The 47,860-nt window shown below is 63.8% G+C and carries 45 protein-coding genes and 1 other RNA gene; 18 read left to right on the forward strand and 28 right to left on the reverse strand.

Annotated elements, in window-relative coordinates; genetic code table 11:
- Nucleotides 1-135: 135 nt before the first annotated feature.
- From J0I79_RS12640 to J0I79_RS12680, 9 genes are all read right to left on the reverse strand, one after another.
- Complete coding sequence (locus J0I79_RS12640; RefSeq protein ID WP_292858521.1) at nucleotides 136-936, reverse strand: 1-acyl-sn-glycerol-3-phosphate acyltransferase; 801 nt, start codon at nucleotides 934-936, stop codon at nucleotides 136-138.
- A gap of 28 nt (nucleotides 937-964) precedes the next feature.
- Nucleotides 965-1,459, reverse strand: coding sequence for a ribosomal protein S18-alanine N-acetyltransferase (rimI, locus tag J0I79_RS12645; RefSeq protein ID WP_292858524.1), 495 nt, complete (start codon nucleotides 1,457-1,459; stop codon nucleotides 965-967).
- Nucleotides 1,459-2,136 (reverse strand): tRNA (adenosine(37)-N6)-threonylcarbamoyltransferase complex dimerization subunit type 1 TsaB, encoded by a 678-nt coding sequence (gene tsaB, locus J0I79_RS12650; protein ID WP_292858527.1) that lies wholly within the window; start codon nucleotides 2,134-2,136, stop codon nucleotides 1,459-1,461. The genes rimI and tsaB overlap by 1 nt, the downstream gene beginning before the upstream one ends.
- 97 nt (nucleotides 2,137-2,233) lie before the next feature.
- On the reverse strand, nucleotides 2,234-3,337 hold the full coding sequence (locus J0I79_RS12655; protein WP_292858530.1) for a DUF1513 domain-containing protein: 1,104 nt from the start codon (nucleotides 3,335-3,337) through the stop codon (nucleotides 2,234-2,236).
- A 2-nt stretch (nucleotides 3,338-3,339) separates the two neighbouring features.
- On the reverse strand, nucleotides 3,340-4,419 hold the full coding sequence (locus tag J0I79_RS12660; protein ID WP_292858533.1) for an imelysin family protein: 1,080 nt from the start codon (nucleotides 4,417-4,419) through the stop codon (nucleotides 3,340-3,342).
- Nucleotides 4,419-6,020, reverse strand: a complete 1,602-nt coding sequence (locus tag J0I79_RS12665; protein WP_292858536.1) for a di-heme oxidoredictase family protein — start codon at nucleotides 6,018-6,020, stop codon at nucleotides 4,419-4,421. The genes J0I79_RS12660 and J0I79_RS12665 overlap by 1 nt, the downstream gene beginning before the upstream one ends.
- Nucleotides 6,021-6,032: 12 nt before the next feature.
- The gene (gene bfr, locus J0I79_RS12670) at nucleotides 6,033-6,518 is read right to left on the reverse strand and encodes a bacterioferritin (RefSeq protein ID WP_137929396.1); all 486 of its coding nucleotides are present in this window, start codon (nucleotides 6,516-6,518) and stop codon (nucleotides 6,033-6,035) included.
- Nucleotides 6,484-6,795, reverse strand: coding sequence for a (2Fe-2S)-binding protein (locus tag J0I79_RS12675; RefSeq protein ID WP_292858540.1), 312 nt, complete (start codon nucleotides 6,793-6,795; stop codon nucleotides 6,484-6,486). The genes bfr and J0I79_RS12675 overlap by 35 nt, the downstream gene beginning before the upstream one ends.
- A gap of 61 nt (nucleotides 6,796-6,856) precedes the next feature.
- Nucleotides 6,857-8,146 carry an imelysin family protein gene (locus tag J0I79_RS12680; RefSeq protein WP_292858543.1) on the reverse strand — a complete coding sequence of 430 codons (1,290 nt, stop codon included), beginning with the start codon at nucleotides 8,144-8,146 and terminating at the stop codon, nucleotides 6,857-6,859.
- A 429-nt stretch (nucleotides 8,147-8,575) separates the two neighbouring features.
- Between J0I79_RS12680 and J0I79_RS12685 the strand changes: the two genes are divergently transcribed.
- The 3 genes from J0I79_RS12685 to J0I79_RS12695 are packed head-to-tail and all read left to right on the forward strand — an operon-like array spanning nucleotide 8,576 to nucleotide 10,429.
- A complete protein-coding gene (locus J0I79_RS12685; RefSeq protein ID WP_292858546.1) occupies nucleotides 8,576-9,829 on the forward strand; it encodes an FAD-dependent oxidoreductase in 1,254 nt (417 codons plus the stop codon).
- 37 nt (nucleotides 9,830-9,866) lie between these two features.
- The gene (locus J0I79_RS12690) at nucleotides 9,867-10,097 is read left to right on the forward strand and encodes a type II toxin-antitoxin system ParD family antitoxin (protein ID WP_292858549.1); all 231 of its coding nucleotides are present in this window, start codon (nucleotides 9,867-9,869) and stop codon (nucleotides 10,095-10,097) included.
- A 5-nt stretch (nucleotides 10,098-10,102) separates the two neighbouring features.
- Nucleotides 10,103-10,429: a type II toxin-antitoxin system RelE/ParE family toxin gene (locus tag J0I79_RS12695; protein WP_292858552.1), complete on the forward strand. Its 327-nt coding sequence runs from the start codon at nucleotides 10,103-10,105 to the stop codon at nucleotides 10,427-10,429.
- Between the two features lie 37 nt (nucleotides 10,430-10,466).
- Here the strand turns inward: J0I79_RS12695 and J0I79_RS12700 are convergent, their stop codons facing one another.
- Nucleotides 10,467-11,744, reverse strand: coding sequence for a 4-aminobutyrate--2-oxoglutarate transaminase (locus J0I79_RS12700; protein ID WP_292858555.1), 1,278 nt, complete (start codon nucleotides 11,742-11,744; stop codon nucleotides 10,467-10,469).
- 240 nt (nucleotides 11,745-11,984) lie between these two features.
- Between J0I79_RS12700 and J0I79_RS12705 the strand changes: the two genes are divergently transcribed.
- Genes J0I79_RS12705 through J0I79_RS12715 form a run of 3 tightly spaced genes read left to right on the forward strand, consistent with a single transcriptional unit; the run spans nucleotide 11,985 to nucleotide 17,271 of the window.
- The gene (locus J0I79_RS12705) at nucleotides 11,985-13,118 is read left to right on the forward strand and encodes an efflux RND transporter periplasmic adaptor subunit (RefSeq protein ID WP_292858558.1); all 1,134 of its coding nucleotides are present in this window, start codon (nucleotides 11,985-11,987) and stop codon (nucleotides 13,116-13,118) included.
- A complete protein-coding gene (locus tag J0I79_RS12710) occupies nucleotides 13,115-14,191 on the forward strand; it encodes an efflux RND transporter periplasmic adaptor subunit (protein ID WP_292858561.1) in 1,077 nt (358 codons plus the stop codon). The genes J0I79_RS12705 and J0I79_RS12710 overlap by 4 nt, the downstream gene beginning before the upstream one ends.
- Complete coding sequence (locus J0I79_RS12715) at nucleotides 14,191-17,271, forward strand: efflux RND transporter permease subunit (RefSeq protein WP_292858564.1); 3,081 nt, start codon at nucleotides 14,191-14,193, stop codon at nucleotides 17,269-17,271. Before J0I79_RS12710 ends, J0I79_RS12715 begins: the two co-directional genes overlap by 1 nt.
- Before the next feature lie 202 nt (nucleotides 17,272-17,473).
- On the opposite strand, the gene J0I79_RS12720 is transcribed toward J0I79_RS12715, so the two are convergent.
- The 12 genes from J0I79_RS12720 to ffs form a co-directional block, all read right to left on the reverse strand.
- A complete protein-coding gene (locus J0I79_RS12720) occupies nucleotides 17,474-18,220 on the reverse strand; it encodes an ABC transporter ATP-binding protein (RefSeq protein ID WP_292858568.1) in 747 nt (248 codons plus the stop codon).
- Complete coding sequence (locus tag J0I79_RS12725) at nucleotides 18,217-19,050, reverse strand: ABC transporter ATP-binding protein (RefSeq protein WP_292858571.1); 834 nt, start codon at nucleotides 19,048-19,050, stop codon at nucleotides 18,217-18,219. The genes J0I79_RS12720 and J0I79_RS12725 overlap by 4 nt, the downstream gene beginning before the upstream one ends.
- A gap of 10 nt (nucleotides 19,051-19,060) precedes the next feature.
- The gene (nikC, locus tag J0I79_RS12730) at nucleotides 19,061-19,978 is read right to left on the reverse strand and encodes a nickel transporter permease (protein WP_292858574.1); all 918 of its coding nucleotides are present in this window, start codon (nucleotides 19,976-19,978) and stop codon (nucleotides 19,061-19,063) included.
- Complete coding sequence (locus J0I79_RS12735; protein WP_292858577.1) at nucleotides 19,975-21,042, reverse strand: ABC transporter permease; 1,068 nt, start codon at nucleotides 21,040-21,042, stop codon at nucleotides 19,975-19,977. Before J0I79_RS12735 ends, nikC begins: the two co-directional genes overlap by 4 nt.
- 18 nt (nucleotides 21,043-21,060) lie before the next feature.
- The gene (locus J0I79_RS12740; protein WP_292858645.1) at nucleotides 21,061-22,701 is read right to left on the reverse strand and encodes an ABC transporter substrate-binding protein; all 1,641 of its coding nucleotides are present in this window, start codon (nucleotides 22,699-22,701) and stop codon (nucleotides 21,061-21,063) included.
- Nucleotides 22,702-22,958: 257 nt separating this feature from the next.
- Nucleotides 22,959-24,209, reverse strand: coding sequence for a lytic murein transglycosylase (locus tag J0I79_RS12745; protein ID WP_292858580.1), 1,251 nt, complete (start codon nucleotides 24,207-24,209; stop codon nucleotides 22,959-22,961).
- Between the two features lie 20 nt (nucleotides 24,210-24,229).
- Nucleotides 24,230-24,835, reverse strand: a complete 606-nt coding sequence (gene recR, locus J0I79_RS12750; RefSeq protein ID WP_137929379.1) for a recombination mediator RecR — start codon at nucleotides 24,833-24,835, stop codon at nucleotides 24,230-24,232.
- A 91-nt stretch (nucleotides 24,836-24,926) separates the two neighbouring features.
- Nucleotides 24,927-25,919, reverse strand: a complete 993-nt coding sequence (locus J0I79_RS12755) for a cell wall hydrolase (RefSeq protein WP_292858584.1) — start codon at nucleotides 25,917-25,919, stop codon at nucleotides 24,927-24,929.
- Between the two features lie 222 nt (nucleotides 25,920-26,141).
- Nucleotides 26,142-26,549, reverse strand: a complete 408-nt coding sequence (locus J0I79_RS12760; protein ID WP_292858588.1) for a hypothetical protein — start codon at nucleotides 26,547-26,549, stop codon at nucleotides 26,142-26,144.
- Between the two features lie 56 nt (nucleotides 26,550-26,605).
- Complete coding sequence (locus tag J0I79_RS12765) at nucleotides 26,606-26,929, reverse strand: YbaB/EbfC family nucleoid-associated protein (RefSeq protein ID WP_292858591.1); 324 nt, start codon at nucleotides 26,927-26,929, stop codon at nucleotides 26,606-26,608.
- 32 nt (nucleotides 26,930-26,961) lie between these two features.
- Nucleotides 26,962-28,785 (reverse strand): DNA polymerase III subunit gamma/tau, encoded by a 1,824-nt coding sequence (locus J0I79_RS12770; RefSeq protein WP_292858594.1) that lies wholly within the window; start codon nucleotides 28,783-28,785, stop codon nucleotides 26,962-26,964.
- Nucleotides 28,786-28,887: 102 nt separating this feature from the next.
- An RNA gene (ffs, locus tag J0I79_RS12775) (signal recognition particle sRNA small type) lies at nucleotides 28,888-28,984 on the reverse strand.
- Nucleotides 28,985-29,138: 154 nt separating this feature from the next.
- Between ffs and J0I79_RS12780 the strand changes: the two genes are divergently transcribed.
- From J0I79_RS12780 to J0I79_RS12790, 3 genes are read left to right on the forward strand one after another with little or no spacing between them, the layout of a single operon-like run.
- Nucleotides 29,139-29,558, forward strand: a complete 420-nt coding sequence (locus tag J0I79_RS12780; protein ID WP_292858597.1) for an HIT family protein — start codon at nucleotides 29,139-29,141, stop codon at nucleotides 29,556-29,558.
- Nucleotides 29,559-29,610: 52 nt separating this feature from the next.
- A complete protein-coding gene (nudC, locus tag J0I79_RS12785) occupies nucleotides 29,611-30,552 on the forward strand; it encodes an NAD(+) diphosphatase (RefSeq protein WP_292858600.1) in 942 nt (313 codons plus the stop codon).
- A gap of 10 nt (nucleotides 30,553-30,562) precedes the next feature.
- Nucleotides 30,563-30,865, forward strand: coding sequence for a Dabb family protein (locus J0I79_RS12790; protein ID WP_292858603.1), 303 nt, complete (start codon nucleotides 30,563-30,565; stop codon nucleotides 30,863-30,865).
- 36 nt (nucleotides 30,866-30,901) lie between these two features.
- Here the strand turns inward: J0I79_RS12790 and J0I79_RS12795 are convergent, their stop codons facing one another.
- Both J0I79_RS12795 and J0I79_RS12800 read right to left on the reverse strand, forming a co-directional pair.
- Nucleotides 30,902-31,765: a prephenate dehydratase gene (locus tag J0I79_RS12795; RefSeq protein ID WP_292858606.1), complete on the reverse strand. Its 864-nt coding sequence runs from the start codon at nucleotides 31,763-31,765 to the stop codon at nucleotides 30,902-30,904.
- A 9-nt stretch (nucleotides 31,766-31,774) separates the two neighbouring features.
- The gene (locus J0I79_RS12800) at nucleotides 31,775-32,503 is read right to left on the reverse strand and encodes a 3-deoxy-manno-octulosonate cytidylyltransferase (RefSeq protein WP_292858608.1); all 729 of its coding nucleotides are present in this window, start codon (nucleotides 32,501-32,503) and stop codon (nucleotides 31,775-31,777) included.
- 191 nt (nucleotides 32,504-32,694) lie between these two features.
- Here J0I79_RS12800 and J0I79_RS12805 point away from each other — a divergent pair, with 191 nt between their 5' ends.
- The 7 genes from J0I79_RS12805 (at nucleotide 32,695) to J0I79_RS12835 (ending at nucleotide 42,145) form a co-directional block, all read left to right on the forward strand.
- A complete protein-coding gene (locus tag J0I79_RS12805; RefSeq protein WP_292858610.1) occupies nucleotides 32,695-33,348 on the forward strand; it encodes a cytochrome c family protein in 654 nt (217 codons plus the stop codon).
- A gap of 167 nt (nucleotides 33,349-33,515) precedes the next feature.
- Nucleotides 33,516-35,393 carry an extracellular solute-binding protein gene (locus tag J0I79_RS12810; RefSeq protein WP_292858613.1) on the forward strand — a complete coding sequence of 626 codons (1,878 nt, stop codon included), beginning with the start codon at nucleotides 33,516-33,518 and terminating at the stop codon, nucleotides 35,391-35,393.
- A gap of 14 nt (nucleotides 35,394-35,407) precedes the next feature.
- The gene (locus J0I79_RS12815; protein WP_292858617.1) at nucleotides 35,408-37,279 is read left to right on the forward strand and encodes an extracellular solute-binding protein; all 1,872 of its coding nucleotides are present in this window, start codon (nucleotides 35,408-35,410) and stop codon (nucleotides 37,277-37,279) included.
- 30 nt (nucleotides 37,280-37,309) lie between these two features.
- On the forward strand, nucleotides 37,310-38,404 hold the full coding sequence (locus tag J0I79_RS12820) for a microcin C ABC transporter permease YejB (RefSeq protein WP_292858620.1): 1,095 nt from the start codon (nucleotides 37,310-37,312) through the stop codon (nucleotides 38,402-38,404).
- A complete protein-coding gene (locus J0I79_RS12825) occupies nucleotides 38,404-39,549 on the forward strand; it encodes an ABC transporter permease (protein ID WP_292858623.1) in 1,146 nt (381 codons plus the stop codon). The genes J0I79_RS12820 and J0I79_RS12825 overlap by 1 nt, the downstream gene beginning before the upstream one ends.
- On the forward strand, nucleotides 39,546-41,177 hold the full coding sequence (locus J0I79_RS12830; protein ID WP_292858626.1) for an ABC transporter ATP-binding protein: 1,632 nt from the start codon (nucleotides 39,546-39,548) through the stop codon (nucleotides 41,175-41,177). Before J0I79_RS12825 ends, J0I79_RS12830 begins: the two co-directional genes overlap by 4 nt.
- Before the next feature lie 26 nt (nucleotides 41,178-41,203).
- The gene (locus tag J0I79_RS12835) at nucleotides 41,204-42,145 is read left to right on the forward strand and encodes a glyoxylate/hydroxypyruvate reductase A (protein WP_292858629.1); all 942 of its coding nucleotides are present in this window, start codon (nucleotides 41,204-41,206) and stop codon (nucleotides 42,143-42,145) included.
- A gap of 1 nt (nucleotide 42,146) precedes the next feature.
- Here the strand turns inward: J0I79_RS12835 and J0I79_RS12840 are convergent, their stop codons facing one another.
- The 4 genes from J0I79_RS12840 to J0I79_RS12855 all read right to left on the reverse strand — a co-directional run bounded on the left by J0I79_RS12840 (nucleotide 42,147) and on the right by J0I79_RS12855 (nucleotide 45,141).
- Nucleotides 42,147-42,674 carry an AAA family ATPase gene (locus tag J0I79_RS12840; RefSeq protein WP_292858631.1) on the reverse strand — a complete coding sequence of 176 codons (528 nt, stop codon included), beginning with the start codon at nucleotides 42,672-42,674 and terminating at the stop codon, nucleotides 42,147-42,149.
- Nucleotides 42,675-42,768: 94 nt separating this feature from the next.
- Complete coding sequence (locus tag J0I79_RS12845; RefSeq protein ID WP_292858648.1) at nucleotides 42,769-43,335, reverse strand: transglutaminase-like cysteine peptidase; 567 nt, start codon at nucleotides 43,333-43,335, stop codon at nucleotides 42,769-42,771.
- A 417-nt stretch (nucleotides 43,336-43,752) separates the two neighbouring features.
- Nucleotides 43,753-44,112 carry a hypothetical protein gene (locus tag J0I79_RS12850; RefSeq protein ID WP_292858633.1) on the reverse strand — a complete coding sequence of 120 codons (360 nt, stop codon included), beginning with the start codon at nucleotides 44,110-44,112 and terminating at the stop codon, nucleotides 43,753-43,755.
- Nucleotides 44,113-44,223: 111 nt separating this feature from the next.
- The gene (locus J0I79_RS12855) at nucleotides 44,224-45,141 is read right to left on the reverse strand and encodes a class I SAM-dependent methyltransferase (RefSeq protein WP_292858636.1); all 918 of its coding nucleotides are present in this window, start codon (nucleotides 45,139-45,141) and stop codon (nucleotides 44,224-44,226) included.
- Between the two features lie 151 nt (nucleotides 45,142-45,292).
- On the opposite strand from J0I79_RS12855, the gene J0I79_RS12860 reads away from it, so the two are divergent.
- Nucleotides 45,293-46,300 carry a ligase-associated DNA damage response exonuclease gene (locus J0I79_RS12860; RefSeq protein WP_292858639.1) on the forward strand — a complete coding sequence of 336 codons (1,008 nt, stop codon included), beginning with the start codon at nucleotides 45,293-45,295 and terminating at the stop codon, nucleotides 46,298-46,300.
- A 241-nt stretch (nucleotides 46,301-46,541) separates the two neighbouring features.
- The coding region (locus J0I79_RS12865; protein WP_292858642.1) for a cisplatin damage response ATP-dependent DNA ligase at nucleotides 46,542-47,860 on the forward strand (1,319 nt) is incomplete at its 3' end.

Consider the following 47,860-nt stretch of genomic DNA (forward strand, 5'->3'; position numbering starts at 1 on the left):
TACCGCTGCGTGGGCGGCAGGCTGTCCGGCCACCCTGCCGATGTCGTCGCTTTCAATCGTGTTCAAGTCCATCCGGCGGCTTCTAACGCCTTTCCGTGACAAAAAACAGACGATTCTGGGCCAGCGCCAGCCGGGCTAACGGCTCGGCAAAGGATCGGCGAGAGCGGCCTGCATCATCTCGCGCACCCGGCTTTCCATCAGCCGGGCGGTTTCCTTGCGGTTGGAGCCCTTGGAAAAGGCGATCGGCTCGCCGAAATGCACCTCGACGTCGAGTGCTCCTTCGGCCATCAGCACCTTGAGATGGGGCATCAGATCCTCATCGCCTATCCACGCCGCGATCGGACGGTGGCGGCGGCCCAGCGGCACGCCGTGCAGGCGCGTGTAGACGATGGCCACCGGTTGGATGAACACTTGCTCAGCGGCTCCCTCGGAGATCGCCATGGAAGCAGCGCCGAACAGCGTGCTCTTGAAGGGCAGGACGACATTGCCGTCGCCGGTCGAGCCCTCCGCGAACAGCACCATGGCGTCGCCTTTGGCCATGCGGTTGGCGATCTCGCTCGCCTGATCGCCCGATTTGCGCTTGCGTTCGCGCTCGATGAAAACCGTGCGCTGCAGTTTCGACAGCATGCCGATCAGCGGCCAGCCTTCCATGTCGGCCCTGGCGATGAACTTCACATCGGCAAAGGAGCCGAGCACCATGATGTCGGTCCAGGAGATATGGTTCGAGGCGACCAGCAAGGGGCGCTTGTCGGACAATGCGCCCTTGACGTGGACGCGCATGCCGAGCGCCCGCAGGATCAACCTGTGCCAGATCTTGAGGATCACGGTTTCCGGCCACCAGCCGGTCTTCATCGACAGGAGTTGCAGGGGCACGAGGACCAGCGTGCCGGCAATGACCAGGCCCAGCGCCAGGAAAATCCTGATTTTTGCGATCATGCGTCCTGGCCCTAACCCCGGCGCTTGGCTAGCGAAGATCGCGGCGCATGACAAGCGCGCCGGTCGGACCACGATCGGGCGACTTGTAGTAATCGGGACGCTTGCCGACTTCCCGGAAGCCCAGCCGGCGATAAAGGCCTATCGCGGCGGCATTTGTCTCGTCGACCTCTAGGAACAGGGCCTCGGCGCGCTGCGAATGGAGTTCGCGCAGCACAGCGTCCATCAACTGCCAGCCCAGTCCCTGGCGGCGATGCGAGCGTGCCACGGCGACCGTCAGGATTTCGCCCTCGCCGGCGGCAAGGCGGGCGAGCACGAAGCCGACAGGCGGCTTGGCGCCCTGCCCGGTTTCGCGCGCGGCATAGCCGAACACAGTGTCCTGTTCGAGCAAGGCGGCGAACTCGCCGTCTGTCCACGGGCGAACGAAATCCTCGCGATGCAGCACCGAAACCGCGCGGCTGTCGGTGATCCTGAGCGGCTCGAGCGCGTAGTCCCGGCGCCGCGATTGGAGAAAAGGTATGCGCATTAAGTTTTTTGCCTCGACAGAATGAACCCGGCCTGCGGCTTGGCATCCGCGCCGCGCAAATAGAGCGGTTTGGGCCTCTCGCCCTCGCCCTTCACGGCAGCCAGCCGGGCGTAGGTGAGAATGTCGGCGGTGGCCGTGCGAGGCCCGATATTGAAGTCGTGGCCGGCAAGCGTGGCGATCTGTGTCGCCGCCGAACCGGCCAGCACCGAAGAATGGTCCATCGCCATGGCCACGGCGTCAGCAAGCGTGGTCACTGCCGGCCCGTAAGTCAAAACTGACATTTGATCGTAGAGAGCGGCATGAATTTCCTCACGGCCTGCGTCGAGCGCTGCCAGCACGGCACGGCCTGGAAATGCCGTGGCTGCCTCGGCGGCCAGTGCCTCCAGCGTCGTCACCCCGATCGCCGGAACCCTGAGCGCCAGGGCCAGGCCACGCGCGGTCGAGACGCCGACCCGCAACCCGGTGAACGAGCCCGGGCCGACGGATACGGCAATGGCGCCGAGATCGGGATAGCCGGCCGCGCCGGCTTCCATCGCCGAGGCGATCACCGCCATCAGATGTTCGGCATGGCCCTTGCCGAGGTCGAGCACCGAGCGGCCAAGCTCCTGCCCGGCGGCCGCGTCGTAGACGCAGGCAGCGCAGAGGCTGGCGGCACAGTCGATGGCGAGCACTTTCATGAAACGACCGGTTCGAAAAACACTTTCCCTGTGCCCGCCACGGCGCGCCGCCGCAAGAGCATAGTGCATAATTTGTTAAGCGGCTTCGCTTCGGCGGTCAGGCGCGGTCGATGCGCAGCATGTGATTGTCCCAGACATAATCCGGTTCGGAACGGGAAGCGCCGCTGCCGTCGACGATTTCGCCGGCTCCGGTTGTCGCCATGAAGCCGGCTGCGTCAGGCGCCAGGCCGCAGACCTCGATGAGGGCCTTGGACGAGACGACCTTGCCGCTCGTCGCGTCCACGACGACGAAAGTATTGCCTTCCGGCGACGACACGGCGACCGTGCCGGCGGCCGGATTGGCGGCGACCGAACCGATATAGTTGCGGAAGCCCGACAACACGTCCGGCGGCATGTCGATCAGCTGCAACTCCTTGCCGCGCGCCGCACGGCCGACCAATAGCGGACGATCGGTGCCTGGGCCTCGGTACTGGCAGCCGAACCAGACGGTGCCGGCCTGGTCGGTGTCCATGTGGCGGATAGACAATTGGTGGAGAGCGGGGGGCAGTTCGTGTTTTTCGATCAGATCGCCGGTGACACGGTCGATCAGCACGTAGGAGGGTTTCATGGTGGCGATGTTGAGCTCGGCGCGGCCATAGTCCGGATGGGTCTCGATGCCGCCATTGGCGACGGCGATGGTCCTGCCGTCGCCGAGCAGCAGGAGTTCGTGCGGCCCCATGCCATAGGTCGGGAATTCGCCGATACGGCTGAATTTCGCGCGCGCATCATAGACACCGACCACGCCGGCAGCGTTGTCGAAGTCATTCTCGGTGGCATAGAGCAGCGCGCCGTCCGGCGAGAACACGCCATGGCCGAAGAAGTGCCGGCCGGTGATGCTGGCGATGGTCTGCGGGGCCTCGCGGCCGGCGTGATCGAAAACGACAGCGAAGGTCCCCGGCTGACGGGCAAAGACGACGGAGCGTTTGGAAACCGGATCGAAGGTGACATCATGTCCCCGGTCAGGCAGGTCCACCGTATGCAGCACCTTGCCGGCCTCCGACAGGACGGCCGCCCCGTAGCTGCCGTCGCGCTTGACGAAGGCCGTCGCGAAGATGGCGTCCGCCGCGAGCGTGTTCGCCCAGGCCGTCGGCGCCATCGCGGCGGCAAAGCCAATACCGGCGGCCCTGAGGAAATCGCGGCGGTCGATGAGCGGCGTCTTCATGCTCAGTCCCCGTCCAGCGAGGAGAAGCCAGCGGTCAGGCCGAATTCGGCGGTCAGCCTGGTGCCGACCAGGGTGGAGAGGCTGGAGGTTATCAGCCTGAGATGTTCGAGCTTCTCGCGCAGCGCCGGATCGGCGAGCGCCTTGTCGATTGGACCCTGGACAGATTTTGCGGTCGAGACGCCGTTGGTGAGCTGGATGTGGATCGATTGCGCCATCCAGCGCGCATCCTCGGGCAATGCATCGCCAAGCTTCGAGACCTGGAACAAGGCGTCGATGCCGGCAAGATTTCCGGCCAGCGAATTGGTGGTGTTCTGAGAGCGCCAGTAGATCGCCTGCTTCGGCTTGTCGGCGTCGGGCTTGGCGCCGAGGAAGCCTTTCAGGCGGACATCCCGCACCATCTCCAGCTCGTTGATGAAGACGCCGACCAGTTCGGTCACCGCCTCGTTGCCGTCGCGGTAGAGCGGGTTCTGCGGCCCGGGATTGGCCCAGAGCGCGGCGAAGCCATCCGGTTTGTTCCAGGCATCGGCAACCTCGCCGGCGATGGTTTCGATGTTGCCCGCGACCGCCGCGCCATAGGCGCAACGATAAGGGTCGTCCTTGCCGGCCAGCGCATCCGCGCCGTCGCCGTAAAGCACGAATTCCAGCGCGCCCAGCCCCTGCATGGCGATGCTCTTGCCTGCCAGCTGCGCCGGATCGGTGGCCAACGCATCCCTGGCGGCCAACACAGCCTGCACCTGTTTCAGGCCGAGGCCCTTGCGATCGGGCCAATAGAGCATGCGCTCCAGCCTGTTGTTCTCCTTGATCGGGCCGAAGCCGATGATCTCGGCCGACGACCAGGCATAGACGGTGGCGGAGAATTCAACCCGCGCCGCATCTAGGCCTGCCTGCGAGGGCGCCTCGCAGAGCTTGTGCATCGCTTTCGCCAGAGCCTGCGCATGGTCGTGCAGGCCGGCATAGGCAGGTCGGACAAAGCCCTCGACCGCGCGCTGGATGATATCGGAGGCTTTCACCGACGCCGATGCGGGCGAGATACCCAACAAGGCCAGCGGAAGAACGAGAACCAATAGAGAGCGCTTCAGCATCACAGTGACTCCAGGAATTTGACCAGCGCATCGCGTTCGGTGGCGTTCGCGGCGGCAAAGCGGTCGCGCGCCTTTTGCGCCTCGCCGCCATGCCACAGGATCGCTTCCACCAAGGTGCGCGCGCGGCCGTCGTGCAGAAAGAACGAATTGCCGTTGACCGTTTCGGTGAGGCCGATGCCCCATAGCGGCGGGGTGCGCCATTCAGCGCCGGTCGCCTCACCGACGGACTGGCCATCAGCCAGATCAGGCCCCATGTCGTGCAGCAGGAAGTCGGAATAGGGCCAGATCAGCTGGAAGGCCTGCGCCTTGTTGGGCGTGTCGCGGCGGGTGACGAATTTCGGCGTGTGGCAGGAGACGCAGCCGATCTCGTAGAAGAGCTTCTTGCCGGCGAGCACATCGGGCGCATCAAGGTCCCGCCGCGCCGGCACGGCGAGGTTCTGCGAATAGAAGGTGACGAGATCCAGGACCGGGGCCGGCGCCTCGGCCGGACCGAGGCGCTTCTGCACGCCGGTGGGCATGGCAAGGCATTCCTTCTGCGCGGCGGTGCAGTCGCCCCAATGTTTCGGCTCTTCGGGCGTCGAGATGCCGATGTCGCCGGCGAAGGCATCCGCGGCCTGCTGCCGGATCGAAGCGGTCTGCGCCTTCCAGCCGAACCGGCCGAGCGTCACTTCGCCGGTGAGGCCATCGCGCACGATGTTCGGTTTACCCGAAATGCCGTCGCCATCGCGATCGTCAGGGTCGGCATGGGCCAGAATATCGGCCGGTGCTATCTGTTCGATCAGGCCAAGGCCTATCATCGGCGGGGTCAGGCGCGGCGACAGGGTGGTGTGCGCATCGAGCGGCCCGTAGCCGAGATCGGCAACCGAATAGGTCGGCTTGCGCAGGGAAATCACGGTGCCTTCCGTCAGCTCTACCTTACGCTCCTGATACTCGATATGCATCCTGCCTTCGCCCTTGAGGCCTGGCACGGCCAGTTCCTGCAACTGCGTGCCATAGACGGGATCCGGGAAATTGAGCAGCTGGTGGCTGGCGATGGCTGCTCTTTCCTCGGCGGTGCTGGCGTCGCGCGCGAGCCGCAGGAACATCGAGGTGGTGCCGGCGTCGCCTTGCGGCGGGCGGCCGCGGCCGTCCTTCAAATGGCAGTTCTGGCAGGCGCGCTCGTTAAACAGGGGGCCGAGCCCGTCGGAAGCCTGCGTCGAGGACGGTGACGACACCCAGTTCTTGCGGAACAGGGCATTGCCGAGCTTGAATGTGCCTTCTTCCTCGAAGGTGAGGTTGGCCGAAGGGTGCGAGAAGGAATCGCGGCTGACGGCCTTCTGCGAGGTGCCGGCGCCGCCTTGCATCCGCTCGAACGGTTCAGGTTTGGAAAAATCCGTGGCCGGCCTGGTGACGGCTATGACGCGCGCCTGATCCTTCGCATCGAGGTCGGTGCGGCTGGTGGCGAGGCCGCCAGGTTGGAGGTCGCCGGCCAACGCGGATGATGAGAGCGCCAAGACGAGAACGGCGCAGCACCTGCCAACCTGGACGGCTGGTGTTCGGGGCGAGAGCGGCGGGCCGGCGGCCCGCCACGAGCGGCGCAGGAGTCTTATGGCGCGCCGCATTCCCGCATGTCCTTACTCCGCCTCGTCCGCCGATGCGGCGTTGAGCAGGCCGTATTTCTCCTCGCCGATCGAGGCCAGCAGGTCGAGCTGGGTTTCGAGGAAGTCGATGTGGCCTTCCTCGTCCGCCAGCAATTCCTCGAACAGCTTCATCGTCACGTAATCGCCGGCTTCGTTGCAGATCTCGCGCGAGCGCTTATAGGCGGTACGCGCGTCATATTCGCCGGCAAGGTCGGATTCGAGCACTTCCTTCACGTTCTGGCCGATGCGCAGCGGCGCGACGGACTGCAGGTTCGGATGACCCTCCAGGAAGATGATGCGGGCGACGAGCTTGTCGGCATGCTGCATCTCCTCGATCGATTCCGCCCGCTCCTTCTTGGCCAGCTTGGCGTATCCCCAGTCCTCCAGCAGACGGTAATGCACCCAGTACTGATTGACGGCGCCGAGCTCCAGGAAAAGAGCCTCGTTAAGCCGCTCGATGATCTGCTTTTCGCCTTTCATGGGTTCTGCTCCCGTATTGGACGCGCAGGCCTCTGACGCGATCCAGATGTGAAACGATGTCCACGCCGCTCGCCTCCGAGCGGGCGTGGTAGTTCTCGGTGACCCGAATGATCGTTTCCACCACATTTGGGAAGCAGCCGCAACAGCGACCGCGCTTTTGCATCGTGTGATAGACCTTTGCCGGCACGATTAGTTGCCAGGGGTCCTGGTCCAGCAGTCCGATGATCGTCTGCTCGATCTCCCTCTCGGTGATGATGTTGCAATGGCAGATAAGCATTTCATTGCCTTGGCTGACGGCGCCGGTCCGGCGCCGTTTGGCTGGTGGTTGGTCCGGTGGCCTATTTGAAGACCTTGTCGGGCGCGTCGAGGCTGTCGGAGCCTTCGAAAGCGATGGCGTTGAGTTTCAGCGAGCCGACGGCGCGTTCGATCGACTTGGTCTGGTCGACCAGCGCGTCGATCGCGGCCTGCACGGTGGCATTGCCCGCCGCGTTGCCTTCGGCGATCTGCTGATCATAGGCTTCGCCTGCGTCAGCCCGCGCCTTGATCGCTTCCATCTTGGCGACGGTGACGTCGAGCTTGTCCGACAGTTCCTTGTCGATCGCCGGATCGGCCGCTTTCACCATGTCATGCACCGAGGGCCCGGAAATCACCGTGCCGTCGAGGCGCGTATAGTTAGCGAGATAGGCGGCGCGGATACCGATGGCGTCGTTGAGGTGGGAGTTGTGGGTGTTGTCGGAGAAGCAGTCATGCTCCTCTTCCGGATCATGCAGCAGGAGGCCGAGCTTCATGCGCTCACCAGCCAGTTCCCCGTAGGACAACGAGCCCATGCCGGTGAAGATCACCGAAATCGCGGTGTTCGGCTCGCCATCGACGAGGTTCTTCCGCGCGGCGCCGTCTTCCTTCCAGTCGTCGACCATCTTCTGCAGGTCGGAGACCAGAAGGGTGGTGGCGGATTTCAGATATTCGGCGCGGCGGTCGCAATTGCCGCCGGTGCAGTTCTTGAGATCATAGTCGGTGTAGGGCCGCTCGCCGGCGCCCGGGCCGGTGCCGTGCAGGTCCTGGCCCCAGAGCAGGAATTCGATGGCATGATAGCCGGTAGCGACATTGGCCTCGATGCCGCCGGCCTGCTGCAGCGTGCCCGACAGGAATTCGGGCGACAGCTTCGAGGCATCGACCTTCTTGCCGTTGATCTCGATCTCCTTGTTGGCGATCACATTGGCCGTATAGAGCGAATTCGTGTCCGATTCGGTGCCGTAGCTCTTGGCGACATAGTCGATCAAGCCTTCGTCCAGCGGCCAGGAATTGACCTCGCCTTCCCAGTCGTCGACGATCTTGTTGCCGAAGCGGTAGACCTCGGTCTGCTGATAGGGCACGCGCGCCGCCTTCCAGGCGTCGCGGGCGGCATTCAGCGTTTCAGCCGACGGTTTCGCCAGCAGCGCGTCGACTGCCCTGTCGAGCGCCTGCGCCGTGGTCAGCGAATCCTCGTATTTGGCAAGCCCGATGTCGGCGTAGGTCTTGATGACCGCCTTCGCATCGGTTTCAGCCTTGGCAGGCAGCACAAACACCGCCGCCGTCAGCAAGGCCGTCGCGCCAATCGCCGCGAGCCTGCCGCCATATCGTGCTGTCATTATCGCTCTCCAGTTTCTCGGAAATTCCATAAGCGGCGCGCGCGCCGGCCAGCGCCAGGCGATGCCATAAAGCGCAGGACTTGCCGCGCCTGCGCGCGGTTCGCGGAAGAAAGACACCAAAAATGCCTCCAATCGAACGGGTTCAAGGCCCAGACATCAAAGGGATGCGCTAACGCGCAGGCTCCCATAAAGCTTCGGTGTGGTTGGAAGTCAATGAAAATCGATGAGAAAAGCCAATTGAAACAATAGTTTAGAATTATTCTAAACTAGGATGGTCAACTTTAGGCGCTCTGTCTGCACCGGTTTTTGCTCCGAGCTGCCCGATTGACAGCCGCCGTTCCGGGTGCGACCCGCAATGCGCTCTTGCGGCGGCGACGGACAAGCGCCATCTGGCGGGACGCTATAAGATACAATCGGGATGGGAACGCGATGAAGAACGGTGTGGTCATTGTCGGCGCGGGTCATGCGGGCGTGCAGGCTGCTGCCAGTCTGCGCGAGGACGGCTATGACGGGCCGGTTATCCTCATCGGCGATGAAAACGACCTTCCCTACCACAAGCCGCCGCTGTCGAAGACTTTCATCAAGGATACGGAGGCCAAACCGCAGCCGCTGCGCGGTGAAGCTTTCTACACCGGCAGCGCCATCGACTACCGGCCGGGTGTGCGGATCGACCATATCGATACCGGCGGCCGCCGCCTCGGCATCGCCGGCGGCGGTGACCTCGCCTTCGACCATCTGATCCTGGCGACCGGCTCGCGCCCCCGCGCCCTGCCGTTGCCGGGCGCCGATCTCTCGGGCGTGCTGTCGCTGCGCTCGCTGTCGGACGCACGGCTGATCCGGGATCTGAGCGCGCACAGCGAAGACGTCGTCATCCTGGGCGGCGGCTTCATCGGACTGGAAATCGCGGCGACGCTGCGGGCCGCCGGCCGCACGGTGACGGTGGTGGAAGCGGTTGAGCGGCTGCTCGGCCGCGCCGTGGCGCCGGTGGTGGCGAGCCATGTCCGTCAACGGCTGGAAGCGACCGGTGTGCGCATCCTGACCGGCACCTCGATTGCAAGGCTCGAAGGCGAGAACGGCCATGTCGTCGCCGCGATCACCTCATCGGGCGAGCGCTTGCCGGCTCGCATGGTCATCGTCGGCATTGGCGCGGTGCCGAATGTCGAACTGGCGCAGGCCGCCGGCCTCGACGTCGCCAACGGCATCCGCGTCGACCACCAGATGCGCAGCTCGGTGCCGGAAATCCTGGCCATCGGCGATGCCGCCTCCTACCGGCACTGGTTCACCGGCGGCGACGTGCGGCTGGAATCGGTGCAGAACGCCACCGACCAGGCGCGCCTTGCCGCCCGCACGATTACCGGTCACGCGGACGCCTATTCGGCGGTGCCATGGTTCTGGTCCGACATCGGCGACATGAAGCTGCAGATGGTCGGGCTGACATCGGGTGGCGACAGCCATGTCGTTCTCGGCGACCTGCCCGACAACAAGTTCTCGATCTACCACTATGCCGGCGACCGGCTGCTCGGCATCGAATCCGTCAATCGTCCTGGAGACCACATGCTCGGCCGCAAGATGCTCGGCGCCGGCTTCTCGCCAACACCGCAGACGGTCGCGGAGGGACCGGATGGGCTGAAGGCGGCGCTGGCCGCGTTTCAGAGTATGGAGCCAGCCAAAGCCAGAGCGTAGGCTTGCCAATTTTTGCCATCCGCCATAAAACATCCAGATGAGCACCATGAATATCTCGCTGCCCGAAAGCTTGAAGCATTTTGTCGATCAGCAAGTGACGGATCGCGGTTATGGCACTAGCAGCGAATATGTGCGGGAATTGATACGCCACGATCAGGACCGTCAACTCCTGCGCGGCTTGCTCCTCGATGGCGCGTCATCCGCGCCAGGTTCTCCCGTTGATGATGACTATTTCGCCGCGCTACGAAAACGAGCGCAGGGTCAATAAACCAGGTGGCCACGAAGGCGATCATTCCTCGAAGCGTTGCTCTGAGGGATATCGAGGACGCCGTTGATTACTATGTGCGCGAAGCCGGTTCGCACGTGGCGCTGGCTTACGTCGAGGATCTTCAGAACGCCTACAAGTTGATAGCCAGCCATCCAGCATCCGGCTCTCTTAGGTTTGCCTATGAAATTGGATTGCCTGGCCTGCGCAATGTGCAACTCAAGCGCTATCCATACCTGATCTTCTATCTTGAGCAGCCCGACCATATCGATGTGTGGCGGGTACTGCATGCCAAGCGGGACATTCCCGCTTGGCTTCAAAATTCAAGCTCCTGAAGGATAGACCTTGAGGAGAAGTGGCGTCGCCTCCCCCTCAGGCGGCGCAGACCTCTCGGATCGAGCTTTCCAGTATGTCGAGGGCCTCGTTCATGACCTCGTCCTGGATGGTGATCGGCGCCAGGAAGCGGATGACGTTGCCGTAGACGCCGCAGGTCAGCAGGATCAGGCCCTTGTCGAGCGCCTTCAAGCGGATGGCGTTGGCGATCTCGGCCGACGGCAAGCCCTTCTTGACGTCGTTGAACTCCACGGCGTTCATGAAGCCGAGGCCACGGATGTCGACGATCTCGGGAACGTCGTCGCGGATCGACTCCAGGCGCTGCTTCAGCCGCGCGCCCAGCGTGTTGGCGCGGTCGCACAGCTTCTCGTCCTCGATCACGTCGAGAACCGCATGCGCGGCGGCGACGCCGATCGGGCTGCCGCCATAGGTGCCGCCGAGCCCGCCGGGGCCGGGCGCATCCATGATCTCCGCGCGGCCGGTGACCGCCGACAGCGGGAAGCCGCCGGCCAGGCTCTTGGCCATGGTGGTGATGTCGGCGGCCACCTCATGGTGGTCCATGGCGAACATCTTGCCGGTGCGGGCGAAGCCGGTCTGCACCTCGTCGGCGATCAAAAGCATGCCGTGCTGATCGCAGAGCTTGCGCAGCGCCGTCAGGAGCTCGCGCGGCGCGTCGTAGAAGCCGCCCTCGCCCTGGACCGGCTCGATGATGATGGCGGCGACGCGGGCCGGATCGACATCGGCCTTGAACAGCTTGTCGAGCGCGGCGAGCGAATCGGCAACCGAGACGCCATGCAGCGAAACCGGGAACGGCACGTGATAGACATCGCCCGGCATAGCGCCGAAGCCGACCTTGTAGGGCACGACCTTGCCGGTCAGCGCCATGCCCATGAAGGTGCGGCCGTGGAAGCCGCCGCCGAAGGCGATGACGGCCTGACGGCCCGTGGCGTTGCGAGCGATCTTGATGGCATTCTCGACCGCCTCGGCGCCGGTGGTGACGAAGATCGTCTTCTTCTCGAACTTGCCCGGCAGCATGGCGTTCAGGCGTTCGGCCAAACGCACGTAGCTCTCGTAGGGAACCACCTGATGGCAGGTGTGGGTGAAGCGGTCGAGCTGGGCCTTGACCGCCTCGATCACCCTGGGGTGGCGGTGGCCGGTGTTGACGACGGCAATGCCCGAGGAGAAGTCGATGTAGCGGCGGCCCTCGACATCCCAGATTTCCGAATTCTCAGCCCGGTCGGCATAGATCTGCGTGGTCATGCCGACGCCGCGCGAGATCGACTGGTTCTTGCGTTCGGAAATGGCTGAATTCTTCATGATATCCCTCATCGGGCCGGCGCCCGTTCTGGTTTGATGATGTTGAAGCCCCTTCTGGCCTTATTTCAGATTTTCCTCAAGCCGGCACCATCGCCGCGTCGATTGGGCCTGACGACGGCATCGCCTTAACCGTTCTGGCGGTACGCGTACGAGACCGGTTTCCTTTTTCCCGGGATTGATTATCCTCCGGATGTTCGCGAAGCATCGCGACGAGCGAGAAGCCCGCGGTTGGAGGAGTCCATGAGCAGGTACGCGACATCGTCCGTCTCGCCGCCATCCGTCAGATTCTCCCGTCTTTTGTCCTTCCCGATCGCGATATCCGCCTGCGCGGCACTGTTGGTGCTGGCCGGCTGCCAGAAGCAGGAAGCGGCGGCCAAGAAACTGCCGATCATGGTACGCACGCAGACGGTGGCAATCGCCGACTATGCGCCGAGAACCTCGCTGACCGGGGTGATCGCGGCGCGCACGCTGAACAATCTGTCGTTCCGGGTCGGTGGCCGCGTCGCCGAGCGGCTTGTCGAGATCGGCCAGCATGTCGACCAGGGCGCGGTGCTTGCGCGCATCGACCCGCAGGAGCAGGAATCCGATCTGCGCTCCGCACAGGCCGACCTTGACGCCGCGCAGGCACAACTGACCCAGGCCTCGGCCACTTTCGAGCGGCAAAAGACGCTGCTTGCGCAGGGCTTCACCACAAGGCGCGACTATGACGCGGCCGACCAGGCGCTGAAAGTGGCGCAAGGCAGTGTCGACGCCGCGCAAAGCGCGCTTGCCAACGCGCAGCAGAATCTGTCTTTCACCGAGCTCAAGGCCGGGGCCGCCGGCGTCATCACCGCCCGTCAGGTCGAAACCGGCCAGGTCGTGCAGGCGGCGCAAACCGTCTTCACCGTCGCCGAGGACGGCGACCGCGACGCGGTGTTCAACGTGCAGGAGACGCTGGTCGCCAAGACGCCGGCCTCGCCGGCGGTGACGATCACGCTGTTGTCCGATCCGCAAGTCAGGGCAACCGGCAAGGTGCGCGAAATCTCGCCGGCGGTCGACCAGGCCTCCGGTTCGATAAGGGTCAAGGTCGGCATTGCCGACACGCCCGCCGGCATGCCGCTGGGGGCGGCCGTCATCGGCTCGGTCAGCGCCAAGCCGGCAAAGGCGATCCTGCTGCCCTGGCAGGCGCTGACGTCGAGCGCCGGCAAGCCGGCCGTCTGGGTCGTCGATCCCTCGACCAAGGCGGTGTCGACGGCGCCGGTCGAGGTGCTGGCATTCGATTCGGGCACCGTCGTCATCGCCAGCGGCCTGAATGAAGGCCAGAGCGTGGTCACCGCCGGCGGGCAATTGCTCAGCCCCGGCCAGACAGTCGAGATATCGGGAGCGGCGCAATGAACCGGGTGCTGCCTGTCCTGCTTGGCCTTGCGGCGCTTGGCGCGCTCGCCGCCTGTTCGAAATCGGAGGAAAGGCCGCCGGAGATCATCCGTCCCGTGCTGTCGGTCGTGGTCGAGCCGCGCACCACGCAGACCTTCGGCTTCGCCGGCTCCGTCGAGCCGCAGGTCAGTGCCGACCTCGCCTTCCGCCTGCTCGGCCGCGTCGTCTCGCGCGACGTCAAGGTCGGCGACATCGTTACCAAGGGCACGACGATCGCCGCACTCGATCCGACCGCGCTGGAACTGGCCGTCCAGGCGGCCAAGGCGGAACTCTCCAACGCCGAGGCGCAGTTCGCCAATGCCGCCGCCAGCGAGGAGCGGCAACGCCAGCTGCTCGCCTCGGCCAACACGCCGCAATCCGTCTTCGACGCCGCGCAACAGGCTCGCAAGGCCGCGGAAGCCAGCGTCGAGCGGGCCAAGGCTTCGCTGGCCAAGTCGCAGGAACAACTGGGCTATGCCAGGCTGTTTTCGGATTTCGACGGCGTCGTCACCGCTGTCGGCGCCGAGGTTGGCCAGACGGTCGCGGCCGGGCAGACAGTTGTCACGGTGGCGCGTTCGGACCTGCGCGAAGCGGTGGTCGACATCCCCGACCAGTTGACTGGCGATCTTGCGCCAGGCACCCCGTTCCAGGTCATCCTGCAATCGCTGCCGACAATCCAGACCGAGGCCAAGTTGCGTGAGATCGCGCCGCAGTCGGAGGGTTCGACCCGCACGCGGCGTGTCAAGCTGACGCTGACCGATCCGCCGCAGGCCTTCAGGCTGGGCTCGACGGTGACGGCCACCCGCATGACCAAGGTCACACCCACGATCGAACTGCCGATCTCGGCGCTGCTCGAAAAGGACGGCTCGGCCAAGGTCTGGATCGTCGATCCGCAGACATCGAGCGTGAGCACGCGCGACATCACCGTCGCGGCGAAGAATGGCGGCACCTTCACGGTCGCCACGGGCCTCGAGGCCGGCATGCGCGTGGTCACCGCGGGCGTCCACAGCCTCAGCGAAGGTCAGAAAGTCAAAGTGCCGGAGGGCGGCGTCTGATGAAGGGCTTCAATCTCTCCGACTGGGCGCTCAACCACCGCTCCATGGTCTGGTATTTCATGCTGGTCTTCGTCGTGGCCGGCATCTTCTCCTATCTCAATCTGGGCCGCGAGGAAGACCCGGCCTTCACCATCAAGACCATGATCATCCAGGCCAACTGGCCCGGCGCCTCGGTCAAGGAGACGGTGCAACAGGTCACGGACCGCATCGAGAAGAAGCTCGAGGAACTCGACAGCCTCGACTACACCAAGTCGGTCACCACAGCCGGCCAGACCGTCATCTTCGTCAACCTGAAGGACACCACCAAAGCGCGCGACGTCGTGCCGAACTGGCTTCAGGTGCGCAACATGGTCAACGACATCAAGGCGCAGTTCCCGCAAGGCGTGCAGGGACCGTTCTTCAACGATCGCTTCGGCGATGTCTACGGCAACATCTATGCCTTCACGTCAGACGGGCTGACGCCGCGCCAGCTGCGCGACTATGTGGAGGATGTCCGCACCAAGATCCTGACCGTGCCCAATGCCGGCAAGGTCGATCTGGTCGGCGCGCAGGACGAGGCGATCTACCTCGAATTCTCGACCCGCCAGATCGCAGCACTCGGCCTCAACCAGCAGCAGATCGTCGCCAGCCTGCAGGCCCAGAACGCGATCACGCCGTCCGGCGTCATCCAATCCGGCCCTGAACGCATCAGCGTGCGCGTCGGCGGCCAGTTCACATCCGAGGAAAGCCTGCGCGCCATCAACCTGCGCGTCAACGATCGCTTCTTCCGGCTGAGCGACGTGGCGACGATCACGCGCGGCTATGCCGACCCGCCGACGGCGCTGTTCCGCTTCAACGGCCAGGACGCGATCGGTCTCGCCATCGGCATGAAGCCCAACGCCAACCTGCTCAAATTCGGCGAGGCGCTGCACAAGGAGATGGAGAAGGTGCTTGCCGACCTGCCGGTCGGCGTCGGCGTGCATCTGGTGGCCGACCAGCCAGTGATCGTCGAGGAAGCCGTCTCGGGCTTCACGCGCGCATTGTTCGAAGCTGTTGCCATAGTGCTCGCGGTGTCGTTCATCAGCCTTGGCATGCGCGCCGGCTTCGTCGTCGCGCTGTCGATCCCGCTGGTGCTGGCCATCACCTTCACCGTGATGGAGTATCTCGGCATCTCGCTGCAGCGCATTTCGCTCGGCGCACTGATCATCGCGCTCGGTCTTCTGGTCGACGACGCGATGATCGCGGTGGAGATGATGGTGGCGCGGCTGGAGGTCGGCGACAGCCTGCGCAAGGCGGCGACCTACGTCTACACCTCGACCGCCTTCCCGATGCTGACCGGCACGCTGGTAACGGTCGCCGGCTTCATCCCGATCGGCCTCAATTCGAGTGCTGCGGGCGAATATACCTTCACGCTGTTCGTCGTCATCGCCGTCTCGCTGCTTGTATCATGGATCGTGGCGGTGCTGTTCGCGCCGCTGCTCGGCGTCACCATCCTGCCGGCGACGATGAAGACCAAGCATCACGACCAGCCGGGACGCTTCACCTCCCTGTTCCGGCGCATACTGGTCCTGTCGGTGCGCCGCCACTGGCTGACGATCATCGTGACGGTGCTTCTGTTCGCCGGTTCTATCGCCGGCTTCGGCCTCGTCCAGCAGCAGTTCTTCCCACCGTCGGACCGGCCGGAACTGATCGTCGACTGGAACCTGCCGCAGAATTCCTCGATCGCCGAAACGCGCGACCAGATGGAGCGCTTCGAGGAGCGCGCGCTGGTCGGCAATCCCGACATCGACCATTTCTCGTCCTACATAGGTCAGGGCGCGGTGCGCTTCGTGCTGGCCTATGACGTGCAGCCGGCCAATCCCTATTTCGGCCAGACCGTGATCGTCACCAAGAGCATCGAGGCGCGCAACCGGGTGAAGCCGGCGCTGGAGAAGCTGCTGCGCGAGGAGTTCGTCGGCACCGACGCCTTCGTCAAGCCGCTGGAGCTCGGGCCGCCGGTCGGCCGCCCCGTACAGTATCGCGTCGGCGGCCCCGACATCCAGACCGTGCGGGAACTGGCGCAGCAATTCGCCGGCATCATCTCGGCCAATCCGAAACTCGCCGCGCCGACCTTCGACTGGAACGAACCGCAGCGTGTGCTGAGGGTCGACGTGCTGCAGGACAAGGCGCGCCAACTCGGCATCACGTCCTCCGACATCGCCAGCGCGCTGAACAGCACGGTGGGCGGAGCGACGATCACGCAGGTGCGCGACGCGACCTATCTCATCAACGTCGTGGCGCGCTCGCGCGATGCCGAGCGCGGCTCGATCGAGACGCTGCAGAACATGCAGTTGCCGACCAGCACCGGCGAGGCGATCCCGCTCGCCGCGGTCGCCAATTTCCGCTACGATCTCGAGCAGCCGACGGTGTGGCGGCGTGACCGCATCCCGACAATCACCGTGCGCGCCGGCCTTGTCGGCGACGTGTTGCCGGCGACCGTCGTCAACGAACTGAAGCCGTCGGTCGAGGCCTTCATCGCCAAGCTGCCGCCGGGCTATTCCATCGAGACCGCCGGCTCGGTCGAGGAAAGCGGCAAGAGCCAGGGGCCGATCGCGGCCGTGGTGCCGCTGATGCTGTTCGTCATGGCGACCATCCTGATGGTGCAGCTGCAGAGCTTCCAGCGGCTGTTCCTGGTGGTGGCGGTTGCCCCGCTCGGCCTGATCGGCGTGGTGGCGGCCCTGGTGCCGAGCGGCGCGCCGCTCGGCTTCGTCGCGATACTCGGCGTGCTGGCGCTGATCGGCATCCTGATCCGCAATTCGGTGATCCTGATCGTGCAGATCGAGGATCTCGTGCGCGAGGGCAAGGACCGCTGGATAGCCGTCATAGAGGCCACCGAACACCGCATGCGGCCGATCGCGCTGACGGCGGCCGCCGCCAGCCTGGCGCTCATCCCGATCGCGCGCGAAGTGTTCTGGGGACCGATGGCCTACGCCATGATGGGCGGCATCATCGCCGGCACCGCGATCACGCTGCTCTTCCTGCCGGCGCTTTATGTGACGTGGTTCCGGATCAAGGAGCCGAAAGAGAGCGACCAAGCACCTGCCGTTGTTGCCGAAACTTAAGACAGGTCGAGTTCTGTCGCGCCCCCCTCTGTCCTGCCGGACATCTCCCCCACAAGGGGGGAGATTGGCTGTCATCGCGGCCTTCGCCAATCTTCAGCGTTGAATAGTGTGCGTGGCGCTGAAACCGCTGATCTCCCCCCTCGTGGGGAAGATGTCCGGCAGGACAGAGGGGGGCGCGAAGGAACTCGACGCTGGCAGCCTGCTACACCCTCACAAACCCATCACTCGCCCGCAGCAGGTTGCGCGTATAATCCTTGGTGACGCGGCGCTCGACAAGATCGCTCGCTGCCAGGTTCTCCACCGTCCCGCCGTTCTGCATCACCATCAGCCGCTCGCACATGTGGGTGATGATGGCGAGGTCGTGGCTGACCATCAGGAAGGTGAGCTTGCGCCGCCGTCGCACTTCCTCCAGCAGGTTCAGCACCTCCGCCTGGACCGAGGCATCGAGGGCCGATGTCGGCTCGTCGAGCAGCAGGATCGAAGGTTCGAGGATCAGCGCTCGCGCAATCGCGACGCGCTGGCGCTGGCCGCCCGACAATTGATGCGCATAGCGGAAACGGAACCCCTTGCCGAGACCGACCTCGTCCAGCGCGCGTTCGATGCGCTTTTCGCTGTCGGCGAAACCGTGAATGGCAAGCGGCTCCTGCAACAGCCGATCGACCGTCTGGCGCGGATGGAGCGATCCGTAGGGGTCCTGGAAGACCATCTGCACTTCACGGTAAAACGCCTTGTCGCGGCGCGGGCCGAGCGTCTTGCCGTTGACGGCGATGCCGCCCGAGGCGACCGGCGCAAGCCCGACGATCGCCCTGAGCAGCGTCGACTTGCCGGAGCCGCTCTCGCCGACCAAGCCGAAGGATTCGCCCGGCTGCACGTCGAGGCTGACGCCCTTCAGCGCGCGAAACCGGTCGAAGATCACCTCCAGCCTGTCGACTGATATCGCTGACGTCATGCCGCCCACTCCGGCTTGCGGTCGAGCACGGGCAGCGGATGCCGGTCGGCATCGATCCTGGGCATGCAGTTGAGCAGGCCGCGCGTATAGGGATGCTGAGCCTGGCTGAGTTCGGAGGCCTTGAGCTGCTCGACCACCTTGCCGGCATACATGACGAGCACGCGGTCGCAGAAGGAAGAGACCAGGCGCAGATCATGCGAGATGAAGATCAGCCCCATGCCGCGTTGGCTGACCAGCCTGTCGAGGATGCCGAGCACTTCGAGCTGCACCGTGACATCGAGCGCGGAGGTCGGCTCGTCGGCAATCATCATTTCCGGCCCGGCGATCAGCATCATGGCGATCATGGCGCGCTGGCCCATGCCGCCGGAGACTTCATGCGGATGCAGGTCGAAGACGCGTTTGGGATCGCGGATCTGCACCGCCTCCAGCATGGCGAGCGCCCGCTCGCGGGCCTCCGCCTTGGAGACCTTCTCATGCGTGCGCAAGGTCTCGACGATCTGGCGGCCGATGCTCATAACCGGGTCGAGCGAGTATTTCGGGTCCTGCAGGATCATGGCGATGCGGTTGCCGCGCAGCGCCCGGCGTTCGCGCGGCGAGGCGGCCAGCAGGTCGATGCCGTCGAAGCTCAATGTCTTGGCCGATATCCTGGCCTGCGGCGGCGTCAGCCCCATGATGGCGCGGCCGGTCTGCGACTTGCCGGAGCCGCTCTCGCCAACAATGCCCAGCCGCTCGCGGCCGAGCGAGAACGAAACGCCGCGCACGGCCTCGACCAGCCCGACGCGGGTCGGGAAGGTGACGCGCAGGTCCTCGACATCGAGAAGAGCGCTCATCGGTCGCCACTCATTGGTCGCCGCTCCGGGGATCGAGCGCGTCGCGCAGCCCATCGCCGAGCAGGTTGAAGCCGAGACTGACGATGAGGATAGCGCCGCCCGGCGCGCCGGCCACCCACCATTGATCGAGGATGAAGCGGCGGCCCGACGCGATCATGGCGCCCCATTCGGGCAGCGGCGGCTGTGCGCCGAGCCCGAGGAAACCAAGGCCGGCGGCGGTAAGGATGATGCCGGCCATGTCGAGCGTGACGCGGATGATCAGCGAGGAGATGCAGAGCGGCATGATGTGGCGCAGCACGATGCGGAAGGGCGAGGCGCCCATCAACTGCACCGCCTTGATGTAGTCGGAGTTGCGCACCGTCAGCGTTTCGGCGCGGGCAATACGCGCATAAGGCGGCCACGACGTGATGGCGATGGCGATCACAGCGTTCTCGATGCCGGGTCCAAGTGCCGCGACAAAAGCCAGCGCCAGCACCAGCTTGGGGAAGGCAAGGAAGATATCGGTGACGCGCATGAGGATGGCATCGGTCCAGCCGCCGGCATAGCCGGCAACGGTGCCGACAAGCAGCCCGATGGGAGCGGCGATGATGGCGACCAGGATGACGACATAGAGCGTCCAGCGCGAGCCGTAGACGATGCGCGAATAGATGTCGCGGCCAAGATCGTCGGTACCGAACCAGTGTGCCGCGCCAGGCGCCAGCAGGCGCGCGTTCTTCAGGTCGCCGATGGTCGGCGAATAGGGCGCCAGCACATCGGCAAGGGCGGCAACCACCACCAGCGCCAGAATGATGAGCAGGCCGACGACCGCCAACCGATTGGCCGTGAAGCGCCGCCAGGCGACATAGGCGCGGCCGAGCCTTGCCTGGGCGCGCGAGGCCGGCCGGTCGCTAAGCAGCCAGTCGCGACGGCTCTGGACGGCGGCGCTCATGTCGATTTCGTCCTTGGATCGAGCAGCCGGTAGAGCAGGTCGGACAGAAGGTTGATGCCTATGAAGACAGAGCCGATGGCGATGGTGCCGCCAAGCACCGCGTTCATGTCGGCATTCTGCAGCGAATTGGTGATGTAGAGCCCGATGCCCGGCCAGGAGAACACGGTCTCGGTCAGCACCGAACCTTCGAGCAGGTTGGCGTAGGACAGGGCAATAACGGTGACCATCGGCACCGCGGCATTGCGCAACGCGTGGCCCCAGATGATGCGCCGTTCCGACAGACCCTTGGCGCGCGCGGCGACGATATATTCCTGCGACAACTCGTTGAGCATGAAGGAGCGCGTCATGCGGCTGATATAGGCAAGCGAGAGATAGCCGAGCAGCGACGCCGGCAGGACGATGTGGCGCCAGGCGTCCCAGAACACATCCCACTGGCCCTGCATGGCCGCGTCGAGCAGGTAGAAGCCGGTGATCGGGGTAAATGTGTATTCGTAGACGACGTCGAGCCGCGCCGGAAAGGCGACCCATTGCAGCTTGGCGTAGAACAGCACGAGCCCGAGCAGGCCGAGCCAGAAGATCGGCACGGAGTAGCCGATCAGGCCGACGATGCGCGCGACCTGGTCGATGAGACTGCCGCGTTTGACGGCAGCCAGCACGCCGAGCGGCACACCGATAACCGCACCCATGATGGTGCCCAGCGTTGCGAGTTCGATGGTGGCCGGAAAGACGCGGCGAATGTCGGTCATGACCGGATTTGTGGTCAGCACCGAGGTACCGAAATCACCGCTGAGGGCATTTTTGACATAGATGTAGAACTGCTCGATCCAGGGCAGGTCGAGGCCCATTTCGCGGCGCGTGCGCTCCACTACGGCCGTCGGCGCCCGGTCGCCAAGCACGGCCAGCACGGGGTCGATCGGAATGACGCGGCCGATGAAGAAGGTCACCGCCAGCAGGCCGAGATAGGTCGTGACCGCGACGATCAGAAAGCGGCCGACAGCGGACGCGACGGCAACGGCACGGGCGCTGCCGCGCCCTGCCGCCACCTGGTTTTCAGCTACGCTCACGCGCGGCGTCCGCCGATGCTATTCCTTCGAGACCGGCCCGACGAAATTGGTATCGAAGCTCGGGCCGAGCGCGAAACCCTTCAGGTTCTTGCGCAGTCCGGCGACTTCCAATTGCTGGTGGATGATGACGAAGGGGCTGGTGTCGAGAATCTTCTGCTGCAGATCCTTGTACATGTCGGCGCGCTTGCCCGAATCCTTCTCCAGCAATGCCGCTTCCGTCTCCTTGGTCAGATCCGGAATGTCCCAGGCATTGCGCCAGGCGAGCGTCTTGCTCTTGCCCGCATCCGAATTGTCCGGGTTAGAGGCGAAGGTCTGGGCGTTGGAGTTCGGATCGAAATAGTCCTGGCCCCACTGGCCGATATAGATGTCGTGGTTGCGGGCACGGTATTTGGTCAGTGTCTGCTTGCCGTCGCCGGGAATGATCTCCAGCTTGATGCCGGCCTGGCCGAGCGTCTGCTGGATCGATTCCGCCATGCCGGTGGTCGGCTGGCCGGTGCGTACGTCCATGGTCACACTGAAGCCATCGGCCAAGCCGGCCTTGGCCAACAGTTCCTTAGCCTTGGCGACGTCGAACTTGAACGGATTGCCGTCGAGTTCGCCCAGCACGCCTTTGGGCAGGAAGGTCTGATGGATCTCGCCAATCCCCTTGAGGATGGTCGAGCCCAGCGCGTCATAGTCGACCAGATATTTGAACGCCTGGCGAACCTCGGGCTTGGCGAGGTTGGCGTTCTTCTGGTTGAGGCTGATGTAATAGACGGTGCCCTTCGGCGCGCTGGTGGTGACGAGGTCGGCATTCTTGGCGATGGCGTCGAGGTCGTTCGGTTCGAGATTGCGGGCGACGTCGATGTCGCCGGCCTCGAGCGCCAGGCGCTGGGCCGAGCTTTCCTTCATGTTGCGATAGATGACCCGAGCGAGCTTCGCCTTCTCGCCGTAATAATTGTCGTTGCGCTCCATGACGACGGCTTCATTGGCTCGCCATTCCCGCAGCTTGTAGGCGCCGGAACCGGCATAGCCGGTCTTCAGCCAGGCATTGCCGAAGTCGTTGCCCCATTTGTAGTCGGCGGTGGGCGCGGCCTTGACGACATGCTCCTTGACCAGCTTGCTGTCGACGACCGAGGCGACCGTCGCCGAGAGGCAATTCAAGACGAAGCTCGGCGCATAGGCCTTGTCGACGGTGAACTGGAAGGTGGTGTCGTCGACGGCCTTGGCCTTGTCGGCAACGTTGTCGCCGCTGATGCCGAACTGTTCGATGATGAAGGCCGGGCTCTTGTCCAGCTTGACGACGCGCTCGAACGAATAGGCGACATCGGCCGCCGTGATCGGATTGCCCGAGGCGAATTTCAGGCCCGGCCTGAGCTTGAACGTATAGGTGAGCCCGTCGTCCGATACAGTCCAGCTCTCGGCGAGATCGGCCTTGACCTTGGAGGTGTCGCTGAGATCGAGACGGACGAGCAGGTCGTAGGTGTTGCCGGTGACCTCGGCGGTCGACAGCTCGAACGCCTCGCCCGGATCCATGGAAATGATGTCGTCGATCGCGAAGCCTTCGACCAGCGTGTCGGCGGGGGTGACCGCGCCGGCCGGCGCGCCGGCCAGAAGCAGCGCGGACATGGCGGCGCCCGCAAGCAAGATGCGGGATCGTAGAGCAAGCTTTTCCATCATCATGGCGATTGTTCCCTGTTTTGTTGACCTGAGTTCCCGGCTCAGGATTGCGGTGTTCTTTTCAAGGCCGGCAACGGCCCTGTTGACCACGTACCGTCGTGGTTTTTGTCCAATTGGTCAACAGCATATCCGGCGGCCCGGTGGCGGGCAACGAGCATTTCAGCGATGGCTTATCGGAGCAGACAGAGCGGTGGCGCGTCGACGCACAGGCATGCCAATCAAGGCATGGAATCGAGAAAATCCTGCTGATTTCAGCGCTATTTCAGCGCCGCGACGAGACCGGCATCGGGAAAGCAGGTCGCGGCCTGGCCGTTCTTCTCCTGCCACTTGCCGATCGAGCGGCGGGTCTTGAAGCCTGGCAGGCCGTCGGCGCTGCCGACATCATAGCCCTTGGCTTCCAGCGTGCGCTGGAGGGCGGCGATGTCGGAGCGGTGGAGATCGCCGACCGGACCCCATTTGCCGGAAAAATTCTGGTCGCCATGGGCGATGCGGTCGGCGCCATGGCCGATGAACAGGGCGTAGAGGTCGCTGGTGTTGTATTCCTTCAGCACATAGAAATTCGGCGTGGCGATGAAGGCCGGCCCACTGCGTCCGGCCGGCATCAGCAGGAAGCCTTCCGCCTTCAGCTCGCTCGCCGGAAACGGCTTGCCGCCGACCCGCTTGATGCCCATCGCCGCCCATTGCGAGATCGTCTTGCCCTGGTCCGGCCCTTCGAGCGAGCACGACACGCCCTGAGGCACAGTCACCTCGTAACCCCAGCCGCGCCCCTTCACCCAGCCATAATGGACGAGATAATTGGCGATCGAGGCGAGAACGTCGGGCGTCGAGTTCCAGATGTCGGGCCGGCCACCGTCGAAGGCGACGGCGTGCTTCAGGAAAGACGTCGGCATGAATTGCGGCTGGCCGAGCGCGCCGGCCCAGGACGATTTCATGGCGCCGACAGGAGCCAGCCCGCGCTGAACGATTTCGAGCGCGGCAAGCAATTCGGTGCGGAAGAAATCCTTTTTCGTCGACATGAACGCCTTGGTGCCCAGCACCTCGAAGGCATCGTATGGCATCTTCGCCGCGCCGAAGCCGGTCTCGCGGCCCCAGATCGCCAGAAGGATCTCGCCCGGCACGCCGTAACGCTTCTCGAGTGCGGCGAGTGTCTTCGCGTTGGCCGCTTCGCGCGCCCGGCCGCCTGCCGTCACCGCTCCGATCGTCTTCTCGGCGAAATAGGCTCCGGGCGAGCCGAATTCGGCCTGGTGCTGTTTCTGCGGCGTCTTCGGCTTCTCGCCGGGCATGACGAGGTCCGGCAGCTTCAGATTCGGCTTGATGCCTTTGAAGGCGGCGTCGAAGGTTGTCTTTGAGATGCCCTTCGCCTTGGCCTCCGGCCAGAGGTCGGTCTGGAGCCAGGTTTGGAACTGGTCGTCGATCTTGGCGGCGTGGGCGGGGACAGTGAAAAAGACACTGAATAGCGTGAGCAGAAGAAATACGAAGTTGGAAAAGCCGCGAAGGAATGCTGTCATTTCCAAGGTCCCCAATCGCCTCAAAACGCCGTCCGCGAGCGCAGCGCCGCAGCCAGCGTGCCTTCGTCGAGATAATCGAGCTCACCCCCAACCGGCACGCCATGCGCCAGGCGCGTCACCTTCACCTCGAAACCCGACAATTGATCGGTGAGGTAGTGTGCCGTGGTCTGGCCCTCGACAGTGGCGTTGACGGCCAGGATGATCTCCTTGACCTCGCCGCCGGCGACACGGTCGATCAGCGAGCGGATATTGAGCTGGTCGGGACCGATGCCGTCGAGCGGCGACAGCGTGCCGCCGAGAACGTGGTAGCGCACGTTCATCGCCGCCGCCCGTTCCAGCGCCCAGAGGTCCGAGACATCCTCCACGACGATCAGGGTCGCGGCATCGCGGCGCGGATCGGTGCAGATCATGCAGGGGTCCGACGTATCGACATTGCCGCAGGTGGAGCAGATGCGCACCTTATCGGCGGCCTCGCCCATGGCCGCGGCCAGCGGCGAGAGCAACTGCTCCTTCTTCTTGATCAGGTGGAGCGCCGCGCGCCTGGCCGAACGGGGCCCAAGCCCCGGCACCTTGGCCAGGAGCTGGATCAGGCGTTCGATCTCGGGACCGGCGATTCGCTTGGACATCGCCTTGATCTAGGATTTTTCAGTGCGCTTTGAAACATCTTCCGTCCATGCGCGATCCGTCATGCTGCCATGACGGATCGTAGGAAACGGATCAATTGGCCTCGAGCGGACGGCCCTGGCTGACGATCATGGCAGCGATGGCGTCGGTGTTCTCGGGCGTCGACTGGAAGCCCATCGCCGCTTCCTGCGGCTGACCCTGCACGGACGAGATGACCTTCGTGTTCAAGGTCCCGCCAAAACGGGCGGCATCCGGTTCCTCCATCGGCTCCTGCATCGCCACCAAAGTCTGCTTTGCCTGGACGCGGCCGGACTTCGCCGTGGGCGCCAGGGATGCCGTCTCGTAGACCTCCTGGGCAGGAGCGATCTTCGTCTTGGCCCGCGGTGCCGGCTGCGCGGCGGCGGTCATGAAGACCTGTTGCGCCGGAGCGCTGCGGGCGGCCTTGGCGGAGCGCACCGGCTCGGCCGAGGCAACCATCGTTACCGGCGTGGACGGCTTCACGATCTCGGATCCGGCGGACGCGATGGCGACCGTCGGCTCATCCGGCAGCGGCTGCCAGTTGCGGCCGCGCTTCTCGTAGAAGGCATTGCCGCCGGCAACCATGGTGTAGTGCATGTTCTTGTAGGGGAAATGCAGGCCGGCGGTGTGGAAATACATGGTGTTCTTGAGCTTGGCCTTGCGCTCGCCCCTGAGCACCGCGTCGGCGGCCTCCTCGACATCGGGCATGGCGCGCGAATTCATCGGCCGGGTCATGACGCCGGGCGCGAACTGGCCCGGCTCGCCCACCACCTGGCAAATGGTGCTGCCATGGTTGCCGGAGCGCAGACGGTTCATCACCACGGTGCCGACAGCGATCATGCCGTCGCGGCTCGAGCGGTTGGATTCGAAGAACATCGCCCGTTCCAGGCACTCCCGGTCCTTCGGCGTATGGCTGGAGGCACGCGAGGTCAGGAAGCTCGGCGTGATGGCGTCGGTCAGGCTGGAGACCGACATGCCGTGCGAGGTGGTCTGGCTGCAGGCAGCCAGGAACAAGGGAGACGTAACGACGCCGAGCAACAGCGGCGTCTTCCATCGCGTGACGATCAACAGGCTACCCTCTCACTTCATGCCCGCCCCAGGCTGCGGCAAGAATGAGACACTTTCGGGCAAAATGATGGCTAAAACGTTATTAGTGATGAACTGTTACCGAATAGACACAAATCGTGACTTTCCAGATAGATCGCGCCATCGTCTCACAAAGGCGATGATGGCCCTCTCTTGGTTTCGCCGCAATTGCGGCAGCCGGCCCGTTTCTTCCCTGGAACAACCCTACCGCCCGGCCGTGATCGCAGCCGGCTGACCGGGCTCGCTCTCTTCGATTTTCTCGGAGAAGAGGCCGCGCCGGAGGAAGAGCGCACGCGCCGCCCTGGCCGTCGGTCCGATCTTGCCCGGCCAGTCGCTGTCGATGAACTCGGCCTTGGTGAAATCGGGATTTGTCTCGGAGGCGGCCTCGAGGAACTCGGCGATCTCCAGAACGATGTCTCGCTCCTCCTTCGAAAGCGCCGACGAGCCGGCCTCGATCGACGGCCGGTGCACGAAGTCCTCGAACAGGTTGAAGTAGCCCTTAATGCCGACAATATCGACGCCGGCATCGCAATCGGCCAGGATTTCCAGGATCTCGAAGAGCCTGTTGCGGATACGCTGTTCGATCAGTCTTTCCGACGGTTCGTCGATCATGGGCGCGTTGCCACTGCCTTCAACCTGTCCTCAAGCACGGTTCCGTGCGAGGGACGTCAGAAAGGCAGCTTCATTCCCGGCGGGATCGGCAGGCCCGCGGTCAGCGCCTTGGTCTTTTCCTGCATGATCTGCTCGACCTTGGCCTTGGCGTCATTGTGGGCTGCAAGCAGCAGGTCCTCGAGAATCTCGACATCGTCCTCCTTGAACAGCGACGGGTCGATCTTGAGCGACTTCATGTCGAACTTGCCGCTCAGCGTCACGCTGACAAGGCCGCCTCCGGCCTGCCCCACGGCCTCGACCGTGGCGATCTCGTCCTGCATGGCCTGGAACTTGGCCTGCATTTCCTTCGCCTTGCCCATCAGGCCGAGAAGATCTTTCATGGTCGGATCCTTTGCGGATTGGTGCTGTAATGTCAGGGTTCGTCGTCATCGGCCGGCGGCTCGACCGGCACTTCGGCTTCGGCCTCGGCCGCATCCGCCTCCGGCGCGTCGGGAATACGCACGTCGATGATCTTGGCGCCGGGAAAACGCGCCAGGATGGAGGCAACGGTCGGATCGCTCTTGGCATCGAGGAAGGCGTTCTCGCGCTTGGTCGATTCCATCTCGGACAGCGTCTGGCCGCCCTCTTCCTTCGACAACGAGACCAGCCAGCTGCGGCCGGTCCAGGCGCGCAGCTTGGTGGTCAGCTCGTTGAGCAGCATCTTGGGCGCGTCATTGGTCAGGCTGACATCGATGCGGCCAGGCTCGATACGCACGGGACGGATGCAGCGCTTGATCAGCACCTTGAGGGCGATGTCGCGCTGCGCGTCGGCAAGGGCAACGATGTCGGCCAGCGACTTCAAGGTAACCTGCGGCACTTCAGGCACGGGCGCAGGCGGCGCGACGAAGGCGGCCGGGGCAGGCGCGGCCTCGACCAGCCGCATGGTCTGCGCGCCGCCCGATCCGGCCGGCATGCGCGTCTGCGCCACCGCGCTGGCGCCGGCGCCATTGCCAGGCCCGGCTGACGTCCCGTTGGGACGCGGTGAGCCGGCCTGAGCCGGCGCAGCGCCCTCGAGCGACCGCAAGGCCTCGTCCAGCGTCGGCAGGTCGGCGGCGTGCGCCAGCCGGATCAGCACCATTTCGGCTGCACTGACCGGGCGATTGGAGGACTGCACCTCGGGAATGCCCTTGAGCAGCATCTGCCAGGTCCGCGACAGCACGCGAACCGACAGCGCACCGGCGAAATCGGCGCCGCGCTGGCGCTCGTCCTGCGACAGCGAGGCATCGTCCATGGCGGTCGGCACGAAACGCAGCCGGGTGACGAGATGGTTGAACTCGGCAAGATCGGTGAGCACGGCGGCCGGATCGGCGCCGGTGTCGTATTGCGCGCGGAATTCGGCAAGGGCTGCCGCCACATCGCCCTTCATCACATATTCGAACAGATCGACGATGCGCGCGCGATCGGCGAGGCCCAGCATCGCCCGCACCGCTTCGGCGCTGACTGAGCCGGCACCATGGGCGATCGCCTGGTCGAGGATGGAGAGCGAATCACGCGCCGAGCCTTCGGCGGCGCGCGCAATCATCGCCAGCGCATCATCATCGACCGAAATGCCTTCCTTGCCGGCGATCGCCGAGAGATGCGCGACCAGCGCGCCGGCATCGATGCGCCTCAGGTCAAAACGCTGGCAGCGCGACAGGACGGTGATCGGGACCTTGCGAATCTCGGTGGTGGCGAAGATGAACTTGACGTGCGGCGGCGGCTCTTCCAGCGTCTTCAGCAGGCCGTTGAAGGCCTGCGTCGACAGCATGTGCACTTCGTCGATGATGTAGACCTTGTAGCGGGCCGAGACCGGGGCGTAGCGGACACGTTCGATGATGTCCCTGATATCGTCGATGCCGGTGTGCGAGGCGGCGTCCATCTCGATCACGTCGACATGGCGGCCTTCCATGATCGCTTGGCAGTGTTCGCCCGGCACGGAGAGATCGACCGAAGGCTGATCGACCGTTGATGTCTTGTAATTCAGCGCCCGCGCCAGAATGCGGGCCGTGGTGGTCTTGCCGACACCGCGCACGCCGGTCAGCATCCACGCCTGGGCAATGCGGCCGGTGGCAAAGGCGTTGGTGAGGGTGCGCACCATCGGCTCCTGGCCGACCAGCTCGGAAAAATTCGAAGGACGGTATTTGCGCGCCAGAACGCGGTAGGCGCCGGCCTTTTGCCTCTCCAGGTTTTCTGGGCCCGAATTCCCGGCTTCGCTCATTCGCCCGTAAAGCTCCAAAAGGCCGCGCCCGAAGGCGCTCATTCCTGCGCATAGTTTCGCCCGCGCAGCAATGCGTCGTCAATGTCGCGGGGTGGCAATGAGGTGGGAGGCTGGAACAATGACCCGTTCCGGGCTCGTTAGGGCTGCTTCCTTCCGGACCTGACCCGGTTGGCGAGTGGATCGTCCACCACCAACCTCCCGGCCCCCATATCGGCAATTCGGCCGTGAAATGCAAGTGCACACGAGATTTGCCGCACCAAACCGTGAGCGGAACAATGATTCGCTTGCAGCCCCCGTGCCTCCGCTCTAGCGTTCATGAGTTTGAGGAAACCAAGAAAAGCAAGGAAACGCCGATGCTGCCGGGCCTGAAGGCCGGATTCATGCTGGATGCCCGTCTGGAGGCGGACAGCGAGCAATTGATGTGGCTTGGGCTGTGCGAATTGCGGGTGATGAACGACCGCCGCTGGCCGTGGCTGCTTCTGGTGCCGCAACGGCCGGGTGCCGAGGAAATTCACGACATGACGCCGCTCGACCAGGCGATGCTGACCTTCGAGACCAATATGGTGGCGCAGGCGCTGAAAAAGGTGACCGGCTGCACCAAGATCAACACTGGAGCGCTGGGCAACATCGTCCGCCAGCTCCACATCCATGTCATTGCCCGCTCGGAGCATGATCCAGGCTGGCCCGGCCCGGTGTGGGGCCATGGCCTGCGCGAACCCTATCAGCGGTCCGACCTCTACCGGTTTGCCGAAACGATCCGGGCGGCGCTATAAGCCTTCGCCGTGTCCATTCCGAACGTGTCCATCCCAGAGCACCAGAAACCATATGAGCTTTCGCCTGTTTGACGCGCCGCTGCGCGAGCCGAGCCAGTTCGTCGGTTTTGCCGGCAACACGATCGACCGGCAATCCGAGAACCGTGCCGACGATTCGGTCGACAAGGCGCTGGCCGATCCGAGGACGCGGCTGCTTCTCATGAATGGCGGCCGGCTCTACCTGAAATCAGGCGATGGTGGTTTCGACCCCTGGTACCGCGTCGCCGAGAGCGAACCTTTCAAACCATCCTTCGACCAGGGCGTGCTGCTCGGTTTTTCCGAACACGGACCGGTGGTCGCGGTTCTGGCCGGCATCGATGCAGAGCAATTGCCTGAAACGGTCAAGGCGATCGACTACCGTTCTGTGTACATGCAAGGGCTGATCGACGAAGCGGCTGCCGGCGCGATGGCGCAAGGGGCGGCGCTGATGGCCTGGCATGCAAGTCACCGCTTCTGCAGTAAATGCGGCACCCAGTCACAAATGCGCGCCGGCGGCTACAAGCGGCATTGCCCGAATTGCGGCACCGAGCATTTTCCGCGCACCGACCCGGTGGCGATCATGCTGACTGCAACCCGGGAGAAATGCCTGCTCGGGCGCGGCCGGCATTTCGCGCCGGGCATGTATTCGGCGCTGGCCGGCTTCATCGAACCCGGCGAGACGATCGAGGCGGCGGTGCGGCGCGAAACGCTGGAGGAAGCCGGCATCCGTCTTGGCCGCGTCGTCTACCATGCGAGCCAGCCCTGGCCGTTCCCCTACTCGCTGATGATCGGCTGCTTCGGCGAGCCGCTCAACGAGGACATCCAGGCCGACCTCAACGAGCTGGAGGACTGCCGCTGGTTTTTCCGCGACGAGGTGCGCTCCATGTTGGAAAGAACGCACAAGGACAATCTGGTCACGCCCCCGAAAGGCGCCATCGCGCATCACCTCATCCGTGCCTGGGTCGACAGCCAATAGGAGCCGAGAAATGATCCGTCACACCGTCGTCTTCACGCTGAAGCATGCGCCGCACTCACTGGAGACCAAGCGGTTTTTACACGACGCCAAGAAGATCCTCACAGGGATCAAGGGCGTCACGCATTTCGAGCAGTTGCGGCAGATCAGCCCGAAGAACGACTACCAGTTCGGCTTTTCGATGGAGTTCGCCGACCAGGCCGCCTACACCAGGTACAACGACCATCCCGACCACGTCGCTTTCGTGCGCGACCGCTGGGTGCCCGAAGTCGAGAAATTCATGGAGATCGACTACGTGCCGCTGGGTTTCGGCTGAAAGTTCAGGTGGATCCCATCCCAACTGGGGATGACGCTAATCCGCGACCTTCCACTGCTCGCGCGACTGGCTGGCCGGATAGACGCCAAGAATGCGCACTTCACGTGAGAAGAAGCGCAGTTCGTCGAGCGCCAGCTTGACCAGCGGGTCATCGGGATGGCCCTCGATGTCGGCGTAGAACAGCGTCGCGGTGAAAGCGCCCAATTGGTAGCTCTCCAGCTTGGTCATGTTGATGCCGTTGGTGGCGAAGCCGCCCATGGCCTTGTAGAGCGCGGCCGGCACGTTGCGGACGCGGAAGATGAAGGTGGTCATCATCTTGACGTCAGTTGACGGACGCTCCGCCCACTGCTTGCTCTTGGTCAGGACAACGAAACGAGTGACGTTGGAATCGGTATCCTCGACGTTCTCCTCGATGATATCGAGCCCATAGAGCTTCGCGGCCAGCGCCGGCGACAGCGCCGCCATGCTGCGATCCTTGACCTCGGAGACCATCTTGGCGGCACCCGCCGTATCTCCGGCAACCACACCCTTCCAGCCATTCTTTCTGATATATTTGCGGCACTGGCCAAGCGCGTGGATGTGCGTGTGCACGGTCTTTATTTCGTCGCGCTTGACGCCGGGCAGCACCATAAGCTGAAAATGGATCGGCAGGAAATATTCGCCGACAATGTGCATCCGCGATTCCGGCAGCAGGTGGTGGATGTCGGCGACACGCCCGGCGATGGTGTTCTCGATCGGGATCATGGCGAGGTCGGCCTTGCCGGTCTCGACGGCGTTGAACGCGTCCTCGAAGGTCGGGCACGGCAACGGCTCCATCGAGGGATAGACATTGCGGCAGGCCGTGTCGGAATTGGCGCCGGGCTCGCCTTGGAAGGATATTCTGTTGGTCTTTTCAGGCATGCTGATATCTCAGTTTGAAAGGATTTCCCTGGCGCGTTCCAGGTCCTGCGGCGTGTCGACGCCAAGCGGCAGCGACTGGACGATCTCAGCGTCGATGCGCATGCCGGCTTCCAGTGCCCGCAACTGCTCCAGCCGCTCGCGGCGCTCCAGCGGCGACGGCTTCAGGGCCACGAAGCGTTCCAGCGCAGCACGACGATAGGCGTAGAGGCCCACATGATGGTAAAGCGCGCCCTCGCCCCAAGGCGCGGTGGCGCGGGTGAAATAGAGCGCGCGCAGCCTTGTGGCCGACAGCGGCGAGCCGACGATCTTGACGACGTTGGGGTTGGTCTTTTCCTCGTCGCGGACGATTTCCACGCCAAGCGTGGCGATATCCACCGCTCTGTCCTCGAACGGCCTCAGCGAAGCTGCGATTATCGCGGGGTCGATGGTCGGCAGGTCGCCCTGCACATTGACGATCGTGTCGACCTCGCCACGAGGATCAAGCGCCAGGAGCGCCTCGTGGATGCGATCGGAGCCCGATTCATGGTCGACGCGGGTCATGACGGCTTCGAAACCGTGCGCATGCACCGCTTGCGCCACGCTTTCAGTGTCCGTCGCCACCACCACCCGGCCGAGGCCGGCCTCGGCCGCGCGGCGGGCGACATGGACGATCATCGGCGCGCCGGATATGTCAGCCAGGGGCTTGCCCGGGAGGCGCGTGGAGGCCATGCGGGCCGGGATCAGGATCAAGGTGGACATCGGTCTGGCAAGGCGTTGCGAAAGAGGAGGGGAAAAGTGGCAAAAGGTCTCACTGGAAGCGTCCTTATAGGTGTTGCAACGCCCGAGCAAAAGACCTAGTTTCCGCCCGATTTGACCGGCTCTGGAGGCCGGGCTGGATACCGACGGACGGATGGACGGATCAGTCCGCCGGAAAAGGGAGCAAGGGGCGAATGGATTCCAACGAAGTCAACAAACTGCTCGCCGGATTGCTCGGAACCGTTTTCGTCGTTTTCTCGGTCGGGCTCGTGTCCGACGCGCTGTTTGCATCGCCCGCCCCGGAAAAGCCCGGCTTCGAGATCGTGGCCGCGGAGCCCGCCGAAGGCGGCGCCGCAGCCCCTGCCGCCGAATCCAAGCCGATCGCCGATCTCCTGCAGACAGCCAATGTCGAGGCGGGTGCGGCCGTGTTCAAGAAGTGCCAGGCCTGCCATTCCGGCGAAAAGGGCGGCCCCAACAAGGTCGGCCCGGATCTTTGGGATCTCGTCGACCGTCCCGTCGCCGAGCATGAGGGCTTCGCCTATTCGGCCGGCATGAAGGAATTCTCCAAGGGCGGCACCGAGAAGTGGACTTATGACAACATCAACCACTTCATCACCTCGCCGAAGAAATTCGTGAAGGGCACCGCCATGGGCTTCGCCGGCCTGCCCAAGGACGAGGACCGCGCCAACGTCATCGCCTATCTGCGCACGCTGTCGGACAATCCGAAGCCGCTGCCGGCGCCAGGTGCCGCCGCCGACGCCTCGGCCCCCGCCAAGCCCGCCGATGGCGCCGCACCGGCCAAGCCCGCGGCTCCTGCGGCACCGGCTCCGGCCGCGCCGGCCAAATAGACTGGCATCGTCGCCACGACCTTGAAAAAGCCGGGTTCAGCCCGGCTTTTTTGTTGGGAAAATACCGGGTGCGGCGACAAAGCCGGCGCATTGCGGTTTTCACGAGCGCCAAATCATCTAGGATCGCGTTCCGGATGATGTGGAGCGCATCGCGAAGAGGAGAGTGCATGACGGTTGGCCGAACGCTTCTCAAGTCACTGCTGGCGGCGGCCCTGCTGGCGGCGGGGCTGCAGGCGGCCCGGGCCGATGAATGGCGCACCACCTCCTCGCTAATCGGCGAATCCAAATACGGCGACAATTTCCAGCACTACGACTACGTCAACCCGAACGCGCCCAAGGGCGGTACATTCAATTCGGTGCTGCTTGGCACCTATGACAGCTTCAACCCCTATGTCGTGCAGGGATCGCCGGCGGCGGGCCTTGTCGGTTTTGGCGGCGGGCTGCTCTACGACACGCTGATGGAGCAGGCGACCGACGAGGGCAGCGTCAGCCATCCGCTGGTTGCCGACGCCTACAAGTACCCCGCCGACTATTCCTCGGCCACCTACCGGCTCGACCCGCGCGCCAAATGGCATGACGGTCAGCCCATCACCGTCGACGACGTGATCTGGTCGTTTCAGGTGCTGAAGGCAAACAGCCCGCAATACAGCCGCTATTTCGAAAACGTCACCGACGCGGTCGCCGTCTCCGACCGGGAGGTCGAATTCCGTTTCAACCAGAAGGGCAACCGCGAACTGCCGAAGATCATGGGGGATCTCGTCGTGCTGCCCAAACATTGGTGGGAAGGCACCGACGCCAACGGCAAGAAGCGCGACGTGACCAAGCCGACGCTGGAAATCCCGCTGGGATCGGCGGCTTACAAGATCGCCTCCTTCAAGCCGGGCTCGGAGATCGTCTGGCAGCGCGTGCCGGACTACTGGGCGGCGAAGCTGCCGGTGAAGGTGGGCCGCGAGAATTTCGATACGCAGCGCTTCACCTATATCCTCGACAATAACGCCGCCTGGCTCGCCTTCACCAAGGGCGGCCTGGAAGACCTCAACCGCGAGTACAGCTCGCGAAAATGGGCGACGGGCTATGATTTCCCGGCGATCAAGGCCGGCGACGTCATCAAGAAAAGTTTCGACAGCCACTCGCCGCAGCCGATGCAGGCCTTCGTGCTGAACCAGAGGCGGCCGCTGTTCCAGGATCGCCTCGTGCGCGAAGCGCTGACCTATCCGTTCGATTTCGAAACGATGAACCGCACGCTGTTCTTCGGCTACAACACCCGCACGACGAGCTATTTCCAGGGAACGGAACTCGCTTCCAGCGGGCTGCCGCAAGGCAAGGAACTGGAGATCCTGAACCAGTATCGCGACAAGCTGCCGCCGGAACTGTTCACCCAGGAATTCAAGCTGCCGGTCTATGATTCGCCAATGGCCGAGCGCAAGAACCTGAAGGCGGCGATCGACCTTTTCGCCAAAGCGGGCTGGGTGATCAAGGGCGGCAAGATGGTCAATGCCAAGACCGGCGAGCCGTTCAAGTTCGAAATCCTGGGCTGGTACGATACCGACGAGGTGATCTCGAGCCCCTATATCGCCAATCTGCGCAAGATCGGCATCGATGCCACGCTGCGCATCGTCGACCAAAGCCAATACATCAACCGCATCACCAATTTCGATTTCGACGTAACCACCTCGATCTTCCAGCAATCGGATTCGGCTGGGAACGAGCAACGCGACTTCTGGACTTCGCAGGCTGCAGGCAAACCCGGCTCCCGCAACCTGATGGGCATCAAGGACCCGACCGTCGACGCGCTGGTCGACCGTGTCATCTTCGCCACCGATCGCGAGGATCTCGTCGCCGCCACCCATGCGCTCGACCGGGTGTTACTGTGGAACTTCTACGTCGTGCCGCAATATTATCGCTCGGCGATCTGGATCGCCTATTGGGACAAATTCGGCATTCCGGACAAGCAGCCCGCCTATGGCGGCTATGACCCCGATTCCTGGTGGATCGACCTCGACAAGGAAAAGGCGCTCGCCGCCAAATACAAGGGTGGCAATTGATGCGGCGGCACTTGATGGCGCAGCTGCCGCGTCGCGATTTCCTGGCACTCGGCGGAGCTGCCGCTGCGGCCGTCGCCCTACTGCCGGGCAAAGCCTTCGCCGACATTGCGACCGGCACGAAACTGCATGGCCTGTCCGCCTTCGGCGACCTGAAATACAAGCCGGATTTCATGCATTTCGACTACGTGAATGTCGACGCGCCCACTGGCGGCGTCTTCAACTTTTCGCCGCCGAACTGGGGCTACAACCAGAATACGCAGACCTTCAACACACTGAACTCCTTCGCCGACAAGGGTGATGCGCCGCCGCGCATGGAAATGTGCTTCGACGGGCTGATGGTGCGCGCGCTCGACGAGCCCGATGCCGTCTATGGCCAGATCGCCGACGGCGTGACGCTGTCGGACGACCGCAACACCTTTACCTTCTCGCTTCGCCCCGAAGCGCGCTTTCACGATGGTTCGGCGCTGACGGCGCAGGACGCCGCCTTCACCTTCAAGCTCTACAAGGACAAGGGCCATCCCGACCTCTCCCTGTCGCTGACGCATATGACCGACGCCGTCGCCGTCGACGACCGCACGCTGCGGCTCACCTTCTCCGGCAAGCAGTCGGCCCGCACCGTGCTCAACGTCGTGGAATTCCCGATCCTGTCCAAGGCCTTTTATACGGCCAATCCGTTCGATTCCTCGCAGCTCAATCCACCGCTCGGCTCCGGCGCCTACAAGGTCGGTCGCTTCTCGGCCGGCGCCTGGATCGAATATGACCGGGTGACGGACTATTGGGGCAGCAAACTTCCGGTCAATCGCGGCCAGAACAATTTCGACACCATCCGCATCGAATTCTACCAGAACCGCAACGCCGGATTCGAAGCCTTCAAGAAAGGTGAGATCACCTATCGCGAGGAATTCGTCTCGCGCGTCTGGGCAACCGCCTACGACTTCCCGGCGCTTGTCGCCGGCAAGGTCATGAAGCACGAATTCCCGGCCGAGAAACGGCCTTCCATGCAGGCCACGGCGGTCAACCAGCGACGCGAGCAATTTCGAGACCCAAGGGTCAGGCAGGCGATCGCGCTCTGCTTCGATTTCGAATGGACGCGGCGCAATTTTTTCTACGGCTCCTACGAGCGCTCGCAATCCTGCTTCGAGAAATCCGACTTTCGCGCCGAGGGATCACCGTCTCCACAGGAACTGGCCCTGCTTGAGCCGTTGCGCGGCCAGCTTCCGGCGGAGACGTTCGGCGAGGCCGTGACCCAACCGGCATCCGACGGCTCCGGGCGCGACCGCAAGCTGCTCGGCCAGGCGGTGAAGCTGCTGGCAGCGGCAGGCTGGAAGCGCTCGGGCGATTTCGTCGTCAACGACAAGGGCGGCAGGCTGTCGGCAGAGTTCATGGTCGATGACGACACGTTCGTGCAGGTCTATTCGCCCTGGGTCGCCAACATGAAGGCGATCGGCATCGACGCCACGATCCGGCTCGTTGATTCGGCGCAGTACCAGTCCCGGCAGGCGACGTTCGACTTCGACCTGCTTTCGGCCGCGTTTTCGTTCAGTGCGACGCCGACGCGCGACGATCTCGAAGTCTTCTTCCACTCACGAACCGCCAATCTCTCCGGCTCGCGCAATCTGCCTGGCATTTCGAACCCGGCGATCGACGCGCTTATCGACGCGGTCGGCGCGGCAAAGGACCGCGAAAGCCTGACGGTAGCGATGCGGGCGCTCGACCGGGTCTTGCGCGCGCGCTGCGATTGGATTCCTAGTTGGTTCCTGGCGAATCACCGAAGCGCCTATTGGGACATGTTCGGTTTTCCCGAACAGAAGCCCGATTTCGGCTTTCCGGTCGAGGCGCTGTGGTGGGTCGATAAGGGCAAGGCGGCAAAAATTGGCAAAGGCTGAGATGTCGGTCCTACGGGGGCCTGAAGCCTGATGGGCGCCTATATACTGCGCCGCATCCTTCTGATGATCCCGACGCTGTTCGGCATCATGGCGATCTCCTTCGCGGTCATCCAGTTCGCGCCCGGCGGCCCGGTCGAGCAGGTGATCGCCAAGCTGACCAACCAGGGCGGCAGCGACCGCCTCGGCGGCGGTGGCGGTGATGCCGGCGGTTCCAACTTCGACGTCGCCGGCGACGTCAGTTCGAAATATCGCGGCGCGCAGGGGCTCGATCCGGAATTCATCAAGAAGCTGGAGAAGCAGTTCGGCTTCGACAAGCCGCCGCTCGAACGCTTCGGCATGATGCTGTGGAACTATGCCAGGTTCGATTTCGGCAACAGCTATTTCCGCGATATCTCGGTGCTCAACCTGATCCTCGAAAAGATGCCGGTGTCGATCTCGATCGGGCTCTGGATCACACTGCTCTCCTACCTAATTTCCATACCGCTCGGTATCCGCAAGGCGGTCAAGGACGGCACGCCTTTCGACGTCTGGACCAGCGGCGTGGTCATTGTCGGCTATGCCATTCCCGGCTTCCTGTTCGGTATCCTTTTGATGGTGCTGTTCGCCGGCGGCTCGTTCTGGGACTGGTTCCCGCTGCGCGGCATCGTCTCCGACAATTGGGACCAGTTGTCGTGGCCGGCCAGGATCGCCGACTATATCTGGCACATGACGCTGCCGCTGACGGCGCTGGTGCTGTCGGCCTTCGCCACCACGACGCTTCTGACCAAGAACTCGTTCCTGGAAGAAATCCGCAAACAGTATGTGGTGACCGCGCGCGCCAAGGGCCTCTCGGAACGGCAGGTGCTTTACGGCCATGTCTTCCGCAACGCCATGCTGATCGTCATCGCCGGTTTCCCCGGGGCCTTCATCTCGGCCTTCTTCACCGGTTCGCTGCTGATCGAGAACATCTTCTCGCTCGACGGGCTCGGCCTGCTCGGCTTCCGGTCGGTGGTCGAGCGCGACTATCCCGTGGTGTTCGCCAATCTCTACATCTTCTCGCTTCTCGGCCTTTTCATCGGGCTCTTGTCCGACCTGATGTACACCTGGGTCGATCCGCGCATCGATTTCGAGCGGAGAGACATCTGATGTCGGAAGCAAGCGTTACCGCCGGGGTGGTGCCGGTACGGATGCCGAGGCCATTCCTGTCGCCGCTCAACAAGCGCCGCCTGCAGAATTTCAAGGCGAACCGGCGCGGGTTCTGGTCGTTGTGGATATTCCTCGTCCTGTTCGTGCTGTCGCTGTTTGCCGAATTCATCGCCAACGACAAGCCGATCATCGCTTCCTACAAGGGCGAAATCCTGTTTCCGGTGCTGGTCGCCTATCCCGAGGAAAAGTTCGGCGGCTTCTATGCCGTCACCGACTACCGCGACCCCGTTATCCAGGACGAGATCAACGCCCATGGCTGGATGATCTGGCCGCCGATCCGCTACTCCTACCAGACCGTCAACAACGCCATTCCGGAGGCGGCGCCCGCCAAGCCGTCCTGGGAGTATGACGCCAAGACGCGCTGCAACCAGTATCCGCAAGGTGCCGCCGACCCGGCCTGCATCGTCGGAAACTGGAACTGGCTGGGCACCGACGACCAGGCGCGCGACGTGCTGGCGCGCGTCATCTACGGCTTCCGCATTTCGGTGCTGTTCGGCCTTATCCTGACCGCCGGGTCGGCGCTGATCGGCGTCGGAGCGGGCGCGGTGCAGGGCTATTTCGGCGGCTGGACCGACCTTCTGTTCCAGCGCTTCATCGAAATCTGGTCGGCCATTCCGGTGCTCTATCTCCTGCTTATCGTCGCCGCCATCCTGCCGCCGGGCTTCTTCATCCTGCTCGGGCTGATGCTCCTGTTCTCCTGGGTGGCGCTGGTCGGCGTGGTGCGGGCCGAGTTCCTGCGCGCCCGCAATTTCGAATATGTCAACGCCGCACGCGCGCTTGGCGTGCCCAACCGCACCATCATGTTCAGGCACCTTCTGCCCAACGCCATGGTGGCGACACTGACCTTCCTGCCGTTCCTGCTGTCCGGCTCCATCTCGACGCTGACCTCGCTCGACTATCTCGGCTTCGGCCTGCCGCCAGGCTCGGCCTCACTCGGCGAACTTCTCAAGCAGGCGCAGCGCAACCTGAATGCGCCATGGCTCGGCATATCCGGGTTCGTCGTCATCTCGCTGATGCTGTCGCTGCTGGTCTTCGTCGGCGAGGCGACTCGCGACGCCTTCGATCCGCGCAAGACGTTCAAATGAGCGAAGCGCCCTTGCTCAGCGTGCAGGACCTCAGCGTCGCCTTCAACCAGGGCGGCGGGCAGTCTGTCGCGGTCGACCACATCTCCTTCGACATCGCCAAGGGCGAAACGGTGGCGCTGGTCGGCGAATCCGGCTCCGGCAAGTCGGTATCGGCGCTGTCGGTGCTGAAGCTTCTGCCCTACCCCAGCGCCAGCCATCCCTCCGGCAAGATCCTGTTCCAGGGCTCCGATCTGCTGGCCATGGGCGAGAAGCAGTTGCGCCAGGTGCGCGGCAACAAGATCACCATGATCTTCCAGGAGCCGATGACCTCGCTCAATCCGCTGCACACGATCGAGCACCAGATCGTCGAGATCCTGAAGCTGCATCAGGGCATGGCCGACCGGCCTGCGAAGGCCCGTACGCTTGCTTTGCTGAAGGAGGTCGGCATCCGCGATCCGGAGAAACGGCTCGACGCCTACCCGCACCAGCTTTCCGGCGGCCAGCGCCAGCGCGTCATGATCGCCATGGCGCTGGCCAACGAACCGGAACTGCTGATCGCCGACGAACCAACGACCGCGCTCGACGTCACCGTGCAGGCGCAGATCCTAGAATTGCTCGCCAAGCTGAACGCCCGCAAGGGCATGTCGATGCTGTTCATCACCCATGATCTCGGCATCGTCCGCAAGATCGCCGACCGGGTCTGCGTGATGACCAAGGGCAAGATCGTCGAGACCGGACCGACCAAGGACATCTTCGCCAACCCGCAGCATCCCTATACGCGCCACCTGCTGGCCGCCGAACCGAAAGGCAAGCCGCCGGCCGCCAATGCCGACGCCAAGGCCGTCATGACCGGGAAGGACATCAAAGTCTGGTTCCCGATCAAGCAGGGCTTCTTCCGCCGCACCGTCGACCATGTGAAGGCGGTCGACGGCATCGACGTCACCGTGCGCGCCGGACAGACGCTCGGCGTGGTCGGCGAATCCGGCTCCGGCAAGACGACCCTCGGCCTGGCGCTGGCGCGCATGATCTCCTCGACCGGCACGATCCAGTTCGACGGCCGCGACATCAACCAGCTTTCCTTCAATGCCATGCGGCCGCTGCGAAGCGAATTGCAGATCGTTTTCCAGGATCCGTTTGGCTCGCTCAGCCCGCGCATGTCGATCGCCGAGATCATCGAGGAAGGCCTCAAGATCCACGCGCCGAAGCTGTCGCCCGACGAGCGTGACGACAAGGTCGTCGACGTGCTGAAGGAGGTCGGCCTCGATCCGGCGAGCCGCAACCGCTATCCGCACGAATTTTCCGGCGGCCAGCGCCAGCGCGTCGCGATCGCCCGCGCCATGGTGCTGAACCCTCGCTTCGTGATGCTGGACGAACCGACATCGGCGCTCGACATGAGCGTGCAGGCGCAGGTGGTCGACCTCTTGCGCAACCTGCAGGCCAAGCACGACCTCGCCTATCTCTTCATCAGCCACGACCTCAAGGTCATCCGGGCGCTGGCCAATGACGTCATCGTCATGCGCAATGGCCAGATCGTCGAGGCCGGCCCTTCCGAGCAGATTTTTGAAAAGCCGCAAACCGACTATACTCGGGCCCTGATCTCGGCGGCCTTCAAGATCGAGACGGCGCCGGCCGGCATCGTCAGCCAGTAATTTTTGAAGGGATTAGACGAACCGCGATGGAAAAAGGCCGCATCCTGCTTGCCGTCACCGGCTTTCATCCGCAGCGCTGGCGAGACCTCTTGTCGGCCGAGCGCGAGGTGGTGCTTGAGCCGGACGGCGCCAAGGACCCGTCGATCACCTATGCAGTGGTGTGGAAGCAGAAGCCGAACCTGTTGTCGTCGCTGCCCAACCTGCGCGCCATCTTCTCGATCGGCGCCGGTGTCGACCATGTTTTCGCCGATCCCGGCCTGCCCGACGTGCCGATCGTCAGGGTCGTCGCCGACAACCTTACCCAATACATGACCGAATATGTGGTCTGGCGGGTTCTCGACCATCATCGCCAGGGCGTGCTCTACAGGGCACAGCAGACCAAGAAGGTCTGGCACGATCCGCCGCAGAGACCCGCCGGAGACATTTCGGTCGGCATCATGGGACTGGGCACTCTCGGCCGGGCGGCGGCATCCGTACTTCTGTCGCTCGGTTTCACGGTCAATGGCTGGTCGCGCACCGACCGGCCGATGAAAGGGGTGACAACCTATTCCGGCGAGGCCGGATTGATCCCCTTCCTGAAGGCAACCGATATATTGGTCGTGCTTCTCCCGCTGACGCCCGACACTCAGGGCATGATCAATTACGGCGTGCTCAAGGAATTGCGCAAACGTAACGGCCTAGGCGGGTCGGTTCTGATCAATGCCGGACGCGGACGCCTGCAGAAGGACGCCGACATCCTGCGCGCGCTGGATGACGGCACGCTGAAGGAGGCGAGCCTCGATGTGTTCGAGGTCGAGCCGCTGCCGAAAACCAGTCCGCTGTGGAACCATCCGAAGGTTTTCGTGACGCCACATTCCGCGGCAACCTCCGATCCGGTCCATCTGGCGCCGCCCATGCTGCGCCAGATGGATGCCTTCGAGCGTGGCGAAAAGCTCGAAAATCTGGTGGACCGCAAAGCGGGATATTAAGCTACCTGGCCAAGTCCCAGTCGGCGAAGCACTGCTTGATCGCCCGCAGCGAAGACAATTGCACCTTGGGCAGGGCGAGCTCTTCGAACATGGCCCGGTAACGCTCACGGTTTTTCGGCGTGGTCACCGCGATATGATGGATCATGTCCCATTTGACGCTGTCACGCCCGCCCTGCAGGCCACCGCGCCTTTCCTTCTCGAACAGGGTTCGCCTGAAGTAGCGCAGCAGGCTGGCCGGAGTGGAAATATCCAGCAGGATCAACCCGGTCGCGCGCCGGAAGCGTTGCGGCATGCCGATGGAGTAGTTGCCGTCCATCACCCAGCGCTCGCCGGCAATCGCGGCATCGTGCAGGGCAATGAACTCGTCCCTTGGGCGCGGCTCCCAGTCCGTGTTGGGCAGATGATAAAGCAGATCGAGATGAACGGGCTCCAGGCCGCGTTTGCGGGCAATCGCGTCGGCCAGGGTCGACTTGCCGCTGTTGGACGGCCCCAGAATGCATATGCGATCCCCGAGATCCCAGAGGTTCATCAGATCGTGCCTTGAATGGATTGGCTTCACCGTTTCGCGGAAACGGACGCAAACCCTTTCGCACTTTTCCTGAAGCCACTCCAGTCCTGGCGGATCAGTTTATCGCCTTGGCCCGCTTCAGCGCCCCATCGCCACGCTGGTTGATCGATACCCAGATGTTGGGGTCCTGCTGCGATTGCCGCTTGAGGAAGTAATAGCCGGTGGCGTCCCAGGAGCGGATGGTGTTGACGAGGTTGTCCAGGATGAAGTCCCCCCTGTCGGTCTTCACCGTCAGGATGGCGTGGCCTTCGCCATGCAGATCATAGACGACCGTCATCAACAGGGCCTGCCGCGGAAATCCGGCATCGAGAAGCAGCTTGCGCTTGAAGAGCGCGTAGATCTTGCAATCGCCCTTGCCATCGACCGGATAGTCCCAGTGGTCCTGCATGGTGCCCCAATGGTCGAGATTGCTCTCCGGCACGATGTAGCCGTTGACCTCGCGATTGACACGGTCGAGCGTGGCCCAGCTTTTCTGCGTGAGCTTGAGGTCGGCGGCCGGCAGAACCGGGACCTTGCATTGATCGGGCCGGCGGCCGCAGAAATCCACCCAGCCGTAGGGAATGCTCGTCCTGGAGCCGACGGAGGCGGCGGTTGCGGAGCTCATCGGACCACTGCGCGGCATCTTCGCCTCGAAGGTGATGGCGAAACTCCTGAAGGACGATGCATAGGCCTCGGTGCTCATTTGCGGACCGACGGATCCGGCATTTGCCAACGAAGCCAAACCCAGAAATGTCGAGAAAACCCCGGCGACCAACCGACGCAACATGACCGTTCCTGCCACTCAAACGCTTGTCCTGAGTGAGCTAACGCCAAGGCGATGCCCCGCGTCAATTAAATGTTTAATAAAAGGTTAACGACAGGCCACTTCGATACCGACAATTGCAGGCAATCACCATCAAGCGGTCGCTACGCCAAAGCGTCGCTTTTTAACGACAGGCGGTGAAATCTGGATCGGAATCGCCGTATCGGCGCGAAAAAACGCCGATGGCAGCCTTCGAACACCGTCATCGATTGCGGCCCATGCGAACGGCAGGTCGCTTCAGCCAGGGAGCGAAAATTTCTTCTGTTTGTCGGGTTTGCCGCAGTTGCGACGGTCGATGGAGCGGTTCATGGCATCTATCTCGCCGGTCGCCTTGTCAGTGTCGCGCTGAGCTTTGGAGCGCACATCCGGCGTGAACGGGCCGAAGCCCATGGCTGGGTTGGAGAAGGTAGGTTTGGCCGTCGTCGGCAGGTTGTACTGCTGCGCCAGCCCGTTGCGCTGCGCCAGCAACTGATCGCAGGGCACCGTGTCATACTGCAGCGAGGACTCGATGTTGTCGTCCTGCCGCTCCGACATCGAATTGCCGACGCAACCGGTGGCCGCCAGGCACGATGCCAAGACCAGCATGTTCCAGCGCATCGCATTCCTCCTGAAATCCCGCCCTGATGCGACCAGATCGCAAATATCAGTCACGCATGCAAATCGGACTTTTTCGCAGCAGAAGAGCTTGGCGGGCGGGATATGAACAGCTCAGTCTGCATGCGCCTTGCGTGCCACGACAGCCAGGCCTTCCACAGGCTCGCGGCGATCCTGACGGATGATTGTCGGTTCCAGGGTCAGGATCGAGAAGCCGTTGGCCAGCAGAGTGCGCCTGACATAATCATCCGAATGAGCGTAGCGGCGGGAAGGCTGCAGGGCGAAATCGCCCTTGCCTGCCAGGCTCTCGACGGAAAAGGCAAACAGGCCGCCATCGGCAAGCAATCCGGCAACCGTCCCGACGATGCTTTCAAGCGCGCCGATGTAGATGAGCACATCCGCCGATGTCACCAGGTCAGGCCTTTCGCCCGAGTGGGAAAAGCCCTGCAGATCGGCCTTTGTCAGCGCGTCGTAGACGCCTTTCGCCCGCGCCTTCCTTAGCATGCTGGCGGAAATGTCGACGCCCTCCAGCCGGTCGACGATCGGCCTCAGCCTCTCGCCCATCAGCCCGGTGCCGCAGCCGAGATCCAGCGCCAGGCGGAAACGTCCCGGCCGCGCCTCGCGGATGGCGGTGTCGAGAACCTGCGGCAGCCGGTAGTGGAGCTTGCCGACCAGCATGTCCTCGAAAGTCTCGGCATAGTGATCGAACAGTGTTTCGACGAAAGCGCTGGGCGGCGCGGTGGCGACCGGTCCCTTGCCGGTCAACTGCAGTTTGAGGGCCGCGCCCTGACGATCGGCCGGATCGAGTTTCAGCGACGCCCTCCAGGCCTGCGCCGCCAGGTCGAGCCGGCCCGATGCCTCCTGCATCTCGCCAAGCCGAAACCAGCCCATTGCCCATTGCGGCGCCAGTTCCAGCGCACCGAGCAGCAATTCGGCCGCGGCGGCGTGATCGCCGGACGCAAAAAGCATCTCGGCATAGTCGGCACGGCGATCCGCGTTCAGGTCGCCCGACGTGGTCTGGAGCGGTTTCATGAAGATGGTTCCACCGGCAGAGCAGCCGGCCACACGAGTATGTAGAGCAAATCAGGCGGAAGCTGAACAGAATTGAGCTGTCTTTGCCCGACGTGTCAGCAGTCCGTGGCAAGAGGCTTCACGCGGCGCAATTATAGCCTATTTCTAGGCGATGCGCGCCAGCGACCTGCTCCACCCCCGGCCCGAGGGCCTTTACTGCCCGCCGGGCGATTTCTTCATCGATCCGGTGCGGCCGGTGGACCGGGCGCTGATCACGCACGGCCATTCCGACCATGCGCGTTCCGGCCATCGCTCGGTGCTCGCCACCCGGCAGACGCTCGACATTATGGGCCTGCGCTATGGTGCGGATTTTGCCGGCACGACCCAGGCGGCGGCGTTGGGCGAAACGATTGTCCTCAATGGCGTCAACATCTCCTTCCATCCGGCGGGGCACGTGCTGGGCTCGGCGCAGATCTCCGTGGAACATCAGGACATGCGCATTGTCGCCTCCGGCGACTACAAGCGGCGCAGGGATGCAACTTGCGCGCCGTTCGAACCGATCCGCTGCGACGTGTTCATCACCGAGGCGACCTTCGGCCTGCCGGTGTTCCGCCATCCGCCCGATACGGAGGAAATAGCTCGCCTGCTGAAATCGGCGGCGCAGTTTCCCGAACGCTCGCATCTGGTCGGCGCCTACGCGCTCGGCAAGGCGCAGCGCGTGATGCGGCTGCTGCGCGATGCGGGCCATGACAAGCCACTCTACATCCATGGCGCACTGGCGAAGTTGAGCGAATACTACCAAAGCCAGGGCATCGATCTCGGCGTACTCGAACCGGCGACCGTGGAAGGTGGCAAGCAGGATTTCGCCGGCGCCATCGTGGTTGGTCCGCCATCGGCCTTCGCCGACCGCTGGGCGCGGCGCTTTCCCGATCCGATTTCGTGCTTCGCCTCGGGCTGGATGCGCATCCGCCAGCGCGCCAAGCAGGGCGGCGTCGAACTGCCGCTGATCATCTCGGACCATGCCGACTGGGACGAACTCACCGCCACCATCCGGGAAACCGGAGCCGAGGAAATCTGGGTCACCCACGGCCGCGAGGAGGCACTGGTGCGCTGGTGCGAACTCGAAGGCATCGCTGCCCGGCCGCTGCATCTGGTGGGGTATGAGGACGAGGGCGATTGATGGTGCATTCTCATCCCTTAGTCGCCGACGCCGCGATCCTTCGCACCCCCCTCTGGCCTGCCGGCCATCTCCCCCGCAAGGGGGGAGATCAGATGTCACGACGGTTTTCGCTAGTCATCAAGGTTACGGAATGCGCGGCGACGGCGAGGATGCCAATCTCCCCCCTTGCGGGGGAGATGGCCGGCAGGCCAGAGGGGGGTGCCTCGCGCCGGGTTTCGCTATTGGCGTGGCGTATCCTGCAATGAACCGCTTCGCCGAACTCCTCGACCGACTGGTGTTGACGCCGTCGCGCAACGGCAAGCTCACTTTGCTCATCGACTATTTCAGGGCCGTCGAGGACCCCGATCGCGGCCTGGCCCTGGCCGCCATCACTGGCGATCTGAATATCGCGGCAGTCAAGCCGGCGATGCTGCGTGCGCTGGTCACCGAGCGCATGGACCCGGTGCTGTTCGGCTATTCCTACGACTATGTCGGCGATCTCGCCGAAACCGTGTCGCTGGTCTGGCCGCAGGTGCCCGGACGTATCGCGAACCGCGAGCCGACGCTCGGCGAGGTGGTGGCGCGGCTGCAGGCGGCCAGCCGTTCCGATGGACCGAAGGTGCTTGCCGGTCTGCTCGACAGCGCCGGCATCTCGTCGCGCTTTGCAATCATCAAGCTGGTCACCGGCGGCCTGCGCATCGGCGTATCGGCGCGGCTGGCCAAGCAGGCGCTGGCCGATTTCGGCAAGGTCGATGTCGCCGAGATCGAGGAGCTGTGGCACGGGCTGTCGCCGCCCTACACGGCGCTGTTCGCCTGGCTGGAAGGCAAGGGCGAGAAGCCGAGAAGCACCGCGCTGGCGCTGTTTCGCCCGGTGATGCTTTCAAATCCGGTCGGCGACGGCGACCTCGAAAAGCTCGACCCGGCCGACTATGCGGCGGAATGGAAATGGGATGGCATCCGCGTCCAGGCAGTGGCCGAGGGCGGCATTAGCCGGCTTTACTCGCGCACCGGCGACGACGTCTCCGGCGCCTTTCCCGACCTTGCCGAGGCCATGACTTTTTCGGCGGCGCTGGATGGCGAGTTGCTCGTCGGCGATCCGCGGGAGGCGACGGGAACCTTCTCGGACCTGCAGCAGCGGCTGAACCGCAAGACGGTGACGCCCAAGATGCAGCAGCGCTATCCGGCCTTCATGCGCTGTTACGATGTGCTCCAGATCGGTGACGAGGATCTGCGCGGGCTGCCCTTCCACGAGCGGCGCGGCCGGCTCGAAGCCTTCGTCGGGACGCTCGACCCGAGCCGCTTCGATCTTTCGCCCTTTGTCGCGTTCACCGACTGGCAAGCGCTTGAGGAATTGCGCCGCACGCCACCGCACCCGATCATCGAAGGGGTGATGCTGAAACGCTGGGATTCGCCCTATGTCGCCGGCCGGCCGAAAGGGCCATGGTTCAAATGGAAGCGCGATCCGCACACGGTGGACGCGGTGCTGATGTATGCCCAGCGCGGCCATGGCAAACGCTCCAGCTTCTATTCGGATTACACGTTCGGTGTCTGGTCCGGGCCCGAGGGCGAGGAGGAACTGGT

The organism is Mesorhizobium sp., assembly GCF_017306585.1.
Lineage (GTDB): Bacteria > Pseudomonadota > Alphaproteobacteria > Rhizobiales > Rhizobiaceae > Mesorhizobium.

Bases quoted from the DNA above. Each gene is read 5' to 3' on its own strand.
- J0I79_RS12825 (WP_292858623.1), top strand. From the start codon at position 38,404: ATGTCGGAAGCAAGCGTTACCGCCGGGGTGGTGCCGGTACGGATGCCG.
- J0I79_RS12770 (WP_292858594.1), bottom strand. From the start codon at position 28,785: ATGAGCGAAGCCGGGAATTCGGGCCCAGAAAACCTGGAGAGGCAAAAG.
- J0I79_RS12705 (WP_292858558.1), top strand. From the start codon at position 11,985: ATGAGCAGGTACGCGACATCGTCCGTCTCGCCGCCATCCGTCAGATTC.
- J0I79_RS12725 (WP_292858571.1), bottom strand. From the start codon at position 19,050: ATGAGCGCTCTTCTCGATGTCGAGGACCTGCGCGTCACCTTCCCGACC.
- J0I79_RS12700 (WP_292858555.1), bottom strand. From the start codon at position 11,744: ATGAAGAATTCAGCCATTTCCGAACGCAAGAACCAGTCGATCTCGCGC.
- J0I79_RS12745 (WP_292858580.1), bottom strand. From the start codon at position 24,209: ATGACAGCATTCCTTCGCGGCTTTTCCAACTTCGTATTTCTTCTGCTC.
- J0I79_RS12780 (WP_292858597.1), top strand. From the start codon at position 29,139: ATGCTGCCGGGCCTGAAGGCCGGATTCATGCTGGATGCCCGTCTGGAG.
- J0I79_RS12810 (WP_292858613.1), top strand. From the start codon at position 33,516: ATGACGGTTGGCCGAACGCTTCTCAAGTCACTGCTGGCGGCGGCCCTG.
- recR (WP_137929379.1), bottom strand. From the start codon at position 24,835: ATGTCCAAGCGAATCGCCGGTCCCGAGATCGAACGCCTGATCCAGCTC.
- J0I79_RS12855 (WP_292858636.1), bottom strand. From the start codon at position 45,141: ATGAAACCGCTCCAGACCACGTCGGGCGACCTGAACGCGGATCGCCGT.
- tsaB (WP_292858527.1), bottom strand. From the start codon at position 2,136: ATGAAAGTGCTCGCCATCGACTGTGCCGCCAGCCTCTGCGCTGCCTGC.
- J0I79_RS12790 (WP_292858603.1), top strand. From the start codon at position 30,563: ATGATCCGTCACACCGTCGTCTTCACGCTGAAGCATGCGCCGCACTCA.
- J0I79_RS12665 (WP_292858536.1), bottom strand. From the start codon at position 6,020: ATGCGGCGCGCCATAAGACTCCTGCGCCGCTCGTGGCGGGCCGCCGGC.
- J0I79_RS12860 (WP_292858639.1), top strand. From the start codon at position 45,293: ATGCGCGCCAGCGACCTGCTCCACCCCCGGCCCGAGGGCCTTTACTGC.
- J0I79_RS12800 (WP_292858608.1), bottom strand. From the start codon at position 32,503: ATGTCCACCTTGATCCTGATCCCGGCCCGCATGGCCTCCACGCGCCTC.
- J0I79_RS12640 (WP_292858521.1), bottom strand. From the start codon at position 936: ATGATCGCAAAAATCAGGATTTTCCTGGCGCTGGGCCTGGTCATTGCC.
- J0I79_RS12845 (WP_292858648.1), bottom strand. From the start codon at position 43,335: ATGCCGCGCAGTGGTCCGATGAGCTCCGCAACCGCCGCCTCCGTCGGC.
- J0I79_RS12675 (WP_292858540.1), bottom strand. From the start codon at position 6,795: ATGCTTATCTGCCATTGCAACATCATCACCGAGAGGGAGATCGAGCAG.
- J0I79_RS12710 (WP_292858561.1), top strand. From the start codon at position 13,115: ATGAACCGGGTGCTGCCTGTCCTGCTTGGCCTTGCGGCGCTTGGCGCG.
- J0I79_RS12795 (WP_292858606.1), bottom strand. From the start codon at position 31,765: ATGCCTGAAAAGACCAACAGAATATCCTTCCAAGGCGAGCCCGGCGCC.
- nudC (WP_292858600.1), top strand. From the start codon at position 29,611: ATGAGCTTTCGCCTGTTTGACGCGCCGCTGCGCGAGCCGAGCCAGTTC.
- J0I79_RS12820 (WP_292858620.1), top strand. From the start codon at position 37,310: ATGGGCGCCTATATACTGCGCCGCATCCTTCTGATGATCCCGACGCTG.
- J0I79_RS12690 (WP_292858549.1), top strand. From the start codon at position 9,867: ATGAGCACCATGAATATCTCGCTGCCCGAAAGCTTGAAGCATTTTGTC.
- J0I79_RS12815 (WP_292858617.1), top strand. From the start codon at position 35,408: ATGGCGCAGCTGCCGCGTCGCGATTTCCTGGCACTCGGCGGAGCTGCC.
- J0I79_RS12715 (WP_292858564.1), top strand. From the start codon at position 14,191: ATGAAGGGCTTCAATCTCTCCGACTGGGCGCTCAACCACCGCTCCATG.
- J0I79_RS12765 (WP_292858591.1), bottom strand. From the start codon at position 26,929: ATGAAAGATCTTCTCGGCCTGATGGGCAAGGCGAAGGAAATGCAGGCC.
- J0I79_RS12740 (WP_292858645.1), bottom strand. From the start codon at position 22,701: ATGATGGAAAAGCTTGCTCTACGATCCCGCATCTTGCTTGCGGGCGCC.
- J0I79_RS12680 (WP_292858543.1), bottom strand. From the start codon at position 8,146: ATGACAGCACGATATGGCGGCAGGCTCGCGGCGATTGGCGCGACGGCC.
- bfr (WP_137929396.1), bottom strand. From the start codon at position 6,518: ATGAAAGGCGAAAAGCAGATCATCGAGCGGCTTAACGAGGCTCTTTTC.
- J0I79_RS12655 (WP_292858530.1), bottom strand. From the start codon at position 3,337: ATGAAGACGCCGCTCATCGACCGCCGCGATTTCCTCAGGGCCGCCGGT.
- J0I79_RS12835 (WP_292858629.1), top strand. From the start codon at position 41,204: ATGGAAAAAGGCCGCATCCTGCTTGCCGTCACCGGCTTTCATCCGCAG.
- J0I79_RS12720 (WP_292858568.1), bottom strand. From the start codon at position 18,220: ATGACGTCAGCGATATCAGTCGACAGGCTGGAGGTGATCTTCGACCGG.
- rimI (WP_292858524.1), bottom strand. From the start codon at position 1,459: ATGCGCATACCTTTTCTCCAATCGCGGCGCCGGGACTACGCGCTCGAG.
- J0I79_RS12840 (WP_292858631.1), bottom strand. From the start codon at position 42,674: ATGAACCTCTGGGATCTCGGGGATCGCATATGCATTCTGGGGCCGTCC.
- J0I79_RS12685 (WP_292858546.1), top strand. From the start codon at position 8,576: ATGAAGAACGGTGTGGTCATTGTCGGCGCGGGTCATGCGGGCGTGCAG.
- J0I79_RS12660 (WP_292858533.1), bottom strand. From the start codon at position 4,419: ATGCTGAAGCGCTCTCTATTGGTTCTCGTTCTTCCGCTGGCCTTGTTG.
- J0I79_RS12805 (WP_292858610.1), top strand. From the start codon at position 32,695: ATGGATTCCAACGAAGTCAACAAACTGCTCGCCGGATTGCTCGGAACC.
- nikC (WP_292858574.1), bottom strand. From the start codon at position 19,978: ATGAGCGCCGCCGTCCAGAGCCGTCGCGACTGGCTGCTTAGCGACCGG.
- J0I79_RS12760 (WP_292858588.1), bottom strand. From the start codon at position 26,549: ATGATCGACGAACCGTCGGAAAGACTGATCGAACAGCGTATCCGCAAC.
- J0I79_RS12830 (WP_292858626.1), top strand. From the start codon at position 39,546: ATGAGCGAAGCGCCCTTGCTCAGCGTGCAGGACCTCAGCGTCGCCTTC.
- J0I79_RS12850 (WP_292858633.1), bottom strand. From the start codon at position 44,112: ATGCGCTGGAACATGCTGGTCTTGGCATCGTGCCTGGCGGCCACCGGT.